We start from the raw sequence: 57,671 nt of genomic DNA, 5'->3' as shown, positions 1-57,671 counted from the left end.
ACATGGACGTGACTCAGTAAGAAATAAACCGGGCGTCAGTACAAGCGCGGGGAGCACAGATGCTCGGCCGGCGGGCTTAGCTCAGTACCAGGTTGCCGAGCAGGCGCGAGAGCAGGCCCATACCGATAACCGTGCCAAGAATCACCAGCAGCAGCAGCCAGACCTTGAAGGGTTTGCGCTCAACTTTCTGGGCTGGCAGATTGAGATACTCATCTACCTTTTTCTGGTCTTCGGGATACAGGCGGCTGGGCATGTTGTGACCTTTTTTATCAGGGTGCAGTACGTTGCTGCGTTCAGGCTTGACTGACTATGGGCTCATTCTAGTCTCTGGCCGCGTGGAATGCATCCGTTGCTTTGCTCGCCGTCGCAGCAGCGCGCGGATGGCGCGCAAACCCAGGCTGGCCCCTGCGACAACCTGTCAGTGAGATGCGCTGGCGGTGCTGCTATCATCCTTGGATTAGTCAGCGCAGAGAGCAAAGTATGTTGGCAGCCAGTTTGTTGACCACCACCCAGTGCGTTTTGGCCATGCTGCTGTATGGCGGCGCGGTGCTCTGGGCGTTGTTCAGGGTGTCGTGGATAGAGCTGCTGGCGGATAATCGCCGTCAGCATTTGCTGTTCGGCAGCATGTTTCTGCTAGCAGTGTTGTGGCTGGTCCGGCGCGACTTCGACAATGGCCTGACCTTTCATTTTATCGGTTTGACTGCGGTCACGCTGCTGCTGAACTGGCAGCTTGCGATCATTGCCGGAACGCTGGCGCAGCTTGGCATGGTGGTGATTGGCTGGGACGACCCTGCGGCCCTGGGTGCCAACGGCATTCTGCGTGTGTTGCTGCCGGTAGCGGTTACCCTGCTGATCAGTCAGGGGCTGGAACGCTTCAAGCCCAGCAATCTGTTCATGTACATTTTTATCAGTGGCTTTTTTGCCGCCGGTGTCAGCGCCGTGGTGACTATTCTCGCGGGTATGGGAATGCTGACCTGGTCCGGCGAGTTGGTCATGCCGGCGCCATTGCTGGAGGTGTTTGGTTATCTGCTGCTGGTGGCGTTCCCCGAAGCCTTTATCAATGGCACCGTAGTGGCGGGCCTGGTGGTCTTCTACCCGGACTGGGTCGATACTTTCGATAGCGACCGCTACCTGCAGGAACCCTTCGATCCGAATGATAAAAGCTGAGCCAGATCAACATCCTCGGGCTCAATAGTGTGCTGAAATAGGCTTTTCAACAGGAGGGCTGATCATGTCGGTATATAAGTTGGCGGCGCAGTTGATGCAGGACAATCTGGCAACGGCGCAGGCGCAGGGCTTCAACGAGCAGGAACTGGCCAAGGCGTTGATGAACGAGGTGATCGCGGTATATCGCCGTGAGCGCAGCATCAGCGATATTGCGCATGAGCTGCACTTCCTCGCCGAGAACCTCGACGAGGATGCGGATTACGCTTTTATGCGGCCATAAGACAGGGCGAAAGGTTCAGGGCAGATCGACTTCGATGATGCCGTCGGCACTGACGGTGACATCGGCCTGCCCACCTTCAACCGAAGGGCTGGCTGACTCGGCGTCGGCCATCATGGCCATTTTCGCGCCGCGATACATCGGCGGCTGCATGAACTGACTGTTCAGGTTCAGATTGACGATCTTGTAGTCGGTCCCGCCCAGGCTGCGGGTGGCTATATCGGCACGGGCCTTGAAGGCTTCTATGGCTTCGCGAATCAACTCGTCTTCGGTGCTGCGACGGCTCTCGGGGGACAGACTGAATTGCATGTCGTCCAGGTTCAGCTCATCCATCAGTTTGCCCGTGAGCGTAGACAGGCTGGCGAAATCGGTGCTTTCGAGCAGAATGTCGCCACGCTCACGCCAGGCAATGATTTTCTCCCCTTTTTCGTCATAAACCGGTCGGCTACTGCGATTGCCGCTGGAGACGCTAACGCCTTCAGTCTGGCGGGCAATATCCAGCGCTTTGTTCAGGCGTTCGGTGATGCTGGTAGCGAGTTTGCCAGCATCCTTGGCTTGTTCTTCGGCATACAGGCGGACCTGGAGGGTGTCGTGGCTGACCGCCTGCTGCACTTCGGCGCGCAGGGATACCTGGTTGTAACGAACTTCTTCTGCCAGCAGACCCTGGGCGCTGAGCGCCAGCCCCAGGCCAAGACAAATCGGTGCAATTGTTGCTAAGCGCATAGAGTAAGTTCCTTCTGAGGTGAAATCGGGCTTCTGATGTGGCGTAGTGGCCCGTAATGCAGTCGAATGTAAGACCGGCACCAGGCCTGATAATTCCGCGCATCTGGTAACAGCTCAAGCGTACCCCGCCAAGGTTTTTTGTGCGACGCTGTTAAGCTCATGCTCTGGTATCGTACGCCATTCATTTCAGGAGTTTGCTACGTGCCCCAACGGATGTTCATGAGCCCCAACACACTGGCGCTGTCACCCACCCGGCAGAATCTGTGGCGATTGATATTGATTCGCTTGCTGGTGCTGCTGGTGCAAAGTCTGTCGGTGATGGGAGCCTACGTCAGCGGTTGGTTCGAGCTGCCGTGGACGCCTTTGCTATTGATCCTTGGGATCTCGGCGATGGTCAGCATACTCACGTTGTTGAGACTGTCGCGGCGCTGGCCGGTGACGGATTTCGAATACGGGGTACAACTATCCTTCGATATGCTGGTGCACAGTGTTCTGCTGTACTACTCGGGCGGGCCGACCAACCCCTTTGTTTCCTATTATCTGGTGCCTCTGACCATTGCTGCGGCGACCTTGCCCTGGTTCTACACTGCGGTATTGGCGGGGTTGGCAGTATCGGCCTACAGCGTGCTGCTGATCTGGTACGAGCCGCTGGCGGCTTTCGAGTTCAAGCTCTCTACCGGCTTGATCAATCTGTACATGATCGGCATGTGGCTGAACCTGGCGATGAGTGCCGGCCTGATAAGCTTGTTTGTGGTGCGCATGGCGGCTGCGCTGCGGCGGCATGCGGAACATCTGGCCGAGCGGCGCGAGCAGAGTATTCGCGATAATCAGTTGTTGGGCATCGCCAGCGTTGCCGCCGGCGCGGCGCATGAGCTGTCCACACCGCTATCGACCATGAGCGTGCTGCTCAAGGATCTGCGTACCGACTATCCCGATCCTCAGTTGCAGGAAGACCTGGCCCTGCTGCAGGAGCAGGTGAAGATGTGCAAGGACAGCCTGCAGCATATGGTCCGCCGCGCCGAGCACAGCCGTCAGCAACCGCATCATGATGAGCCGGTCGGTCTGTGGCTGAAAAGCCTGTTGGCGCGCTGGCAGCTGATGCGGCCTGAGGTGTCCTGGCAACTGCTGCCGCTGCCGGAGAAGGCTGCGCCGCTGATCAAGGCCAGCCCGGAGCTGGGCCAGGCGGTGCTCAACCTGCTGAACAACGCCGCGGACGCTTGTCCTGAAGGCATTCAGATAGCGCTGGAGTGGGATCAGCGCCGCCTGCGTCTGTCGGTGCGGGATTTCGGCCCCGGCGTGCCATTGCATATCGCCGAGCATATCGGCACTGCCTTTGTGACCACCAAAGGCAAGAAGGGCTTCGGTCTAGGCCTGTTCCTCAGTCATGCTGCGGTTCAACGTCTGGGCGGCAGCGTAAAACTTTTCAACCAGGATGGCGGCGGCACGCTGGCCGAAGTGATCTTGCCGATCGCATGGGAGACAGAGAATGAGTGAAGTACCAGAGCAGGAAGAGCAGCCGTTGCTGTTGCTCGTTGACGATGACCCCACCTTTACCCGCGTAATGGCCCGGGCCTTGTCGCGGCGCGGGCTGCGGGTGAATACGGCCGGCGGTGCCGAGGAAGCCATGCAGCTGGCGCGCGCGGAGCAGCCGGATTACGCCGTGCTGGATCTGAAGATGGAAGGGGATTCAGGGCTGGTGCTGTTGCCGCAGCTGTTGGAGCTGTATCCGGAGTTGCGAGTAGTGATTCTGACCGGCTATTCCAGCATCACCACCGCGGTCGAGGCGATCAAGCGTGGCGCCTGCAACTACCTGTGCAAACCTGCCGATGCGGATGATGTGCTCACCGCCCTGCTGTCTGAGCAGGCCGACCCGGACACCCTGGTGCCGGAACATCCGATGTCGGTCGACCGGTTGCAGTGGGAACATATTCAGCGCGTATTGGCCGAGCATGAGGGCAATATCTCTGCAACCGCGCGGGCGCTGGGTATGCACCGGCGCACCCTGCAGCGCAAACTACAGAAGCGCCCGGTAAGACGCTGAAGGGACTCGGCGAATACTGACTATAGCTTGGGGTTTGGCGTTAAAGCAGCTAGGGTGATACACAGGTTCTCTGAGCAGGGCGGTGTCATCATGTTTGCAGCGATGCGTTCCGACAGGATGCAGGCGGTACATTTGTTTGCCGATGAGCAGACAGGTCTCGAAGCCATTATTGCCATTCACAATACGCGTCTGGGCCCCGCCCTGGGCGGCTGTCGCTATATGCCTTACGCCACTACCGAACAAGCTGTCGCCGATGCGATTCGGCTGGCCCGGGGCATGAGTTACAAGGCTGCGCTCGCCGGGCTGGAACAGGGTGGCGGTAAAGCAGTGATCCTCCGCCCAGCGCATGTGCCCAACCGCGCCGCGTTATTCGAGGCGTTCGGGCGTTGTATCGAGTCGCTGCGCGGCGGCTACATCACCGCCGTGGACAGCGGCACCAGCCCCGAAGACATGGATTGCATTGCCCAGCAGACCGGGCATGTGACCAGCACCACCCAGGCCGGCGATCCGTCCCCGCATACCGCGTTGGGCGTACTGATGGGCATTCGCAGCGTCGCGCGGGCCAAGCTGGGCCGGGATGATCTCAGCGGAGTGCGGATCATGCTGCAGGGTCTGGGTAACGTCGGTTATGCATTGGCCGAGCTGCTGGTAGCCGAGGGTGCGGACCTGCTGGTGTCTGATCTGGATGCTGGCAAGGTCCGGCTGGCGGTGGACGAGCTGGGCGTCAAGCCGGTTGCGGCCGACGCGGTCTACGAATCGCCCTGTGACATCTTCGTGCCCTGCGGCCTGGGCGGCGTGCTGGATTCGCATACCATCAACCGGCTGCGTTGCGCTGCGGTGGCCGGTGCGGCCAACAACCAACTGGTGGATCGGGACGCGGCGGATCTGCTGGATGCGCGAGGCATCCTTTATGCGCCGGATTATGTGATCAACGCGGGCGGGCTCCTCTACGTGGCGTTGACCCACCGGGGCGTCGCAGCTGGCGACATTGCCCAGCGGGTCAAGCTGATCGGGGCGCGCCTGGACAGTATTTTTGCCCAGAGCATCGCCGAGGGACGCTCGCCCGCGGAGATCGCCGACCATCAGGCCGAAGCCATCCTTTACGGTGATTGAGCGGCCGTTGGTCAGCCTTCAGGTATAGGTCTTCAGGACTTGCTCAGGCCAAAGCGCTTGAGCAGCCGGGCGTCGAGTATCGAGGTCGGCAACCAGCGCTTTAGCCGCACCATGTTTCTGCTGTTGGCGCCGATCAACACGATTTCGGGACGCAGCGGACTGTTGACGTAGCCCATTAACTCCTTGGCAAAGTCCGTCGCGCTGGTTGAGCTGGCTTTCTGCGAAGCCTGAGCGCGCGCCTGCACCGCTTTTTCCCAAGGCTTGTACCAGGAGTCAGCGGCCATGGTGATAGCCGCGCTGGCATTGTTGCCGAAATCCGAAGCGATAGCGCCCGGCATGACCGTCAGCACGCCAATGGAGAAGGGCGTCAGCTCCAGCCGCAATGCATCCGAAATGGCATGCAGGGCGGCCTTGGACGCACAATATACGCCGGAAAATGGCGTGGTGGTGACGCCCGATACACTGCCGATATTGACGATCAGGCCCTTGCTGTCGCGCAACAGATCCACAGTGGCACGGACCATCTGCACCGGTGCAAATACGTTGGTATCGAACTGCTTGAGCAGGGTGGCGTGATCGGCATCCAGCATCGGACCCATAGCGCCGTACCCGGCATTGTTGACCAGCAGATCCAGACGCCCCGCTTCCTGACGCAAGCGCTCGGCACAGGCAGCAATCTGCTGTGCATTGTTGACGTCCAGCGTAACGGCTATGGCGCCCTTGGCAAGCAGCGGCGCGAGGCTCTCGGGATTACGGGCGGTGGCCCAGACCTGATAGCCCTGTTCAAGGCAGGCAAAGGCCAGCGCCTGGCCGATGCCGCTGGAGCAGCCGGTAATCAATGCAACAGGTTGAGTCATGTTGTTCTACCTTATTTTATGACAGGGTTTTTGGCGTGCCGCCGTGGCATTAATCCTGAAAATCCGCATTCAGCCGGTCCAGCCGGTAATCCAGGTCGGCCGCGTGAGCGCCGCTACGCAGAGGCGGTACTCTATAGCAACCTTGCCATTGCTGGCCGGGAGGCAGCGCCTGCTCGGTCTGGTAGGTAGCGTCGGTGATGCCGATATCCACCAGGTTGGTATTGTAGTCTGGCTGGGTCGCGGTCAACTGCCAGCGAATTAGAGTGGCAGTACGATCACTGCGATTTTCGATCAACACGCGCAGCGGTTTGCCGAACGCACAGTCATCGGGTTGGAAGGCGACGCTGGTATGCAGGTGATCAACCAGATTGCCGGTGTACCAGTGACGCAATCCCAGCGCTGCTGCCACCAGCAACGCTAATGCCGCGACTGCGCCGCTGATCGGCAGCATGATCCTAGGAAAACGCAGCAGCAGAACTACCCAGATCAGAAACAGTGCAATGCCTAAGGCCACGCGAATCTCCTGTTTGCAACTCGATGCAGGCATAGGCACTGACTCTACCAGACCCGTGGGCTCAGATCACCGCAGCGGTGGGCCAGCCGAATAATTCACAACTGTTATGCAGGCAAGCCTGGGCAAAAATTTCAACCGGCTCGCCTCGCAGAGCCGCCAGTTCACGGCAGATTTGCGGCAGATATTCCGGGCTGTTTCGCTGGTGGGCGCGAAAGTGTGGTGTCATATCCGGCGCGTCGGTTTCCAGCACCAGGCTGTCGATCGGTAGCGCGGCCAAGGTACGTCGCAGCTTCGTCGCCTGCGGCCAGGTAGCCGCGCCGCCCAGTCCGAGCTTGAAGCCCAGGCGGATATATTCCTTTGCCTCTTCCAGGCTGCCAGCAAAGGCATGCACTATGCCGGCGCGCGGCAGGCGGTGACGTTTCAGCATGGCGATGGTGTCGGCGTGCGCGCGGCGCACATGGAGCAGCACCGGCAGATTGGCGCTGGCGGCAAGGCTTAGCTGGGCGTCGAGGAGCGTCTGTTGGCGCTGGCGATCCAGCTCAGGCAGAAAGTAATCCAGGCCGATTTCACCCACGGCGCAGCATTGCGGATGCGCTGCCAGGCGCTCCAGGCGCTGGGCGAGATCGTCCAGATGGCTCGGCTGGTGTTGCTCCAAGTACACCGGGTGCAGGCCAAAGGCGCCGAACAGGCGACTATCCGCTTCAACCAACTGCCAGAGCCTGTCCCAGTTCTTCTGGTAGACACCGAGGATGATCAGCCGATCGACGCCCGCCTGTTCGCTGCGTTGCAATACCTGCTGGCGGTCGGCATCGAAGTCGGGAAAATCCAGGTGCGTATGGGTATCGATATAGCGCATAAATCAGGCGGGATTGCGGCTGGCCGGGGGGATCTCGGTGGTCGCCAGCAGTTGTTCTAGCAGAATGGGTTTGCCGAGGTGAAAGCCCTGGGCGTAATCCACCCCAATCTCGGTGACCAGATCGAGGATGGCTTCGCTGGATACATATTCGGCGACGATGGACTTGTCGAGAAAGTGGCCCATCTCGGTGATCGAGCGCACCAGCGCATAGTCGAAGTCATCCTCGGTAATCTGCCGAATAAAGGCGCCGTCAATCTTGATAAAGTCCACCGGCAGCTGCTTGAGGTAGGCATAGGATGACTGGCCGGCACCAAAGTCATCCAGCGAGAAGCGACAACCGATTTCCTTCATTTCGTTAATGAAATCGGCAGCGTCGGCCAGGTTGTCAATCGCCGCGGTTTCGGTGATTTCGAAAATCAGCTTTTCTCTCGGCACGTCGTAGCGCACCAGCATCTCGAACACATAGTCGAGGAAGGATTCGTCATTCAGCGAGCAGCCAGACAGGTTGATTGAGAAACCGCCGAAACGGGCCAGCTTCTGCGGATTGGCCACCATCCATTGCAGCACGGTGCCGATAACCCAACGATCCACCGCACCCATGCGGTTGTATTCTTCTGCCGCCTTGATGAAGTCGGAAGGCGCCAGGTGTTCGCCGTTATCATCAATCACGGTGAGCAGAATTTCATAATGCGTATGCACCGGATCAGTATCGCCGATCGGCTGGATTTTCTGGCAGCGCAATTTCAGCCGATTTTCATCCAGCGCGCGGTTGATGCGCGTGACCCAGGAAATCATGTCATCGCGTTCGCGAAAGCGTGTATCGCCGGGTTTGATCACCTGAATATCTTTATGCCCGGATTTTTTACACATGTCGGCGGCGGACTCGACCATGCGCAACAGCTCCATCGGTTCGGGGCTCTTGTCGTCAACATTGATCAAGGCTACCGCCGAGGAGATGATAAAGCTGTGCTGGCCACTCTCGAAGCGCTGTTCTTCCAGCGTCGCCTTGAGCTGCATTGCCAGCATAAAACCGTCGTTGTAGGTGAGTGATGGCAGCAGTACGGCAAACTGGTCGACACCAACGCGTCCGGCAATGGCGTTCTTGTCGAGCCGGCTGAGAATCTGTTCGGCAATATTGCGCAGAAAGGTATCGCCGACCTCATAACCGCAAGTGTTGTTGATCAGTTTGAATTGCAGAATGTCGATAAAGATCAGGCTAAAGCGATCACTGCTGTCCCGCGCGCGGGTCACACTCTGAGTCAGCCAGCGGAGAAATTCACGCCGTGCCTTCAGACCGGTTAGTTGATCCTGCGCGGCGTCCAGCGCCAGCTTGTCATAGACTTTCTGCACCAGGGCATCCAGGCCCTGCTCCAGAGCGGGAGCACCGGCGTCATTGAGGACTGTCAGGTTGCCGTCACGCAGCAGATGCGCGACCTGATCCAGAGACATCTCCTCGGCCTTCATCCCGCGGTGATTGCTGAACACGTAGCGGCTGAATTCATCGGCCACCCAGGTCAGATAGTACAGCTGGGACTCACTACCGAGAACGTGACGCTGCAACCACTGGCCGACCTGGAGCGCCTTGGCGCGCTTGATCCAGCGTTGCAGGGTTTTATCCGGTGGGACCTCTGCTGATTGCCCGGCGATCGAGTTGTTGCTATGCAGCGGGCTGACATACTGAACCGTGGCAAAATCCGTGCTGTGCGGGTAGTCCAGCAACTTCTCTAGATTCTGCACCACGGTTTTATGGCTGGCATTGGAGTCGGGGATTTTCGACAGGCCCTTGCGAATCAGCGTCAGCAACTTGTGACTGCTGAAGCGCAAGCGCGACTCGTCCCAGGCGCCGGGTACGGTGCGCACGATCAGTTGATCAAGCACCACCAGGGTCATCTCCCAGGCCAGGCTGGAGGTGCCCTCGCGGAAGTAGCTCAGGCGCATCAGTTCCTTCCAGCCCTGGTTGACCAGATCCAGTATCGGTTTACCTACCGGTTGCGGTGCCAGCAGCCGGTCCAGCTCCCATTCGATCAACAGATTGGCTTGGGTAATGCGTTGCTGGCCTTCGCAAGCCTCGGTTACCCGGGTAAGGTTGCGTTCGAAATAATGTTTTTCCCGGCCTACCAGTTCGTCCAGATCCCCGAGTACCTGTTTGAAGCCTTCATCTTCTTCACCCTCGTTTTTCAGGATGGTGCTGATGGCGTCGATAATGACCGGGCGGTTGTCGACAATATTGATGCTGCGCCGATCGGACAACAGCGCCAGGTAATTCACGGCCTGGCGGGCCGGATGGTATTCGGCGGAAAACAGCTCCGGGTCGCGCAGCATGACCTTGAGTATCGGTACCTCGAGCTTGCGCAGCTCGGCGCGCAGATCGTCCAGCACCCGCTCGTTGTACACGATGTTGTCAAACAGGCTCTCGACCATATCGGCTGAGTCCTGCTCGTACTCGCTGATGCCACCGGCAGCATGGCCGGCCTGCATCAAATACTGTTTGAGTGCGCCCGGGCTACCCAACTGGGCGTTGCCGTCGAGCAGCTGCTTTTGCAGTTGTCGCAGCGCATCCTGAGTGTCGCGGGCGGTAATCTGTGGTGGCAGGATCTGAGCTGACTGCCGCAGCTCTTCCGGATGCTCGCTATGCAGCTGGCGCTGCATGCTCCACAAACGTGAGACGGTATTAAACGCCGCCTTGATCCCCTTGCCGACGCGATTGCCGGAGGTTTCGCTGCTATTACCGTCGTCGCGGCTCGTCTGGCTGGTATCGGGTGCCGCCGAGTGTGACTCGGGACTGCTCTCCTTGACCTCAAAGTGCTGCTGATGAGTTTCAGTGGCGGCCTTGTCGCGCTTGAGTTTTTGCTGAGCCAGGTAGCGGGTGACATCAATGTCAGGAAGAATGCCGGTCTCGATAAACAGCTTGTTCAGTGACACATAAGCACTGTCCAGTTGCGCCAGCACGTTATCGTAAAACAGACCAAACACGACCCGTAGCAGGTCGTTGCTCAGCTGCAATGGGCGCAGCGTCGCCGCCCAGCCCATCGCCAGAGCTGCGGGGGAATAGGGGTTATAGACCGCCGCGGCGCCAGAGGTGAGCAGGGCGGCGTCGAGTCGCAACTGCAGTTCCAACAGCAGTTCGCGCAGTTGGACTTCTGCCTTCGAGATCGCCACACGCACCACGAGCCAGTCCTCAAACTCGTCTTTCGCCACCAGGGAAAGGGCACTGGCGGACGCGGTGTCGGCTAGATCGCCCTGGGCGTCCATTTGCGGCTCGGGACCCAGGCCCTTGGCTACCGCGTCTGCATTGGCGGTGATGCCGGCAATGCAGTGCCGACTCAGTTTGGCCTTTTGCGCCCGAATCAGCGTCATCGCATCGAGAAAGGCCTGCTGCCCAGCGTGGGTTTTCTTGTAATCCGCTTCCTGTAACAAAGTGAGTTCAAGTTGGCTGAAAAAGCCTTCGAACTGAGTATCGAGAAAGCGGCTGATAATACTGTTGGCTGACTTGATCAGCGTGATTTTTTGCGCGGGTTCAAGCAGTGTTTGGCCTGCCGCAGGATGCCAGGAAAGCTTCGACTGATGTTCGCTTGCTTGTTGAGCGGCCTGCTGCAACATCGCCAGATCGGCGGGGCGATGTTCACGCATGCGCAGGCCGATGCCGTGCTCGGACACATGAGCGACCAGAACATTGATGCTGACGCGGCGATTGTGCAGGCGAAAACTGACAGTGGCAGGGGCGCCCTTGCGCCGTGGCAAAGACAGCAGGGGGTCGGCCTGAGGGGGCAGGTCGAGGGTGATAAGCATGCCGCCCTGGCTGAAATCGCGTATACGGCAGCTGCGGTCATTTCCTGAGCCGAAATGACACTCGGCATCAATAGAGACGCTCTGACGGGCGAATTGTCGCTTATCCACAGCTCGACACCTTGGCAAACTGCCGTGAAAACTTCATTTCAGGAGTTTAGACGCATTGGGTGGAAAAAACAGTCAATTCGCGTCCAAACCTGACAAAACTAAGGGAGTACAGCGCGATCCTCGGGAACTCAGTGGTGCTCCCTGGTAGCCAGGAACCGGATGTCTGGCCAGCGCTCTTCGGTCAGGCTCAGATTGACCCGGGTCGGGGCCAGATAAGTCAGATGGCCGCCGCCGTCTATCGCGAGGTTCTCCATCGCCTTGTGGGTAAATTCCTCGAGCTTTTTCTTGTTGCTGGAATCGACCCAGCGCGCCGACCAGACATTGACCGGCTCGTACAGGCATTCGACTTTATATTCTTCCTTCAGGCGGCTGGCGACCACGTCGAACTGCAGCACACCCACCGCGCCGAGAATGATTTCATTGCTGCGCTCGGGGAAGAACACCTGCGTGGCACCTTCCTCCGCCAGCTCCTGCAGACCCTGACGAAGTTGTTTGGACTTCAGCGGATCTTTCAGCCGCACGCGGCGAAACAGCTCTGGCGCAAAGTGCGGAATGCCGGTGAACCCGATGCTCTCGCCCTGGGTGAAGGTGTCGCCAATCTGAATCGTGCCGTGATTGTGCAAGCCAATGATGTCGCCGGCCCAGGCCTCTTCCAGGTGTTCGCGTTCGGCGGCGAAGAAGGTCAGGGCTTCAGGAATGCGCAGTTCCTTGCCGGTGCGCACGTGGTGCAGTTTCATGCCCCGCTCATACTGGCCTGAACAGATACGCATGAAGGCGATGCGGTCGCGGTGTTTGGGATCCATGTTTGCTTGGATCTTGAACACGAAACCGGTAAAGGGCTCTTCGGTGGGTTCCACAGTGCGTTCATTGGCCGGACGCGGCAGAGGCGCGGGCGCCCAGTCGACTATCGCGTCCAATACCTGATCGACGCCGAAGTTGCCCAGTGCGGTACCGAAAAAGACCGGGGTCATCTCGCCGCGCAGGAATGCCTCGCGGTCAAATTCGTGACAGGCGCCTTGTACCAGTTCCAGCTGTTCAACGAAATCATCATAGAGATCGTCCAGGTGTGCTCGCGCCTCATCCGAATCCAGGTGGCGGATGATTCTGCTTTCGGTGCGTTCATGGCCATGACCGGTGGCATAGACGATGATCAGGTCCTGTTCCAGGTGATACACGCCTTTGAAATCGCGATAGCAGCCGATGGGCCAGGTGATCGGTGCGGCCTTGATATTCAGCACGGCCTCGATCTCATCCAGCAGTTCGATCGGGTCGCGGATGTCGCGGTCGAGCTTGTTCACGAAGCTGACAATCGGCGTGTCGCGCAGACGGCAGACATCCATCAGCGCGATGGTCCGCGGTTCTACGCCCTTACCGCCGTCCAATACCATCAGCGCCGAATCCACCGCGGTCAGTGTCCGGTAAGTATCTTCTGAGAAGTCTTCGTGACCGGGGGTGTCGAGCAGGTTGATCATGCAATCCCGGTAGGGAAACTGCATGACCGAGGTGCTGACCGAAATCCCACGCTGCTTTTCCATGGCCATGAAGTCGGAAGTGGCATGCCGGTCGGACTTGCGCGCCTTAACCGTACCCGCCACGTTGATCGCCTGACCCATCAACAGCAGGCGTTCGGTGATGGTGGTCTTGCCCGCATCCGGGTGAGAGATGATGGCGAAGGTACGACGTTTGGCGACTTCAGCAGCGTTGTTGCTCATTGAAAACCTTGCGGATGGAATAACGGGTGGGATTCGACCGGCGATTATAACCCATTGGGCCAGATCATTCGTCGGCAAACCGCTATGGATTTTCTGTCTCTACCGGGGCGGTGGCGCGGCTGCCAAGCAGTTGCGCAATCTTGTGCTCCAACGCCGGATGGGCCGACTGTTGCAGATGCAATCCCAGCTTGGTGCGCCGCCACAGAATGTCGTTGACAGTGCAAGCCCATTCTTCGCGCACCAGATAGCTGACTTCCTGCTCATACAGCCCCGCGCCATAGTGCTCGCCAAGGCTTTCCAGGCTATCGCAATCTGCGAGGATATGCCGGCACAAGGTGCCATAGGTGCGCACCCAACGTTTGAGTACTTTGGCCGGTAGCCACGGATATTGCTCGGCGAGCTCGCGTTGCAGGCTGGGTTGATCGAGAAAATCCCCGCCGGGCAGCGTCGCCTTGCTGGTCCAGGCCGGGCCGGCGTCGGCAAAGAACTGGCACAGACTGTCCGTCGCGGCTTCTGCCAGTTTGCGATAAGTGGTGATTTTGCCGCCAAAGATCGACAGTAGTGGCGCCGCTCCTGCTGGTGCGTCCAGCTCGAAGCTGTAGTCGCGCGAGGCTTTCTGTGCGGTGGCCGACTCGTCGTCCATCAGCGGTCTGACGCCGGAAAAACTCCAGACGATGTCACTGGCGCTGATGGTGTCACGGAAATGGCTGTTGACCACCGCCAGCAAATAATCGATTTCCTCGGTGGAAATGCTCACCTGGGAGGGGTCACCCTGGTAATCGACATCGGTGGTGCCGATCAATGAAAAATCATCCTCATAGGGAATCACAAACACGATACGGCCATCACTGTTCTGCAGAATATAAGCGTGCTCGCCGATGTTCATCCGCGGCACGACAATATGGCTGCCCTTGACCATGCGTATCTGTTTGGCCGCAGTCTGACCCACGGCTTGAGTAAGTACCTTACTGACCCAGGGCCCCGCGGCGTTGACCAGGGCGCGGCACTGGTATTCGGATTGCTCACCGCTATGCAGGTCTTCCATCAGCACCCGCCACAGCGTGCCTTCGCGCACCGCACTGACACAGCGCGAGCGGGTGCGGATGACTGCACCCCTGGCGGCTGCAGCCTTGGCGCAAAGCACCACCAGACGCGCGTCATCTACCCAACCATCGGAATACAGGAATCCACGGGTAATGCTCTTGACCAGCGGGCTGTCGGTGTTGAAACGGATGCCTTTCGACGCCGGCAGCAGTTCACGGCGGGCCAGATGGTCATACAGGAACAGACCGATACGGATCATCCAGGCCGGGCGCAGGTGGGGCTGATGGGGCAGGCAGAAACGCATCGGCCACATGATGTGCGGTGCATTGCGCAGCAGCGATTCGCGTTCGGCCAATGCCTCCCGGACCAGGCGAAATTCATAGAACTCCAGATAACGCAGCCCGCCATGAATCAGCTTGCTGCTGCTGGAAGACGTGGCCGAGGCCAGGTCGTTCATCTCGCAGAGCATTACCTTGAGACCGCGGCCGGCTGCATCCAGCGCGATGCCGGTGCCGTTGACGCCACCGCCAATAACCACTACGTCTAGGGGGGCTGGATTCACGGAGTCTTGCTCTGAAGTGGTCATGGGTCAGCTCTGAAACAGGGTAGGCACTGGCCCAATAGTACACAGCAAGTGATGGGTGGTCATGCTGCTACACGTCTGGTAACGGTTGTATGCCTGGTGGGCCGCCAGGCATGCGCTCAGGCTCAGGCCGGTTGCTGCGCTAGCGGGCTTTTCAGGTCCAGATTATCCAGCAAGCCCGGCAGCCCATGCACGTGGCCTTGAGCGTAGTCCACGCCAATGCTCCTGACGGTTTCCAGAATATCTTCGGCGGCGACGTATTCAGCAATGACTTTCTTGTTCAGGTAGTGACCCATCTCGGTGATCGAGCGCACCAGTGCGAAGTCCACATCGCTGCGGGTGATGTCGCGCACAAAGGCGCCGTCGATCTTGATGAAATCCACCGGCAAGCGTTTGAGGTAAGAGTAGGAGGACTGGCCCACGCCAAAATCATCCAGGGAAAAACGGCAGCCGATACTGCGCATCTCGTTGATAAAGTCGGCGGCGTCTTCCAGATTGGCCACGGCGGTGGTTTCGGTGATCTCGAAAATCAACTTGTCCCGCGGTACCTGGTAGCGCACCAGCGCGTCAAACAGGTAGTCGAGGAACGAATCATCGTTCATCGAATGGCCCGACAGGTTGATCGAGAAGCCGCCGAACAGGTGCATCTGATCCTGATGTTCCATCATCCAGCGCAACACGGTTTCGATCACCCAGCGGTCGACCGAGCCCATGCGATTGTAATCTTCTGCCACCTTGATGAAGTCCGCCGGCGGCATGTGCTCGCCCTGGTCATCAATCACTGTGAGCAGCACTTCGTAGTGGGGCAGAGCGGCGTCCTGCTGATGCAGCGGGGCGATTTTCTGGCAACGCAGTTTCAGGTTGTTTTCATCCAGCGCCCGGTTGATGCGCGTGACCCAGGTCATCACCTCATCCAGCTCTTCGAGGCGTTCATCACCGGGTAGTACCAGTTGAATGTCCTTGTAGCCGGAACGTTTGGATATTTCAGCGGCGGCTTCAACCGAGCGCAATAAATCCATGACCCGCTGATTCTCATGATCGAAGCCCAGCATCGCCACCACAGTATTGATGACGAAACTGTGATGCTCATGTACGAAACGTGTGGTTTCGATCGCGGTTTTCAGGTCGGTGGCCAACCGGTAGCCTGCTTTGTCCGCTTCCATGGGGGCGAGAATCGCGAACTGATCGGGGCCAACCCGACCGACCAGCGCCTCGGTGTCGACAAAGCTGCTGATGCGCCGCGCCAGTTCGTTGAGGAAGCGGTCGCCGGTTTCATAGCCACAGGTATTGTTGATCACCTTGAACTGCTGAATATCGAGGAAGATCAGCGTGTAGGTGGTCTGCTCCTGCTGCGCCTGGGCGACACACTGAGCCAGGCAGCGGGAAAATTCCTTGCGCGTCAGCAGGCCAGTCAGTTGATCGTGAGAAGAATCGAAGGCCAGCTTGTCATAGATCTTCTGCACCAGCGCATCCAGCCCCTGTTCAACGGCGGGCATGGCTGTGTCGTGAATCAGCTCCAGGTGGCCGTCGCGCAGCAACTGGGCAACCTGCTCAAGTGACAGTCCTACGGTTTTGGTGCCGTGGTGATTGGCGAACATGAACTGGCTGGCATCATCGGCCATCCATACCAATTGGTACAGCTGAGTGGGTTGCTGATCCCGGGTCAGCTCGAACCACTGCGAGACTTTCAGGTTGCGGGCGCGTTTGAGCCAACGTACCAGCCCCATATCGGTATCGACTTGGGCAGCCAGACGCGCATCCAGCACATCGCTGTTAAGCTCCGCAGAGCTGTAGAGCGCCATCGGTGTGGTGTCTTGTATTCCGCTGCTTAGCAACTGGGCAATCTGCTCGATCATGTCGGCGTGCGCGTAACCGTCTTCGGGCACTTTGGACAGCCCCTTGCCCAGCAGTTTGAGCAGCTGGTCCGGGGTTTGCAGCGGTTGCCGTGCCTCGTTGCTCTGCGGCAGCAGATGCCAGAGCAATTGGGTTAACACTGTCAGGCTCATCGTCCAGGAGGCACTGCTGATCCCTTCGCGCAGGTAGCTCAGGCGCATCAGATCCTTCCAGCCGTGATTAACCAGATCGATCAGCACGGTCGGGACCGGACGATCAAACAGCTCGCTCAGTTGACGCTCGATCTGCCGGTTGGCCTGAATCAGGCGTTGCTGACCTGCGCAGGTTTCGCGAATACGGCTCAGGTTGCGCTCTATAAAGCGTTTTTCCCGGGAGACCAGCTCATCCAGATTTTCCAGGCTCTGGCTGAACGCCTGAGTGTCGTCCTCGCTCTCCAGAATATGTCGAATGCTTTCAAGTATCGGGCCTTTATTGGCTTCCAGGTTGATACTGCCCTGATCCGATAGCAGCGCCAGATAATTCACTGCCTGGCGCGCTGGATGAAAATCGCCACTGAACAGCTCCGGATCCTTGAGCATGATCTTCAGCAGCGGTACCTGCAGTTTGCGCAGCTCCTCCTTGAGGTCACTCGCTACCCGCTCGTTCTGCACAATGCTGTCAAACAGCGTTTCGATCATTTCGACTGAGTCATGTTCGAACTCGCTCAGCTCCATCCGCGTCCCGCCGCTGGCCTGCATCAGTTGCTGCTTGAGCGCACCAGGGCCAGTAAAGCTGACCTGGCCTTGCAGCATCCGCGCCTTCATATCATTCAGCGCGGTTAGCGCGGTGGAGGATGGTTGCATACCCGTGATCGTGCTGTTCTCAACCAGTTGCTGGCGTGGGTGAGTCAACTGCCGCTGGATGTTCATCAACTGGCTGGCTGCACCGAACGCCTGGCCAGTGCCCGATGCAGGGTAAGCCTCTGAGGCGGACTCCGGTGGCGACTGGTGGCCCTCAGCGGCCGTTGGCTGTGGCGCCGACGCAGGGGCGGCAGGCGGTTCGGCCATGTTCTCTGCTGCCGTCACCGCGGGGGCGGGCGGGCGTGTCGACCGAGGTTGCTGAGCTTGCGAAGCCAAATAGTGATTAACGTCCAGACCGGGAAGAATATCGGCGTCGACCAGAAGCTTGTTGAGTTCCTGATAGGCAGTGTCCAGCTGCGCAAGGATGCGCTCTTGCAGCACTTTGAAAACCACCTCGATAACCTTGTTGTTAAGCCCGAGATGACGAATGACTTCGAAGAAGGTATTGCACAGCGCCGAGGGTGAGTAAGGATTGAAGGTACGGCTGGCGCCGCGATTGCCGAAAGCGGCATCAATACGCAGTTGCAGTTCTATCAAGCTGTCGCGCAGCTGCAGCTCAGTCCGCGATATGGCGACCCGCACGACCAGCCAATCCTCGAAATCATGCTTGTCGACCAGCGCCAGCGTGTGCACCTTGCCCTCGTTCTGCTCGGCGACCTGCTCGGGTACCTGCCGGCCCAGCGCAATATCCAGTGCTGTTTCGCCTATGCGGTTGACCGTGGCGCCAAGCACCCGCTGGCGTTGCTTGCGAAATAGCGCGATGGCATCAAAGAAGGGTTGTTGCAGGGCCTGGGTCTTTTGCCGGTCTGCTTCAATCAGCAGAGCGGTTTCCAGCTCGCCGAAATAGCCGGTGAAGTGATCTTCCAGAAACAGCTTGAACGCCAGATTGGTGGTCTTTGCCAGGTTCTCCCGGCGTTCCGGGCTGAGTTGCTGCTGCCCGGCCAACAGCTTGCGCGGTAGCGCTGCGGAGCTGGCGCGGTTGCCTTGGGTCGCTTGCTGTAGCGCGGTGTAGTTTTCCTGGCTTGGCACCACCAGCCGCAAACCTGCGCCCTGGTCGGTGAAGCGCACCACCTCCACATCCATCGCAATGCTGCGGTCAGGCAGTTCCAGACAGATACTTGCGGGCCTTGCTTGGCTTGACCCCGTGCTGCGTTTTAGCCGAGCCAGCACCAGATCGTCCAGGCTGACGAGCATGCCGGCCTGACTGAAATCACGAATGATGCAACGGAAGTTGTCATTCAGACTCAGGCTGAGTACGGCATTAAACTCGGCGGCCTTTCGTGGCCATCTTCTCTTTTCCATGACTACACCATTGGCAGGACTGCAAGTCGTTCGCCCAGTTTAGATGTGAACCGGGCAAATGTCCCTTGCTGCGACGCAAGCAATCGGGCTGCTGTTCTCTAGGTAGTCACTTTGGCGCGGTCGGTCAGCCTGGTTTGCTCAACCTTGCTTTATGTTCGCAACCGTCCCGTCCAGCCTGTGGCGGAGACTTTCTGGCATCTCTGTCTTATGTGTGAGTCGCGCTGAGTTATTTGCATGCAGATGAAATTTTTTTGACGAATAGATTGCCTTTGAAACGAAGTGATACTATTTTGGCATCGTGGCAGTTAGCTATGACATTTTTCTTTGGGGGCGGGAGCAGGGTTTTCTGTCACGCAGTCATAAAAATCAGAATATAAACAAGGGACTCGAATGGCCCCGAGTAGTTTAAGCCAGGCAGTAACCAGCATCGGAAAGCTGGTCGGTTTGCTGATAACAGTATTATTTTCGCTCGGAGTGGTCGCCGCACCATCAAAGTCCGTGCCTGCAAGCGTTGCCTTCTGGTATGCCGACAAGCCGCCGCTCGGCGAGCTTGCGCAGTTCGACTGGGTGGTTTTTGAACCGGAGCATATGACGCCCGCTGACGTCTCATTTGTCGTCGCGCAGGGGTCGCATCCGTTCGCCTATCTTTCCATCGGCGAGCTGGACGAGCATCAGGCGCAATCCCGTCCCGATTTGCTCGAGCATGCCGCGGAACAAACGCGCAATCCCGGCTGGAACAGTCATGTCATGGACCTGACCAGTGCCGGATGGCGAGATTATATTTTCAGCCGCGCGGCCGAGCTTGAGAAGCGTGGCTACGCCGGCCTGTTTCTGGATACCCTCGACAGCTTCACGCTGCTCGCCGAAGACCAGCGTCCTGCGCAGCGCGATGCGCTGCTGGCGTTGTTGCGTGATCTTCACCAGCGTTACCCGCAATTGAAATTATTCCTCAACCGTGGCTTTGAAGTGCTGCCTGATCTCAAGCAGGGCGTGGCAGCTGTGGCGGTTGAATCGATTCACGCCAGCTGGGACGCGCGGCGGCAAGTGTACCGGCCGGTACCGGAGCAGGATCGCGCCTGGCTTACCGAACAGTTGAAGTCGGTGCGCGAGCGCAGTATTCCGATTGTGGCGATTGACTATCTGCCTGCCGAGAGGCGCGCTGAAGCGCGTAAGCTCGCCAGTCGGCTGGTCGGCGAAGGATATCTGCCGTATATCAGTACCCCAGGGTTGGATACGCTGGGTGTGGGTAGCATCGAAGTGCAGCCCCGGCGCATAGCCGTGCTGTACGACCCGCGCGAAGGCGCACTGACGCGTACCGGTGGCTTCAGGTCCTTGGGCGGCCTGTTGGAATACATGGGCTATCGGGTCGACTATCTGCCCGTTGATGACTCGCTCCCTACCTCGACGATGACCGGGCTCTACGCCGGGGCAATCGTGTGGATGACTTCCGGGGTGCCGGAAGCCAGAGGCGTGTTCAACAGGTGGATAGACAATCGGTTGGAGGAGGGCACACCGCTGGCGTTCTTTCAAGGTTTGCCGATTGATGACGCGGCGATTCTCACCAAGTTGGGTTTGCAGCTTAACGGCATGCAGCCCATCTCAGGTCTGGAAATAGTCAGCCAGGACCGGGAGCTGATCGGCGCATTCGAAGCGCCCTTGGTAGTTCGCTCGCGTGGGCTGGCAGCGATCGGTAGCCAGTCCAGCGCCAACAAGACCGGGCTGGTGCTGGTTGATGCAGCAGGGCGTGAGCATACCCCTGTAGTCACCGGTGACTGGGGCGGGATTGCGCTGGCACCCTATGTGTTCGAAGGCGAGGACGACACCCGGCAATGGATCATCGATCCCTTTGCCTTCCTGCAACGTGCTCTGCAGCTGGCTCCGTTGCCTGCTCCCGACGTAACCACCGAGAACGGGCGGCGTATTGCTACGGTGCACATCGATGGTGATGGATTCCCGTCGCGAGCGGAGATTCCCGGCACGCCCTATGCCGGAACCACGGTGCTTAACGACTTCATCAAACCTTACCCGCTACTGACCTCTGTTTCGTTTATCGAAGGTGAGATCGGTCCGCAGGGCATGTATCCCTATCTGGCGCGCGAATTGGAGCCGCTGGCACGGCGTATTCTGTCCCACGAGCGGGTAGAGCCGGCCACCCACACCTTCAGCCATCCGTATTTCTGGCAGGCGGAAAGAGACAGTCAGCAGGAAGGTTTTCAGGCCGACTATGGCCTTAAATTGCCGATCCCTGGCTACGACAAGATCGATTTCAAACGCGAGGTGTTCGGTTCGCGTGATTACGTACGCGATCGCCTGGCGCCAGCGGACAAGCCGGTAAAAATGATTTTCTGGAGCGGCGACGCGATACCGGATGCGCCGACTATCAAGCTTGCGTATGACGCAGGATTGCTCAACGTCAATGGCGGCGAGACCCGCCTGACCCGTGCCGATTCGTCGCTTACTGGTCTGTATCCGCTGCTGCGTCCCACAGCTGGAGGCCTGCAGGTTTACGCGCCGATCATCAATGAGAACGTCTACACCAATCTGTGGCAAGGGCCGTATTACGGTTTCCGCGATGTGATTGAAACCTTCGAGCTCACCGACTCGCCACGACGTATGCGCGGCCTGCACCTGTATTACCATTTTTATTCCGGCACCAAAATGGCCGCCATCAAGGTGATGGGGGATGTCTACCGGCACATGATGGATCAGCAGCCGATCTCGCTGTGGATGAGTGACTATCTGCTGCGCGCCCATGGTTTGCATACAGCTTCCCTGGCTCGTACTGCTGGCGGGGCATGGCAGATCCGGGCGCTGCAGGGTTTGCGTACCGTACGCCTGGACCCATCGCTGGGTTGGCCGGATATGTTGGCATCGGAGGGTGTTGCTGGTGTCGTCGATCTGCCCCAGGGGCGGTATGTGCACCTCAGCGCGGAGCGCGCGCTACTGACGCTGCAGGCCACCCGTGATACCGCTCCCGCTCTCGAACAAGCCAACGTGCCGCTGACGGCTTGGCGTTACCTTGATGAACGGCGGGTAGAGCTTTCTTTTGCCGGTGAATTCCCTATCGCTTTCTCTATTCGCTCCAACTCGGCTTGCCGTCTCGAAACGGCCGGACAAAAGGTCAGCGGGCGGGCAGCGAATGGACTCTGGCACTTCTCCTTATCGACTAAACAGGTGAGTAATGCGCAACTCGTCTGCGAGTAAACCCGTCCGGCTGATCAGCCCCTGGACGCTGGCGTTCTCCGCCGCGGCTATTGGCGGCGTGCTCGTGTTGACCTATAACAGCGAGGACGTGTTCCTCCCTGACGACCAGGAGCGCGCTGACGATGTCTCCGCCAGCTACGCCGAGGTTTTGTTGGCCTCACGTCCCGAGGATGATGAGCTGCGTCTTGATCTGGTCCAGCTGCTGGTGGACCTCGGGCAATACAGCCGGGCCCGGCGGCATCTGCTGGCTTGGGAAAATGCCGACCCGGTGCAGCTGGAGTACCACCGGCGGACCATTGATGCACTCAGTGCGATCAATGGTACCAGTCCTGATCGCATAGCCCAGGCTAGCGAGCAGATGATGGAGTTTGATCACGGTCAGCTGTCGGTTGAGCAAGCGCGATCCTGGGCCGAGCTGGCGCTGAAGATGGAAATGCCCTGGCTGGCGGCGGATGTTTATCACTCGCTGGCGCATCGGGTTCCGGAAGAACATCTCGCCTACCTCAAACTTGCTGCGCGCTGGTACCTCGCCAGTGGGCAGTCGGGCAAGGCAGCGATGATCTATCTGGATATTCTGGCCGCCAGCGAGAAAGTAGAAGACCGCCGTTATTACCTGCGCGAAGCCTACGACGCCCTGCTTGCAGTGGGCGCCGGGGACCAGGCGTCCAGGCTCCTGGTCAGGGAGCGCGATGAGCTGACCGCCGCCGACGCTGCCTGGCTGGAGCAAGGTGTGCAGATGGCCACTGGCAGTCAGCGCATGGATCTGGCCACTATTCTGGTCACCCGCTGGCGCGAGCTGCAGCCCTATCAAGCAGAACCGGTGCAGGCGCAATTTCGCCTTGAGTTGGCCTCGGGTGATCTGCCTGCCGCTTGGCAAACCGGTAACACCCTGTTGGCCTTGCGCCCGATCGATACTGAACTCCTGGTACAGATGGCCAAGCTGGGCGAATGGCTGGGTCATAGCCAGAAAGCGCTGGATTACTGGATCAGATACCTGAGCCTGGAGGAGGATCCGCAGGCGCGTGAACACGCCTGGAGGCTCGCATTCCAGTTGTATGATTACGAACGTGGTATCGCCTTGCTGGAGCCTGCTGCGCAAGGTCAAAGGCTGTCTGATGAAAAGCTCGATGCCTTGGTGTTCGGCCTTGAATCGCTGGGTGAGCCGGACCGGACCGAAGCCTGGTTGCGTCAGTATCTGGACAATTACCCTAATCACCGGATGGCCTGGCTGCGGCTGGTGCAGAGCCTCGAGCACACGCAGCAGTTTGAAGCGCAAACGCTGGTGTGGGAGCGCATGTCCAAGCAGTTCGAGCTGAGTACTACCGAGCGCATAGAATGGGCCAGCGCGCATTGGCGCATTTCCCAGCCGCAGCGCGCCTGGGACATTCTCGATATCGACAATCGTGATATTGATGACCCCGAGTACTGGCGCACCGTTGCCGGGCTCGCGTGGGAACTGGAACGTGACGACGAGCTACGCATCGCTTACGAGCGCATGTTGGAGCAGGGCATCGCGTTGAACAGTAGTGAACAGAATCAGCTGATCGAGTTCTACCGCCTGGAGCAGCCGCGCAAGGCGCTGGATATGCTGCTGCAAGGCTGGCGTGAACGCGGTGACGCAGAGTACCTGATCCTGGCGCTGGAAATGGCCACCGTGCTGGGTGATATCGATTTGTTACGCGAGTTGTTGGCGGAAGCCGACGAACAGCCGAACGTTGGACGTCAAGCCGGTGTGCTGCTCGCCAAGGGTTGGCTGGCGGAGCGCGACGAGGACGTTGACGAGGCGGCCCGTATTTACCGCTCCGCTCTGGCCCTCTACCCCAACAACGCGCTGGTCCGTGAACGCCTGATGTGGTTTTTTATCGATCATCGGCGCACTGCTGACTTGCCCTTGATGACCCACCGCTGGCGAGCTTTTGCGCGGCGTAACGGCAATATGTGGCTACCGTTCGCGGCGGCCAATCAGATGCTCGGTCGACACGAAGAAGCGCTGGCCTGGTACCGCATGCATTTGCGTGCCAACCCCTATGACTGGCTGGCCCGCGCCGCCTATGTTGACGGCCTGGAAGCGGCCGAGCGCTTCGATCTGGCCCAGCGGCTTCGGCACCAACTGGTCAAGGAATTCGAGAGTCGGCCCGGCGACGGAGCGAACATGGTGTTCGAGTCGCCGGAAGCCGCGCCCCAGCGTTATGCCGTCTGGCTGCGTCTGTTGGCCAGCAGTCACTCGGGATTGCGCTCCGAGCGTCAGGCCATGCAATGGCAGGACGGCTCACCAGCGATGCTGCAGTTGTGGTTCGATCGTATGCTCACCCAGCTCGACATGGTCAATCAGTCGTCGCAGAAAGACGCCTGGCAAGCCTGGGGGCGCAGCCACGGCCTTGAGGTCAATGCCTATCACAATATGCAGGAAGCGCTACGCAATTATAACCGCGACATGCTCACCGAACTGGTAGCCAGAGGTGAGCTTGATCCTGCACAGAACGTCGAAGCGCTTGATCGTCTGGGCGAAGAAAGTGCCGCGCTCGGTTTGGCGCTCAGCCATCTGGGTGCGCAAAACCCGACGATTGTCGACATTCAGTTGCGTCGCCAGGCGGTGGATATTCAGTCGCGCGTTCCGCAGGGTGCTCGCATAGGTTGGATGCGCGAGGATCTTGGCGGTATAGAACTCAGTGGTACGCACGCTACCCTCGCCGGTCATGTACTGGATGACTGGTATACCAGTCTCGATCTCAAGCGTCAGGATTACACCGCTGACGAGCTCGACACCAGCGAACTGGGCACCGAAAACACCGCAACCGTCACACTGAGTCGCAAGCTGGCCAACGGTCGGGTTGCGGTCGCAGTTGACAGCAGCACCCGTGCTGACGAAGACCGGCAGGGCGTGGAGATATCTCGCTCGTGGCAGTTGGGCGCGCGTGATCAGATCGAGGTTGGACTCGGCTGGAACCAGGAAAGCCTCGACAGCGGATACATGCGAGCGGTGGGTGAACAGGATGCAATCTGGATCGCCGGCATTCACGGTCTGTCATCCCGCGATCAGCTCTCATGGTCAGTCGAGCGGCGTGCTTATGGCACACGCTATGGTCATGACCTGGGTAATGGCACCGCCTTCAATCTCGAGTTCAATCAGATTCAGCAGTTTGAGGGTCCGACCTGGGTGACGCGCGCGGGTATCGATTATCAGCGCAACAGTTTGAGCGGGGGTGAGCTGGACGGCCTGACGGTAGCCGATGGCGGGCCGATCGAGCTGGAGGCTGTTGAAGCCTCCACCCTGTTGCAGGAAGAGTACGGCCGGCTGTATGCCGGCAGCTCGTGGCGTCGCGGGTTTCCCGGCGCGCTTAATCGTGACCAGCCGGATTATACCTGGCTGGTAGATGTGCAAGCAGGATGGGATTGGGTTGATAGCCAGTTCACCTATGGCCTCAGCACCGGGATCGGTACGCGGGTGTTCGGTGACGACGAGCTGGCCTTCAACCTGGGCTACCAGTCAGCGCCGAGAGGCACTGATACCGAGTCTGGCGGCATGCTTGGACTGACCTATAGCAAGAGATTTGGACGCTGATCATGTTATTCAAACAGGAGAGATTCATCATGCAATCGAGAGCGGGCCTGGCCCTCATACTGGCACTGACCTTAGTGACCGGCTGTAGCACCTTTACCGGCAAAGCCGGCAATACGCTGCCGCGGGACGCCCGCTGGGGGCTGGTGCCAATGGTTAACTATTCACAAACACCGCAGGCGGGTGAGCGCAGCGAGCAAATTCTGCTCAGCGTTCTCAGCCAGCGTGGCTTGCAGCCGGTTGTCTATCCAAAGGCAGATCAGGAAGAAACCATGCTGTTTGACGACAGCGAGCGCCTGGCCCCCGGGATGGAATGGGCGCAGCGTCAGGGCTTCGACTATGTGATCAGCGGCAGCGTCGAAGAGTGGCAGTACAAGAGCGGGCTGGATGGTGAACCTGCCGTGGGTATCAGTCTGCGCGTACTCGAGTCTGCTACCGGTCGCGTTCTCTGGAGCAATAGTGGCGCCAGGGCTGGTTGGTCGCGCGAAAGCCTGGCCGGCACCGCGCAGAAAGTGCTGCGCGAGCTCACTGACGACATGCGGCTGGAATAATGTCTACCGACTCTCCGTACAAGGACTTTACCCTCGCGGCGCGTGCGACTGAACTCGCCGCCTGGGTTGAAACGGTCCTTTTAACCGCACTGGCGGTGGGTCTTGGCATCTACTTTGTGCCTGAAGATCCCTTGCAGGTGTACGAGTTTCCATGGCCGATGTTGGCCCCCCTGCTGGTGGGCCTGCGTTACGGGTTCGTCAAGGCGCTGGTGAGCGCCTGCCTGCTGGTGGCGGCGGTACTGCTGCTGCGTGAATCCGGCTTGCCAGCCTACGAACGGATGCCTGGTACCTGGATCATCGGGATGCTGGTGATCAGCATGGTCGTCGGCGAGTTCCGCGACCTCTGGGATAGACGCTTGCAGCGCTTGCAGATGGCCAATGAATATCGCCAGTATCGTCTCGACGAATTTACCCGGGCACACCAGATACTGCGCATATCCCATGACCGGTTGGAGCTGCGGGTGGCCGGCAGTGACCAGAGCCTGCGTAGCTCATTGCTGATCCTGCGTGAGCGTATGCGCGAACTCAAGCCACAGGGCGACCCACTGGTAACGATGGCGCAGCCGATCATTGCACTGCTTGGCCAGTACGGCTCGCTGGGCATTGCCGGGTTGTACAAGGTCAAGGAAGGGAAGATGGTTTCCCGGCCGTTGGCGACCCTTGGCGATATGGAAGCGCTGGATCCCGATGACCAGATGGTGCGTTTGTGTCTCGAGAAAGGTGACTTGATCAGTATTCGCGAGGAGCTGCTCGAGCGTGGCGATCAGAAGCAGTTTTCGTCGCTTCAGGTCTGTGTGCCGTTGATCGATACCGAGGACAATATTCTCGGCCTCCTGGCGATTCGGCAGATGCCGTTTTTCGTCTTCAACGATCGCACCCTCAGTCTGCTGGCTTTGCTGGCGGGTCATGTGGCGGATTTGCTTGGCAGTGATGCCAGCGCATTGCAGCTCAATGATGCCGACGCACAGAGCTTCTCACAGCAATTGCGACGCTCGCTGGTTGATGTCGAGCAGCATGATCTGGACGCCAGCCTGTGCATGTTCGAGCTGACCGATCCCAACCAGGAACTGCTGCGGTTGTTTGCCGATAGTCAGCGCGGCCTGGACCTGCAGATCCATCTGGTTAACAGCCGGGGCCATGACTGCATTTTGGTCTTGATGCCGCTGACCTCGACAGAAGGCTCGCGCGGTTACCTGACGCGCCTGCAATATCAGTTGGTCGAACGTTTCGGCCAGGGGCGCACGCTGGAGAGTGTTGGCGTACGAGCGATGTTCTTCGAGATGGACCCGTCGGGCAGACGCGAGGGGTTACGTAGTTTCCTTTATCACGAGTGTGGGTTGAATGATCAACAAGTTGCTATTTAGCGGCGCGCTGGCGTTCGAGTCCCTCAGTTGGGCGATGATCTTCCGTGAGCCGACGCTACTCGAGGGTATGCTTTATATAGTACTGCCGCACGCGGTGGCCTGTGTATTGCTGGCGTTGGCTCTGTGGGCCTTCCTGCCCAAGCGTTACAAGTCGCCGCTGCCCTGGGCGCCATTGTTTCTGTTCAGCATCGCCTTTTTCATCCCTCTGCTGGGCATGATCGGGGTGATATTTTCGGTGTTTCCGGCGCTTTATCTGCAACGTCAACGCGACGAACAAGTGTGGCAGACCATGGGCGTGCCGGGTTTGCCGTTTCGCCCGCTGGAGCGTAGGCACTCACCCATGTTTCAGGACGGTGGCCTGCAGGACGTGCTGTATCTTGCCACCGATCCGGAACGTCGGCTTAACGCACTTCTGGCTACTCGTCGCATGCCTTCACATGAGTCGGTGCCCATCCTCAAACTGGCCTTGCGCGACCCTGCTGATGATGTCCGTCTGCTTGCGTATTCGATGCTCGACCAGAAGGAAAGCGGCATCAATCAGCGGATCGAGCGCTTGCTGGATCGGCTCAACCAGAGCGATGAGGCCAGCGCCGAAGAAAGCCGCGAAGCCATTCATGCGGGGCTCGCGCGCTGGTACTGGGAGCTAGCCTATCTGGGTTTGGCCCAGGGTAGCGTGCTGGACCACGTGCTGGGCCAGGCACGCAAACATGCCGAACAATCATTGGCGCTGCAGTCCAACCCGGAGATTCATTTACTGGCAGGGCGTATTGCGCTGGAACAAGGCGATTTGCATGCCGCCAGAACATTTTTCCAACAGGCGCAAACCGGTGGCATTCAGTTCGAAAAGATCGCGCCTTTCCTCGCCGAGGCCGCTTTTGCCGCCGGTGAGTATGATCAGGTACCTCGATTGCTGGCCAAGCTGCCCGAACATGCCCTTACCCGGCCGCCCTTTGCCGCTCTTGCGAGGTACTGGTTATGAGTGATCGGCACAAGACGGGTCAATTGGTTGCTCATGGCGGTCAGGCGGATGTATGTCTGTTGCTCGAAGGCACCTGGCCCTATGTTCGCGGCGGTGTATCGAGCTGGATCAATCAACTGATCCTTGGTCTGCCTGAGGTGACCTTCTCGGTTCTGTTTATTGGTGGCCAACGCGAATCCTACAGCCAGCGCCATTATGAAATGCCCGCCAACGTGGTGCACATCGAAGAAGTCTTCATCGAAGATGCCTGGCATTTTCCAGCGCGCACCGCCAAGCAGGCCTCGGAGGGATCGGTACAGGATCTGGAAAACATGTATCGCTATTTCCACCATCCGCAGAAACCAGAGGATGCAACCGGCGATGCGGTACTCGATGCCCTGGCCAGCGGTCAATTGACCATGCAGGACGTATTGCGCAGCAGAGCCAATTGGGAAGCCATTACCGACGGCTATTTGCAGCATTGCAGTGATCCGTCATTTATCAACTATTTCTGGACCATGCGCACCATGCAGTCGCCCATGGTCATGCTCGCCGAGACGGCGCGCCGCATGCCCAGGGCGCGGCTGTTACACGCCATATCGACCGGGTATGCAGGTCTTGCCGGCTGTATTCTCAAGCAGCGCTGGCAATGCAAGTTCATCCTCAGTGAACACGGCATCTACACCAAAGAGCGCAAGATCGACCTGGCCCAGGCCAGTTGGGTAGCTGAAAACGCTGATGAAGCGTTGAACAGCAGTCTGGATCCCAGCTCAGGTTACATTCGCTCGCTATGGATCCGGTTTTTTGAACGCATCGGTTTGCTGGTCTATCGCAACGCCGATCCGATCATCGCCCTGTATGACGGTAACCGTCAGCGTCAGATCCTTGATGGAGCCGATCCAGAGCGTACTCGCGTTATCCCCAATGGCATTGATCTGCCGCGCTGGAATCCGTTGCGTGAAAGTCGTCCGCCGGGTATCGCCCCGGTGGTTGGCATGATTGGCCGGGTCGTGCCGATCAAGGACGTGAAAACCTTCGTTCGCGCCATGCGCTCGGTGGTCACCGAGTTGCCTGAAACCGAAGGCTGGATCATCGGGCCTGAGGACGAAGATGCCGAATATGCATCCGAGTGCCGCAGCCTGGTCAGCAGCATGGGCCTGGAAAACAATGTGCACTTTCTCGGGTTTCAGAAGATCGATGAGATCATGCCCAAGCTCGGCGTCATGGTCCTGACCTCGATCAGTGAAGCGCAGCCGCTGGTGATTCTCGAAGCCTGGTGCGCCGGAACGCCGGTAGTCAGTAGCGATGTCGGCTCCTGCCGCGAGTTGATCGAAGGTGGCACCGCAGAAGACCGCGATCTGGGTCAGGCCGGCGAAGTGGTCGCGATTGCCGATCCTCAGGCCACAGGCCGTGCTGTCCTCGGCTTGCTGCGTAATCCTGACCGCTGGAAAGCCGCGCAAACCGCGGGCGTCGCGCGGGCCAACCGTTACTATGGCGAAGCGTTGATGCTCGAGCGTTACCGCAAGCTTTACAGCACCTCAATGGGGACTCTCTAAATGGCAGGGATCGGTTTTGAACTGCGCAAGATTCTGGCGCGGGATTCCTACTCGTCTACGCTGCGGGCCTACGTCTACGCGGGTTTGCTGAGCGCGGGCCCCTGGGTCCTGTCGATCATCAGTGTGATGCTGATTGGTATCATGAGCATCGGCGTGGTGTTCCCGGAGTTGCTGGTTCGGCAATTTCTGGTCACCACGACTTACCTGTTCGCCTGTTCGCTGATTACCACTGGCGGGCTTCAGGTATTCTTTACCCGGTTTGTCTCCGACCGCCTGTTCGAAAAAAAGCCCCAGGCAATTCTGCCGAACCTGCTGGGTATCATGCTGATAGCCACGATAGGCGCCGGCTTGATCGCCTTTGTGCTGCTCTGGTGGTTGTTTGATCAGCCGTTTCTCTATCGCCTGTTGGTGCTCACCAACTTCGTCACCTTGTGCAATTTGTGGCTGGTGATCATTTTCCTGTCGGGCATGAAGCAGTACAACCGTATCCTGCTGACGATGCTTGGCGGCTACTCACTGATGGTCGTGTGCTCGTTCCTGTTGCGCCCGTGGGGGCTCAACGGCCTGCTGTTCGCGCTGTTGCTGGGTCACGCTACGCTGCTGTTCGTGTTCCTGTTCGACATCCTCCGGGAATACCGGTCGGACCGGCTGATCGCATTTGATTTCCTTGATCGTAAGCAGGTATTCCTCAGTCTGCTGTTGACTGGCGTCTGCTACAACATGGGCATCTGGGCCGACAAGTTCATCTTCTGGTTCAACCCGATGACCTCTGAGCAGGTTATCGGTCCACTGCGCGCTTCCATGTTGTACGACCTGCCGATCTTTCTCGCGTACCTGTCCATCATCCCGGGCATGGCGGTATTTCTGGTGCGCATCGAGACCGACTTTGCGGAGTGGTATGAACGCCTGTTTGATGCCGTGCGTGAAGGGCAGACCCTGCAGCATATTGCCCAGTTGAAGAGCGAAATGACGGTGGCGATCCGTCAGGGTTTGCAAGAGATCTGCAAGGTGCAGGGCATCACCGTGGTGCTGTTGTTCCTGTTTGCCCCGAAGCTGCTGGAGTGGTTGGGTATCTCGCATTTTTACCTGCCACTGTTCTACATCGACCTGATCGGTGTGAGTTTCCAGATGCTGCTGATGGCATTGTTGAACGTGTTTTTCTACCTGGACAAGCGCGCCATCGTCCTCGAACTCAGCGCGCTCTTCGTACTGCTTAACATCGCTCTGACGCTGCTCAGCCAGTACCTGGGGCCAAGCTTCTACGGTTATGGCTTTACTGTCTCGCTGGCCTGTTGCGTGCTGCTGGGCATGATGCGTCTGAACAAGACGCTGGATGATCTGGAATACAACACCTTCATGCTCAGCCGCTAATGCGCTGACGCCTCGCAGAACCCGATCAGCATGGGTTTTGCGAGTGCGCAGGCTATTGCTGTGTAGACGTCAGTCCTTGAAATCGGCCTTGTCCAGGCCATGCCTCTTCATCTTGTCGTAGAGTGTTTTGCGTGCCAGGCCGAGCTGCATCATCACTTCCTTGATGCTGCCCTGGCAGGCTTGCAAGGCGCTGGAAATCAGACTCTGTTCATAGGCATCAAGCATCTCTGCCAGGGTTTGCTGGTTAGAGCCGCTGGCCGGGCGATCAGATTGCGGCGCCGTCAGCGCCGAGTCGCCCATCAGGACGTAGCGTTCAGCCAGATTGCGCAACTCACGGACATTGCCCGGCCAATCATGCTGCATCAATGCCGCAGCCTGGCTGGCGTCCAGCGGAATGCTTTCGCGGTCGTAGCGAGACGCGGCAATCAGTGCAAAGTGGTGGAACAGCAAAGGCACGTCCTGCTTGCGCTCGCGCAGCGGCGGAATATCGATCTGCACCACGTTGAGCCGGTAGAACAGATCCGCGCGGAATTCACCGGCATCGCTTTGCGCCTTCAGATCCGATTTGGTGGCGGCGATGATGCGCACGTCCACCGCTATCTGCTGATTGCTCCCGAGTCTTTCCACCTTGCGCTCTTCCAGAACGCGTAGCAGTTTTACCTGCAGGGCCAGCGGCATGCTTTCCAGCTCGTCGAGAAACAAGGTGCCCTTGTGTGCGTATTCGAACTTGCCGATCCGGCGCTTCTCGGCACCGGTAAAGGCGCCGGCCTCATGGCCGAACAGCTCGCTCTCGATCAGGCTTTCCGGTACCGCGCCACAATTGATGGCAACGAAATTGTGCTCGCTGCGATTGCTGTTCTCATGGATGTAACGGGCAATGGCGTCCTTGCCGGAGCCGGTTTCGCCGCGCAGCAGGATATCGGCATTGGTGTCGAGCAACGGATCTAGCATGGATATCACCCGCTGCATGCTCGGCGATGATCCGAGCAGCCGTGGGCCGGGTCGGGTCAAGGTGCGTAGCTGCGCCTTGAGCTGCCGATTCTCCAGCGCCAGTTGGCGCTTTTCCAATGCGCGCTTGAGTATTTCGATCAAACCGTCATGGTGAAAGGGCTTCTCGATAAAGTCATAAGCGCCCTGGCGCATGGCGCTGACGGCAGTGCTGATGTCGCCCTGGCCGGTCAGAATAATCACCGGGATACTCGCGTCCAGCGCCTGGACCGCCTGCAGTACGGCCAATCCGTCCAGGCCGGGCATGTGGTAGTCGCACAGCACGATGCCGGCAAATTCCCGGTCGATATAAGCCAGCGCGCTGGCGCCGTCGCTAAAACAGCGGACGCTGAGATCCTCAAGCGACAGGGTTTGCGCCACAACCTGGCGAATGTCCGCATCGTCGTCGATAAAGAGGATGTCTGGTGCTGGCATGGGTTAATCCGTTTTTGAGCGCGTTTGAAAGGTCAGTATAAACTCGGCGCCCTGGGTATCTGGCCGATTCTGCCCAACCAGTCTGCCACCCAAGGCATCCATGATCTGACGCGAGATCGACAGCCCCAGACCCAGGCCCTGTTTCATCGACTTGGTAGTGAAGAACGGCTCGAAGATCTGTTCGGTATTGGCCGGCAGGCCGGAGCCATTATCACGCACCAGACACTCGATCTGCTGCCCCTGGACCTTGAGCTGTATATGAATCTCGGGTGCGGTGCTGCGCTCTACGGCCTGAACCGCGTTGGCGATCAGGTTGACCATTACCTGCTCTATGCGGATCAGGTCACCGTGCACCATCACCGCTGTAGCGGGGCGCTGCCACTCGATCAGTATGCCATTGCTGCTGTCCTGGGCGCGGATGATCTTCAGTGCGGCATCAATCGGCAAACGCAGATCCACCTGGGATGGCAAGCCTTCGGATTTGCGCGCGAATACTTTGAACTGTCGGGTCAGCTCGGCCATCTTGTCGCACAGGCTGACAATCTCGCCCAGATTCGCATCCACCACATCCTGTTCACCACGCTGCAGAAAACGCTGGCTGTTGCGCGCATAGGCCTGAATGGCGGTCAGCGGCTGATTCATCTCGTGATTCAAGCCTGCGGACATCTGCCCCAGCACCGCCAGCTTGGCGGCCTGAATCAGTTCGCGCTGGGTTTCCTTCAACTCGTTCTCCGCGCGCTCGCGTTCGCGGATTTCATCCAGCAGTTGCTGGTTGGATGCCTTGAGATCCGCGGTCCGTTCCTTGACGCTGCGCTCGAGTTGTTCACTGCGTTGCGCCAGTTCGGCCTCGCGACGTTGCCGTTCGCGCAGGTACAGCCAGGCCAGTATCAGCCCGGACAGCAGAATCAGCCCGGTGATCAGAAAGCGCACCTGCGTCCAGAACACCGAGCGCGTGCCGATCAAGACTCTCAGCGTCCAGTCGCCGTTGGGCAGTGGGGTTTGCAGACTGAGGTAATCCTGATGCTCGCCTTGTTCTTCTATGACCACCCGCTCGACGTTGGCTGATGCGCCCAGCGGCGTGCCAAGCCGAGTGATGTTCATTGGTCTGAGTTGCTGTGCGGCGTAGCGTTGTTCGCTTTGCAGTACCGCCTGACCTTCATCGGTCAGGGGTTCGAAGGCGCGGTACAGCCAGTTCGGCCGGCTGGCGAGGAAGCTGATGCCCTGGGCATCGGTGATCAGCATTTCTGCCTGATTGAACGAGGTCGGCCGGCGCCACTGAGCCTCCAGCTCGGCCACCTGAATCTTCATCGCGATTACACCGATAGGCCTGGTGCTGTCATCGGGCGCCATTACTGCATGGGCAAAGTACAGGCCGCGCATATCCGAGGTAGTACCCAGAGCGAAATAGAATGCCGGCGTGTTGGATTTGAATGCATTCTGAAAATACGGGCGGAAGCTGAAGTTCTGGCCAATGAAATTGGCACTTTGCTGGTAATTGCTCGCAGCGATAGTCAGGCCCTGATGATCCATCAGGTATACATCGGAGCTGGCGACGATATCCGCCATCAGTTGCATGATCTGGTTGGCTGTGTCGATCAGCGCGGGGTTTTCTGGAGAGGTCAGTGCCTGGCGCAGCTGTGGATGTTGCGCGGCCAGGGTGACGATCGGCTCATAGCGTTTGATTTCGTTACTGATCAGTTGGCTGTAGCGAAACGACTCGTCCTGGCTTTCGCGTTCAACCTGCCGATAGCCGAACAAGGTGCCGGTCTGCCAGGCGGCAAGGCCGGCCAGACTGAAGCACAGGGCAATCCAGAACGGATGTTTCATTTTTCTTGGCCCAGAGAGAACAGGGCTGAGATTAGCTGGCCCTGAGGGTATGAACAACCCGCCAGCCAAGCTGACGGGTTGTTATCTGGCTAGAGCGTATGAGGCGTGACAGTGCGGCCGCGCTTTTTCTGGAGAGCAAAAGCGATCAACGCTGCGCCAACACCCAGCACGTCGGTCAACAAGCCGCCTTCGATCATCAGCAGCGCGGCGGCTACCAGCATCACTCGCACCAGCCAGGAAGCGGCGTGATTGGCAAACCAGCCCTGCACCGCTGCGGAGAGCAGATACACCCCTACGGTCGCGGTGATCAGTGCTTGAGCAATGGCCAACCAGGTATCGTTCATCAACAGCGCGCCGTTGTAGAAGAACATGAACGGCACGATAAACGCGGCCAGGCCGATCTTGAACGACTCCATCGAGGTTTCCATCGGGTTCGCCCCGGAGATCCCCGCTGCGGCGAAAGACGCCAGCGCCACCGGCGGCGTAATGGCCGACACCACCGCGAAGTAGAACACAAAGAAGTGCGCGGTCAGGGGGTCGATGCCCAGCTGAATCAGACCGGGAGCAACCACCGACGCGGCCACCGCATAGGCTGCCGTGGTGGGCATGCCCATGCCCAGCATGATCGAAATCAGCATGGCGAACACCAGCGCCAGGAACTGACTGGCGTCGGCGACGCCGAGCAGCAGGGAGGAGAAGCGTGAGCCCACTCCGGTCAGCGAGATGACCCCGACAATGACGCCGGCACAGGCGCAGACCACGATGATCTGAATCGCCATGATGCCGGCCAGTTCCAGGGCCTTGAGAATGCCAGCCAGCCCCATCTTGTTCGGCGACAGCCAGCTGACCACGGCCGCAGAAATGGTCGCCAGGGTGCCCGCACGGATCACCGAGTAGCCCATGAACAGCGCGACAATCAGTATCACGATGGGGATGAACAGATACACCTGGCGGATCAGCTTGCCGAGTTGCGGCAGCTCATCCTTGCGCATGCCGCGCATGCCGGTTTTCGCGGCTTCGAAGTCGACCATGAAGTACACGGAGACGAAATACAGAATGGCCGGAATTACCGCCGCCATGGCGATTTCGGTATAGGGAATGCCAGTGATCTCGGCCATGATAAAGGCGCCGGCACCCATGATCGGCGGCATGATCTGTCCGCCGGTCGAGGCAGCGGCTTCAACCGCACCGGCAGTCTTCTTGCTGTAACCGACCTTCTTCATCAGCGGGATGGTCAGCGAACCCGTGGCGACTACGTTACCCGCGCTGGTGCCGTTGATCATGCCCATCAGACCGGAGGCGAAAATCGATACCTTGGCCGGTCCACCGCGTGAACGACCGGCACAGGCAAAGGCGAAATTGACGAAATATTCGCCGACTTTTGATGCCTGCAAAAACGCGGCAAAAATGATGAACAGAATGATGTAGGTGGAAGATACCGCCGTAGTCGGTCCGAGCACGCCGATATCGGTGTAGACCTGGCTGAAGAAGCGCTTCACGCCGAGCCCTGGGTAACCGAGAAAGCCGGGCATGTAGGGGCCGCTGAACACATAGGCGAGAAAGCCCAGAGCAATGATGACCAACGCCATGCCGGCCACCCGGCGGGTCATTTCCATGATCAGCGCGGTTCCGGCCACGGCGGCGAAGGAAATGCCCACCGGCGAGAAGGAGGTGCCGGTGCTCATCCGCAATGGCGAGTTATAGATGATCAGCAGATAGCTGGCGGCGGCGATCGAGCAGATGATCAACAACAGGTCGGGCAAGCTGAAACTGGCGCGTTCGCGGCGGTGAAACCAGCTCAAAATGATCCCCAGCCCGGTAGCAGCCAACAACGGCCAGCCGTAATGCCAGGATTCCAGTTCAGGGGTCATGCGCATGGTGCCGCTTTGCATCAGACGATACATCACCCCCGTTTGCACCAGAGCGTAGGTCGCGGGAACCATCAGCGCCAGGGCGGCAAAATTGGTCCAGCGCTGCGCAGGCCGGCCGTCTTCGGGGGTAGCAAAGCGTGAGCCGGAGAAAAACAGGTAGCCCAGAATCAGCGCGCCGGTGACGTGGACAATACGAAAGCTCCACGACTCCATTGGCGAGATATTCAGTACATATAGATGAAAAGCCGAGTAGAGAATGGCCAGCGCCGTGACGGCGCGTAGCATCCAACCACCAAACAGTCGGCGATTGGATTCCACCGGCTCATCATCCACGCCTTCAATCACGATGGGCGTCAGCGGCTCGCCATGGGACGGAATCAGCGGCTCATGCTCGCTGACAGCTTTGTGTGTGTTTGTCATGGTGCACCTGTAAACCGGAGAGGTGAACGGGCCGGCAAGACGTCGGCCCGCTGATCACGTGAGCTGTTGGCGAATCAGTCCTTGATTGGAGCCGAGTCGATGTTGTGGCCGTTCTCGGTAAAGTAACGCGCCGCACCGGGGTGCCATGGCAGCACGGTATTCTTGTCCAGGTGCTCGGGAGTGCTGGTCACGGCAGCCTGGTGAATGGACTGCATACGCTCGTTGTTTTCCATGGTCAGCTTGGTCACTTCATACACGAAGCTGTCTGGCAGATCACAATTGGCAACGGCGAAGTTCCACATCGACACAGCATGTGAATCCTCGGTCAGCGAGCTATAGGTGCTGGCGGGAATGATGAATTCAGAGACCGGAAAAGTCTTCAGAATGGTCGCCATTTCCTCTTCATTGAAGCCGATGATGTTGACCTCGGTCTGCACTTCGAGCTGGCTCACGGTAGGAATGGGTATGCCCGCCGCGAAGCCGACCGCATCCAGCAAACCATCCTGCATCTGGCTACCCAGATCGTCCCAGCTGCCATTGCGGCGCTCGAACTCAACGCCCAGGCTTTCCAGCATTTTCGGGAAATATTCATCCGAGCTGGAGCCCGCCGGACCAAAGCCGATGCGCGCGCCGGGCTTTATATCCGAGATGCTCTTGATACCTGAGCCAGCCAATGCAGCCATGGAGAATGGCGTTTCGTACAGCGGGAACATCGCGCAGACGTTATCCATGGCCATACCCGGTGCCAGAGGGCTTTTGCCTTCGACCGCGTCCTGCGCGGGGCCCATGGTGGTCATGCCGAAGGCCAGATCGCCGGTATGCACCAGCGCCATATTCTGCACCGGCCCGCCGGTGACTTCCGCGCCACCGGAAACGCCTGTCTGCTCGGCAATGAAATTCGACCAGCCAGAACCGTAGGCGAAATAGGTGCCGCCTTGGCTGGCAGTGCCGATGGTGAAATTGGATGGCCAGCCGGCGCGATCTTCGGCAATGGCCAGGCTGCTGCTCAGCAGGGCGGTGACGGACAGTGAGGCGAATGCCAGGGTGCGAAGCTTGTGCATGTTTGACTCCAGAGTTTTTGTCTTTGTTGGGTCTGTCGGCGCGGAACGCAGGTCCGACGCGTCAGGGAGTCATTGCAAGCGACGGGCCAGATCCAAAAACGACCGTGCTAGAGCGGTTTCGTGATTTTTACGACGGTGTTTTGGGTGGCAGCCCACCCATGCCTCTCGCGCCGATGGGTTGCCAGCCACCCATCAGCTGCCGCGCCGTACTGAGTGCAATTGGGACTTGGCCGAATGTGGCCTAATCTATATGATAACCATTATCATTAAAGGCGACTTGTTCGCGTACGTGCCGGGAGTACTCATCGCATGCTGCAAAGTCCATCGCGGATTCTGATCATCGAGGATGATCTGACATTGTCTGCGCAACTGTGCAGCCTGCTCAAAACCCAGGGTTATCTGACCCAGACCAGCCACGAAGGCGAAGCCGGGTTGCAGATGGCGTTGAATGACCGCGCCGATCTGGTGCTGCTGGATGTAAAGCTTCCTGACCTGAATGGCTTCGCCTTGCTGCGCCGTCTGCGTGAACACCGGCAGTTGCCGGTGATCATGTTGACGGCCTGTGGGGCCGAAGAGGAACGCATTCGCGGCTTGCGCCACGGTGCTGACGACTATCTTTCCAAGCCGTTCAATCTGCTGGAGCTGCAGCTACGCATTGACGCCGTATTGCGCCGCACCCGTTCGCCTGAATCGCAACGGCTGGAGCAGCAGTGGCGCCTGGATGTCGATGGTCTGACGCTGGACCGCCGCATAGGGCAAGCCAGTTATGGTCAACGCTCCCTTGAGCTGACGCCGATCCAGTTCAAACTGCTCTGGCATCTGCTCACCCACCGTGGCGAGACGTTGTCCAAGCCCTATCTTTACCGCAGCGTGCTGGAGCGCGAGTTCAGCCGCTATGACCGCAGTCTGGATATGCATATCAGCCGTATCCGGCGGCGCCTGACGGATATGGGTATGGCCGCGGATCGCTTGCAGACACTGCACGGTCGGGGGTACAGCTTCGTATGAAAAGGCGCTTGTTCTGGACCTTCTGCGCCGTGATCGGCTTGGGTACCGTTTTGCTGTTCTGGGGTATTTCTCGCCTGGCCTGGCAGACCGAAGAGGCGATGAGCTTTATCGACAGCAATCATCAACAGACACTGCGGCACTATGCTGCCCAGGCCGAAGCCTTGTACCTGAGTGGTGATGAGCAGGCGCTGGCGCGCTGGATGCAAACATTGCAGCAGCAGGAGGGCACCTGGGCGGCGGTGGTGCGTGCCAATGTCGAACCGTTGGGCGGCACCCAGTTGTCCCAACGATTTCAGCAAGGCTTCGGCCTGGGCCGCGACCTGTCGTGGAAGATTCACCTGTACTTCGAGGAAAATCCGATCATGGATATTCCTTTTACCGACGACTCGGTCCGTTTTCTGATTCAGCTGCCGCAGCGCATGCGGCCCGGGACCTATTGGTATTCCTCGCGCGTACTCTTGCAACTGGTGCTGCCGCTGATTCTGCTGTTGCTGGTCTGTGCGCTGCTTTACCGACACTTGATGCAACCGCTACGGCGCCTGGAACAGGCCACCCGGCAGTTCAGCGAAGGGCATTACGACGTGCGCGTGCGGGCGCTGCTGGGCTCGCGCAAGGACGAGCTGGCCAGCCTGGCCGAGACCTTCGACGCAATGGCCGAGCGCACCGGTCAATTGATTCTGTCGCAGCGCCAGCGTCTGGCGGATATGTCCCACGAGCTGCGTACCCCTCTGACCCGGATCGATATGGCCGTCAGTCTGGCCGAGCAGGAGGCTGGCACATCCCCGGCCTTGCTAGAGCGCATCCGCACTGATTGCGGCGGGATGCGGCAACTGGTGGAGGATGCGCTGACGCTGGCCTGGCTGGAAAACGAATCGCCGCGCTTGCGCGATGAAAGCCTGGATCTTACCGACCTGCTCGACAGTATTATCGAAGATGCCCGCTTCGAGTACCCCGAGCACCACATCGAGATGCGGCTGCCCACCGCCGCTCGGCTGGCGAACAGTAGCCACAGGGCGCTGGGTCAGGCCATCGAGAATGTGGTGCGCAACGCTTTGGCCTATACGCCCAAAGGAGGATGCGTACGAGTGGTGCTGGAAAGCAGCGTCACCCGTTACACCCTGGTAATCAGCGACCAGGGGCCGGGAGTGCCGGATCAGTGGTTAACGCAGATATTCGAACCTTTCTTCCGCATTCCCGGCCAGATTCAGGATGATCCGCATGGTTACGGGCTGGGTTTGGCGCTGGCCATGCGGCAGATCAATGCTGCCGGTGGCAGCATGTTGGCGCTGAACCTTCCCGAGGGCGGGCTGGCGGTCGAAATTCAGTTGCCGAAAACGTAACAAATGTAAAAGTGATGTGCGCCGGGTGGCCTGAATGAGAATCTTGCGTAAATGCGAAGTATTCACATAAAGGTAGCCCGATCCATGAAAACGTTTCCCGCAGTCCTGCATCCGCTGGCCAGTGCCGTTTCGATTGCGACGCTGCTGGTCGCTGTGCCCGCCCTGGCGCAAAGCACCGGTACCGATCCGATCACCCTGAATCCGACTGAAGTGACCGGTGAAATCGGTGCTCGGCAGGTCGAGAGCGTGGAAGCCGTCACGCTGGAGCGTTTTCAAGCCACTGACCTGGAAGACGTATTCGCATCCCAGCCCGAGGTCTCGGTTGGCGGTGGGCACAGCGCTGCGCAAAAACTCTATCTACGCGGGATTGAAGATACCCAGCTGAATATCAGCATTGATGGTGCCACGCAGGCCGGCCAGACCTTCCACCACACCGGACGCATCAGCATCGAGCCGGAGCTGCTCAAGCGCGCTGAAGTGCAGGCTGGCACTGGCGATGCGACTGCGGGGCCGGGGGCACTTGGTGGTAGCATCCGTTTCGTCACCAAGGACCCGGAAGACCTGCTGCGTGCGGGAGAATCCGCTGGCGCGCTGGTCAAGGGCACCTATTTCAGCAATGCCGAAGGGTTCAAGGTCAATACCAGCCTGTTTGGCCGGCTGACTGACAGCTGGTCTGGCATGCTGGTAGCAACCCACCAGGATCAGAATGACTATGAGGACGGCAGCGGTGATGAGGTCTTCGGCACCGGCAGCCGTCAGGATCTGGGCTTCGCCAAGCTGGTCGGTAAACTCAGCGCCGACCAGACCCTGCGGTTCAGCTACGACCGCCGCGTAGACCGTGGGGAACGGACCCAGCGTCCGCAGTGGGTGGTCAGCAGCTTCAATCCAGCCTATCCGCTGGAATCCCAGCGCGACACCTACACCCTGAACTATGACTGGGATCCCACTGGCAATCCGCTGCTGGATGTTCAGGCCACGGTATTTCATACCGAAATGGATCTGGAACAGAATGTTTTTGATCGCTGGGGTTTGTACTACGGCAATGTCGAATCTACCGGGCTGGATCTGCGTAACACCAGCCTGCTGGGTAAGCACAGCCTGACTTACGGTGTCGACCACCGCGAAGATCAGGTCACAGCCGGGCCCGGTGGTGATCAGACTGCCTATGAGGAAGACGGCAGCATAACCGGCCTGTATGTGCAGGACAGCATCCGCTTGAATCCAAAGCTGTTGCTCGGCCTCGGCGCTCGGTATGACCTGTATCGGCTGACCGACGCCACCGATCAGGATTTCCGCGATAGCGGCATCAGCCCGAACGTCAATCTGCGCTATGAGCTGAACCCGAACCTGAGTCTGCTTGCCGGTCACAGTCGTGCCTTGCGGGGGCCGCGCATCCGGGACGCGTTCAAGCTGGACTCGGCGACCAATGACCCGGATCTGAAAGCGGAAAAGGCGCGGACCACGGAAGTGGGCTTCGAATACGAGCGTGGCGGTCTGAGTCTCGGCGGCAAGGTCTATCAGACCGAGATCGAGGACATCATCGTCGACTTTATCGGCGGGCCACGGCTGTATGAAAACAGCGGCGATCTGGAAAGCCAGGGCGTGCTGCTGCAGGCCGGTTACCACTGGACCCGGCTGAGTACCGGCATCAGTTACCACCACAATGATGCCGAGCTGGAAGGCGAGCCTTTGAACGTATACGAACACAACGGCCTGGGCACCAGTATCGGTGATACCTGGATGCTGAATGCCGACTACCAGTTCAACCAGCATCTGGAGCTGGGCTGGCAAGGGCGTTTTGTGCAGAGTATCGACTCCCTGCGCACCAGCGTCGGCCGCGTCGACAAGCCCGGTTATGGCGTCCAGGATCTGTATGCCCGCTGGCAGCCCATGGCGGATGACAGTCTGACGCTGTCGCTGACGGTCAAGAACCTGCTGGACAAGGACTATCTGGATCACGCCAGTAATGAAGATTTCCAGGCAATACCGGATTACGAGGGGATTGTCGGCTCTGCCGAGCCCGGCAGGGAGTTTCGCCTGGGCGTGGCGATGCGGTTTTGAGCCGGCTGCTGGTAACAGCCAGGCGAACAGCGCGCTGGCTGGCGCTAACGGTGCTCTGTTCAGCGCTGCCGTTGCAGGCGGCAACGCTGGAGGATCTGGCTGGCAGGATGGTCACCGTACCTGATCGGGTTGAGCGAATTGTCTTGGGCGAGGGCCGCTTGTTGCCCGCGCTGGCGATACTCGAAGGGGATCAGTTGCTGGAGCGGATTGTCGGCATGCCTGAAGATTTTCAGCAGGTTGATCCCGGCAGCTATCGTCAGTATCTCGCGGCCTTTCCGGCGCTGGGTGAGGTGCAACGCATCGGCCAGGGCGCAGCTGACACCTTCAGCCTGGAACAGGTACTGAGCCTGAAACCGGATCTGGCGATTTTCAGCCTGTCCGGGCACGGTCCTTCCAGCCGGCATGGGCGTTTGATTGAACAGCTTGAACGGGCGGGGGTAGCGGTTATTTTTGTCGACTTCCGCGAACAGCCGTTGCGTAACACCCCACCCAGTATGGCGCTGCTGGGAAAGGTGTTGGGGCGGGAGCCACAGGCGCAGGCTTTCATCACCTATTACCAGCAGCAACTGGCGCTGGTCAGCGAGCGGCTCGCCAAGGTTCAGCAGCAGCCGCGGGTGTTTGTGCACAGCCGTGCAGGCCTGTCTGACGCCTGCTGTGAAACCATGGCCAGGGGCATGATGGCTGCCTTGCTGGAGCAAGCTGGAGGCGAGAACGTGGGCAGTGACCGCCTGCCCGGTGCGGCAGGTATGTTGAGTCTCGAATACCTGCTCACCGACCCACCCGACGTATATGTCGCTACTGCGATAGGCTCGGCGGACAGTCTGGCCCAGGGAGCCGACTATATAGCTCTGGGGCCGGGTGTGCAGGCAGACGCAGCACGTGCCTCACTGACCGCGCTGACGCAGCGTAGCGGGCTGAGCAATATGGCGCCGATTCGCGCCGGCCGCGCACACGCGATCTGGCATTCGTTCTACAACAGCCCGTTCAATGTTGCCGCCGTGCAGGTGCTGGCGCAGTGGCTGCATCCGGAGCTCTACGCCGATCTGCAGCCAGAGCAGACGCTGGCGCATTTGTATCAGCAGTTTCAGCCGGTGGCGTTGGAGGGAACGTTTTGGATCAGTCAGTGACCTCGAGCGTTTCCGGCGCCAACGGCACCCACGGCACGCTGGCCGGCAATTATCGGCGGTTGGTTTGGCGACGCTGGCTGTGTCTGGGTGTCATGCTCGCTGCCCTGATGGCAACGCTGATCTGGGATCTGTCTACCGGCCCGGCAGATCTGGGCTGGTGGGATGTCTTTCTTGGTCTGTTGGATCCCGACGCGCTTGAGCCGTCCATGGACGTCATCATCTTTGATATCCGCGCTCCCTATGCACTGATGGCGTTGGTCGTAGGGGCGAGTCTGGGGCTGGCCGGTGCGGAGATGCAGACCGCGCTGAATAACCCGCTGGCCAGCCCCTTCACCCTGGGTATCGGCGCGGCAGCCACGCTGGGCGCGTCCCTGGTGATCGTGTTCAATCTGTCGCCGTTCGGCCTCGGGCACAATCTGATGCTGCCGCTGGGCGCCTTTGCATTTGCCGGCTTGTCCTGCGCCATTCTGATGTTGGTAGCGCGGGCGCTGGGCACCGCGGTGCATACGCTGGTGCTCTTTGGCATCGCCTTGTTGTTCGGGCTGAATGCGCTGGTCGGGCTGCTGCAGTTCATGGCCGATGCCGATGCGCTGCAGCAGATTGTATTCTGGACGCTCGGCAGTCTGGCACGGGCGGATTTGCCGCGCGTCGGCATTGTCACGCTGGTGCTGGGTCTGTGCATGGCTTTGGCGATGCGTCAGGCCTGGGCCATGACCACCTTGCGCGGCGGTGAAGATCAGGCGCGCAGCATGGGTATCCGCGTCTCGCGGCTGCGTACCGGCGTGCTGTTACGCGTCAGTTTGCTGACCGGTGTGGCCACCGCCTTTGTCGGCGAAGTGGGTTTTATCGGTCTGGTCGGGCCGCATATTGCGCGCCTGATGCTGGGCGAGGATCACCGCTTTTTCCTTCCTGGCAGTGCGTTGGCCGGCGCTCTGTTGCTGTCCATATCTTCGGTTGCCAGCCGGGCATTGTTGCCTGGCGTGGTATTGCCGGTGGGGCTGGTTACTGCGGTGGTGGGTGTGCCGCTGTTTATTGCTCTGATTCTGGCGCGTGGTCGGAGTGTCGCGCAATGAGCCTGCTGATCAGGGACACTGCGGTCGGTTACCGGCGGCGCAAAGTGCTGGAGAATCTGCAGCTGGCACCCATTGAAGCGGGAAGCCTGGTCGCCGTACTGGGCCCCAACGGTGTCGGCAAGTCGACGCTGCTCAAGGGGTTGGCCGGTCTGCTGCACTGCCAGGGTACCCAGGAACTGCACGGTGAAACCTTGCAGCATTTGCCCCACTGGCGGCGTAACCAGTTGATTGGCTACCTGCCGCAAAGCCTGCCTCAGGCGACCTCGCTGGTGGTGTACGAATGTTTATATGCGGCGTGCAGAATTGGGCTGGCGGATATAGACGGGGCGGCCATAGAGCAACGAATCGAGCAGGTAGTAGCGGAGCTGGATATTCACAGCCTGGCGCTGCGACGGTTGTCCGAACTGTCTGGCGGGCAGCGGCAGATGGTTGGGCTCGCCCAGGTACTGGTGCGCCAACCGCAACTGCTGTTGCTCGACGAACCCACCAGCGCGCTGGACTTGCGCTGGCAATTGACCGTGCTGGAAAGGGTGAAGCGTGTCAGCCGAGACACAGGGGCTATTGCGCTGGTAGCCAGCCATGATCTGAATCTGGCGCTGCGTTTTTGTGATCAGGTACTGCTGTTGGGGCCGGGCGGCGCTTGCCAAATGGGTCGCCCTGCCGAGGTGCTCACAGCCGCCAGTCTGGCGCAGGCCTATGGTGTGTCGGCTCGTATGGAGCAGTGTTCGTTGGGCTTTCCGCTGGTGCTCGCCGACCGGCCGCTGGATACACCATCAGCCTGAGGCGAAATGCCTGTCAGCCAGGCAGCTAACAGGCGGGTTTCATCAGACCGTCAAATACTGCTGCACCAACTCGTCACTCAACGCGCCAATCGGCCCGTCCGCTACCACGCGGCCGCGCTCCATGATGAAGAAATCATCGGCAACGCGGCGGGCGAACGGCAGCTTCTGCTCGACCAGCAATACAGTAAGACCCATGTCATTGTTCAGCTTGCGGATCACGTCGCCTATATCTCGAACGATGTTTGGCTGAATGCCCTCGGTGGGTTCGTCCAGAATCAGCAGTTTGGGGTCCAGCACCAGTGCTCGGCCGATCGCCAGCTGTTGCTGCTGGCCACCAGACAGATCCCCGCCGCGGCGGTGTTTCATTTCCTTGAGCACCGGAAACAGCTGGTAGATCTGCTCGGGTATCTGCCGGGCGCGATCCGGTCGCGCGCCGAGGGAGATTTTCAGGTTCTCCTCGACTGTTAACAGGGGAAAGATCTCCCGACCCTGGGGCACGTAACCAACGCCGCCGCGGGCGCGGTTCTCGGTGGACATCCGGGTGATGTCAGTGCCGTTGAGCAGTATTTGCCCCTGGCGGATCGGCAGCAGCCCGGTAATGCACTTGAGCAGGGTGGTCTTGCCCACACCATTGCGGCCCAACAGGCAGCCGCAGGTGCCTTCCTTGAGATGCAGATCCAGATCCCAGAGGATGTGGCTCTGATTGTAAAACTGATTTACTGACTGAATATGCAGCACCGTCATTCTCCCAGATAGACTTCGATCACCCGCGGGTCGTTCTGCACCTGATCCATGCTGCCTTCGGCGAGCACAGATCCCTGATGCAGCACCGTCACCTTGCGGGCAATGGAGCGGACGAAGGCCATGTCGTGTTCGACCACGATTACCGAATGCCGGCCAGCCAATGAGGTCAGCAGTTGCGCGGTGTGTTCGACCTCCTCGCCAGTCATCCCGGCGACCGGTTCATCCACCAGCAGCACACGCGGGTTCTGTACCAGCAACATGCCGATCTCCAGCCATTGCTTCTGCCCATGGGACAGCGCACCGGCTTCCTGCTGGTAGTGCTCGGTCAGACCGATCTGCTGCAGTACTTCGTCGATGCGGTCGCGCTGCTCGCCGCTCAAGTCGTGGTTCAGGGTGTACCAGACCTTCTTGTTCGAGGCGGTAGCCAGCTCCAGATTCTCGAACACGCTCAGGGCTTCAAAGATGGTCGGCTTCTGGAATTTGCGACCGATGCCGCCGCGGGCGATTTCATGCTCGGCGCGCTTGAGCAGATCGATGCGCTGGCCGAACCAGATGCTGCCGGTGTCGGGTTTGGTCTTGCCGGTAATCACATCCATCATCGTGGTCTTGCCGGCGCCGTTGGGGCCGATGATGCAGCGCAGTTCGCCATCGTCGATATACAGGTTGAGATTGTTCAGCGCCTTGAAGCCGTCAAAGCTGACGCTGACATCCTCAACATAGAGAATCGGACCATGACTGGTATCGATGGCCTTGTCGAAGGCCGGGGTTGGCTGGACAAAATCGAAGACCTGATCACGGCGCCAGGTTTCCCGCAGTTGCTCTATGCTTTTCATGGTTTGTCTCCCTTGCGGCGTACGCGGTCGAGCAGGCCGACCAGGCCCTTGGGCAGCAGCAACGTCACCAGCACAAACAGGCTGCCGAGGATGAACAGCCAGGTTTCCGGGGAAAAGGTGGTGAAGAAGGTCTTGGCGTAGTTGACCGCGAAGGCGCCGATGATTGCGCCGAACAGCGTACCGCGCCCGCCGGTGGCGACCCAGACGACCATTTCGATGGAGTTCAGTGGCGAGAACTCGCCCGGGTTGATGATGCCCACCTGGGGAACGTAAAGCGCGCCAGCGACACCGGCGAGCATCGCCGAAAACACGAACAGCCAGAGCTTGTAGGACTCGACCTTGTAACCAGAGAAACGCGTTCGGCTTTCAGCATCGCGTATCGCGATGATCACCCGGCCCATGCGCGAGGTGACGATGTAGCGGCAGGCCAGGTAGCCCAGCACCAGAGCAATCGACGAGGCGATAAACAGGCCGACGCGGGTGGTCTTTGCCGCCAGGTCGAAGCCGAGAATGTCCTTGAAGTCATTCAGACCATTGTTGCCGCCAAAGCCCATCTCGTTACGGAAAAACGCCAGCATCAGCGCGTAGGTCAGTGCCTGGGTAATGATTGCGAAATACACCCCGGTGACCCGCGAGCGGAACGCCAGCCAGCCGAACACCAGGGCAAGCAGTCCCGGCACCAGCAGGATCATCAGCGCCGCGAACCAGAACATGTCAAAGCCCTGCCAATACCACGGCAGTGATTCCCAGTTGAGCACCACCATGAAGTCCATCAGCTCCGGGTGGCCATAAACGCCGCGGTCGCCGATCTGGCGCATCAGGTACATGCCCATGCCGTAGCCGCCCAGGCTGAAAAACGCGCCGTGGCCCAGCGAGAGAATCCCGCAGTAGCCCCAGATCAGATCGACGGACAGCGCGAGCAGGGCAAAGCACAGAAACTTGCCGAGCAGGCCCACGGTAAAGTTAGAAACGTAAAACGGTGAATCGGTTGGCAGCGCCAGGTTGCAGAACGGCACGATGATCGCGGTCAACACGACCAGGCCGAGCACCACCATACCGCCGCGGTCGCTGAGTAATAAACGTTGGGTCAGCATACTTCCCTCTCGATAGTCATTGGCTTGATTGGCAGGCGGACGAGTCAATACTCAATCCGCCGCCGCCCGTCCTTTTTGTGGGAAGAGACCCTTGGGTTTCTTCTGAATGAACAGGATCAGCATGATCAGCACCAGCACCTTGGCCAGCATCGCGCCGGCATAAGGCTCGAGGAAGTTGTTGATCAGCCCCAGACTCATCGCGCTGACCAGCGTGCCCCAGAGGTTACCCACACCGCCAAACACCACGACCATGAAGGAATCGATGATGTAGGCCTGGCCCAGGTTCGGGCCGACGTTGGTGATCTGTGACAATGCCACGCCGGCGATCCCGGCAATGCCCGAGCCCAAACCGAAGGTCAGGGCATCCACCCAGCTCGAGCGCACGCCTACTGCTCGGGCCATGGCGCGGTTCTGCGACACGGCGCGGACCTTGAGGCCCAGCGAGGTACGTTTGATCACCAGCAGCAGGGCGAAGAACACCATCAGGCCAAAGAGCAGGATGTACAGCCGGTTGTAGGTCAACGACAGCACCGGGTTGATTACCAGCGTACCGCTGATCCAGTCCGGTGAACTGACCGAGCGGTTCAACGGGCCGAACAGGCTGCGTACGGCTTGCTGCAGCACCAGACTCAAGCCGAAGGTCGCCAGCAAGGTTTCCAGGGGGCGGCCGTATAGAAAGCGGATCACTCCGCGTTCGATCAGAATGCCAATCAGCCCGGTAACCAAAAAGGCTGCGGGAATGGCGATCAGCAGGCTCCATTCGATCAGATTCGGGAACAGCACCTGTACACCCCAGGTGGTATAGGCGCCGAGCATGATCAGTTCGCCGTGGGCCATGTTGATCACGCCCATCACGCCGAAGGTGATGGCCAGACCGATGGCTGCCAACAGCAATACCGAGCCGAGGCTCAGACCGAAGAACAGGTTTTCGGTAAAACGGTAGAATTTGATCCGGCTCTGAATCGAGGCAATGGCCTCTTGAGCGGCGACACGCAACTGCGGATCGGCGTCATTGTCGGCCACGTCGTTCAGCGCAATGCGCGCCTCCTGCTCCAGCGATCCGCTCAGCGAGTTGATCGCTTCCAGACGCATGTCGCGGTCAACGCCCTGAATCTGAAACAGCGCCAGCGCGGTATCAATGGCGCCCAGCACCAGTCCGGACTCTTCTTCTGCCTGGCGCTCGATCAGCATGGCCATGCCTTCGGCATCAATGCCGTCGCGAATAAACCGGCGTACGGCGTCATAGCGCACATCGGCGCTTTCGTGGGTCAGGTTCAGTTCGGCCAGCTGGCCACGCAGTTGGGTGCGCAGGCTGTTGTTGACTGGCACGCGGCGCAGACCTTCGTCGCTTTCCAATGTCGCGCCGGTCAGCGCGTTGGTAATGCTTTTGCCCTGGCGGATGGCCACGGTCGGTGGATCGTTCCGGTCGGCAAGCAGATCGCCTTCGACCAGAGCGTTGAGAATATCGATGAGACGTTCGTCATCCTGCTGGAATAGCTGGCTGACGGTCTCGGCACGTTGGCGCAGGTTGCCCTGGACCAATTGCTGTACCTGTTGCTCGAAGCTGGCAACCTCGGGTGGCTCGCTATCTGCGGTTGCCTGGGCGCTGGCGTGCAGCGGCAATAGGGCTACGATCATCAACATGAGCCAAAGGCCGACGGAGGTGAGCGCAGGCCTGAATGGTGCTCGGCAGTAAGTGGTCATAACACTTGTCCTGTTAACTTTGGCATGCCCGTATTCGGCGGGTGGGGCCGAGGGCTAACGCCGTCATTCCCTTGGTACGCAATGCATGGGAATGACGGGCTTTCAGCGTGGGTGCTAGCCAAATGGTTTATTCGGCGGTAACGCCCTGACAGGTTTTGGTTTTGGTGTTGTAGTTGCCGCAATTGATGGGTGCGGTCCAGTCGGATTCCAGGTCCTTGCTGCCTTCCAGGAAATCGGACCAGGCATCACCAGGTACCAGATCATCGGTGCTGGACACGGTCAGGAACTGGCCATCGTCCTGAATCTCGCCAATCAGTACCGGTTTGGTGATGTGATGGTTCGGCAGCATGGTGCTCATGCCACCGGTCAGGTTAGGCACTTCAACCCCGACCATGGCATCGATCACCTTGTCTACGTCGGTGGTGCCGGCTTTCTCGACTGCTTTTACCCACATGTTGAAGCCAATGTAATGCGCTTCCATCGGGTCGTTGGTGACGCGGTCGGTATCCTTGGTGAACTCGTGCCAGGTCTTGATAAAGGCTTCGTTCTCTGGAGTTTCTTCACTCATGAAGTAGTTCCAGGCGGCCATGTGGCCGACCAGCGGAGCGGTGTCGATACCGGACAGCTCTTCTTCACCCACTGAGAAGGCGATGACCGGAATGTCTTCAGCCGACACGTTCTGGTTCCCCAGTTCGCGGTAGAAGGGCACGTTGGCGTCGCCATTGATGGTGGACACTACCGCAGTAGCTTTGCCGGTGCTGCCGAAGCGCTTGATCTCGGAGACGATGTTCTGCCAATCGGAGTGGCCGAACGGTGTGTAGTTGATCAGGATGTCTTCTTCGGCCACGCCGTTGGCCTTCAGATAGGCCTCCAGAATGCGGTTGGTGGTGCGCGGATACACATAGTCGGTGCCGGCCAGTACCCAGCGCTCGATGCCCAGTTCATCCTTCAGATAATCCACTGCCGGGATGGCCTGCTGGTTCGGTGCGGCGCCGGTGTAGAACACGTTGCGTGAAGACTCTTCACCTTCGTACTGAACCGGGTAGAACAGAATGCCGTTAAGCTCTTCGATGACCGGTAATACGGATTTGCGCGATACCGAGGTCCAACAGCCGAAGATGGCGTCGACTTCATGCTGCTCCAGCAATTCGCGAGTGCGTTCAGCAAATAATGGCCAGTCAGAGGCGGGGTCCACGTCCACGGCTTCCAGTTGCTTGCCGAGCAGGCCGCCCTTCTTGTTCTGCTCTTCGATCAGCATCAGCATGGTGTCTCTCAGAGTGGTTTCCGAAATGGCCATGGTCCCGGTCAGTGAATGCAGTACGCCTACCTTGATGGTTTCCTCGGCCTGCACTGCGAGGGCGCTGAGCGCCAAGCTGCAGGCTACGCCCAGGGCGCCAGCGCGTTTTACCAGTTTCTTCAGTTTCATCGGTCGATCTCCGTTTTTATGTTCATGTCCACTGTGTGATCAAGCTCTATAACTGCGGGTGCATCCTCGTTATGTCGGGGTGATCGGTGTGCCGTCAGCCCTTCTTTTTCGGCTACCCACTGCTCAGGGGTTGGCCGGTGTTCAGGTGTTCCCGGGCCTGAAAGATCATGTGCAGCGTGATCTTGCGGACTTCGGCCTTGCTTTCCTCTATATGCGCTTTCATCAGCTGCTGGGCTCGGTCGGCCTGCCGCTCGATGATGCTGCGCAGAATCTCGCCGTGTTGCTCATAGGTGGCGGTGATACGCGCGCGCTGCGTGAAATCGATGCGCCGTACCAGTCGCAACCGTTCGGTAATGTCGTGATGAATGCGCGCCAGTTCCTGGTTGCCGGTGGCCTCGACCAGTTGCTCGTGAAAGCGTTCGTCCAGCGCGCAGACGCTGGCACCGTGACTCAGGCGTGCGTGCGGGGTGATCAGCCAGATGCGCTTGAGTGGTTCCAGATCAGCGGCCGGATGCATGGCGCACAGGCGTTTGATCGCTTCGAGCTCAAGCACGATGCGTACATCGTAGAGCTGCTCGTACTGTTGAAAGTCGAAGGGTTTGACCTGCCAGCCGCTGCGGAACGACACCTCGACAAAGCCTTCGCGCTGTAAACGGTTCAACGCTTCGCGCACGGGTGTGCGGCTGGCATTGACCAGCTCGGCCACTTCGCTTTCGGTAAAGCGATCACCCGGGAGCAGTTCGAAATCGAACAGGCGCTGCTTGAGCTGGCGATAGATCCGCTCGGGCAGGTTCTGTCGTCGCTCGCCGGTCTGCTTCGACTTGAATAGGGGGTGGGCACCGTCCATGGCTGCGTTCATCAGTTCCGTGAGGCGATATAGGCGCGCCAGCCGCCCAGATGAGTGATATCAGTAGCGCCTTCCACTGCCGCGCCTTCGCAGATAAAGCCCTTGACCTCGCGGCCGTCCTGCAATGTCAACGTGCCGATACCCAGCGGGGCAGGGACCAGCGCGACGAAGCTGCCAAATAGCTCAAGGGGTACATCCCAGAGTTCCACGGCGATCGCCGCACCCTCGGCCGAGCGGATCAGCCCGGGTTTGGGTGGCGTGGTGTTGGGCAAGGCGTAAAGGCGGTAGTTGTCGGCGCTGAAAGTGCTTTCAACGAAGCGCGCATGGCGTTCGGTCAACTGCGTATTCAGTGGCATGCCGCTGAGGTGCGCGCCGACCACGGCCAGACGCACATGGCCTGCTGGCGCGTTACTCACAACGCTCGGTGCAGGTAGCTCTCGATCCGTCGCCCCGGCTTTCCACGGCGCGAACGCCTGCCAGCGGCGGCCAAATTCGGCCAGGGCGCGATCCTGCCAGGCGCTGCCAATCAGGGTGATACCAAAGGGCAGCCCGTCCTGGCGAAAGCCTGCGGGCAGCGCTAGTGCCGAGCAGTCCGCGAGGTTGACGAAATTGGTCCAGGTGCCCAGTTGGCTGTTGACCGTGACCGGGTCCTGTTCGACCTGGGCGGTGGTAGGCATGCGCGGCGCCGTAGGCACCAGCAGCGCATCGACCGATTGCACCAGCGTCTGTATCTCGCGGGCCAGATCGGCGCGGCGGTATTCCGCACGGTAAGTGTCAGTGGCGCTGAATTTCTCCGCGTTGGCGAGAATGCCGCGCACCACCGGGTTCATCTGGTCGCCATTGGCGTCCATGAATTCGGCAATCGCGGCGTAGCGTTCGGCCACCCAGGGGCCGCCATACAGCAGTTCGGCAAGTTGCTGCATCGGGGTGTAGTCCAGCTCAATCAATTGCGCACCCATTTCGCGCATCTGCGTCAGGCTGGCCTGCCAGGCTGCTTCAGCCTGGCTATCGCCAAACCAGGGCAGGCTGGCGGGAATGCCCAGGCGCGGTTTGGCACCAATCAGCCGTGCTGATGGAGGCGCTGCCCGCGAGTAACCGTCGGCGGCATCGAAGCTTTGCATCACGTTCGCCACGGTTTCGGCGTCGTCGATGTTCAGCGCGAAAATGGAAACGCAGTCCAGGCTGCGGCAGGCCGGCACCACACCACGGGTACTGAAGCGGCCGCGGGTGGGTTTGAGACCGACCAGATTATTGAAGCCGGCAGGGACGCGGCCGGAGCCAGCGGTGTCAGTACCCAGGCTGAAAGGCACCAGCCCCCGCGCGACACTGACGGAGGAGCCGGAGCTGGAGCCGCCGGAGATGTATTCCGGGTTGAAGCTGTTGGGCACCGCTCCATAGGGTGAGCGGGTGCCCACCAAGCCGGTAGCGAATTGGTCCAGATTGGTCTTGGCCAGCACGATGGCGCCGGCCGCGCGCAGCAGCGCTACGCAGTGGGCGTCTTGATCAGCCACATAGCTGAAGGCAGGGCAAGCGGCGGTGGTAGGTAGACCGGCAACATCAATGTTGTCTTTGACCACGCAAGGTATGCCGTACAGAGGCAGCTGTTTCGCCTCGGGCAGAGCTTCCAGGTGCGCGAGTTGGGATTCCAGCTCAGCCGCGGTGACAATATGGATAAAAGCCGGGTCCTCAGCGCTCAATTCGGCGAGCAAGCCTGTTAACGCATCCTGTGGAGCCAAGCCTGTCTGATAGGCCTGCTGCCATTCGCTGATTGTCCATCCATATTGCTCTGACATCGGGCCTCCCCTGAGTGATCGAATATCGCCTTGTATACAAGAACGTATTCAGCAGGGACCGTGCCAATATGTGACATTGTCAAATTCGTATCTAATAAATCTATTAAAAACAATAGTTTGGATTGGCGGAAGGTATTGCTTTGGCTCGACGTTTTGTTGTTCGCGCGGGAATGTCGCAGCCAAGGGTGTGCAGAAACGGTGCCGTCCGCTTCGTTTTGGTGCGCTCTTGTTGGTAGAGACCGGTTAATAGAACCTGTGCGTCATGACGGAGTCTAGTCTGTAAGGGTAGCGTCATAACCAGGTGAAACAATGCAGGAATTGATCAGCCCCTATTGACCCCGGAGTCGCTTGGTTTTAAGGTTCGCGTCGAACGTTGAGGCTGGCACGATCCATACGGCTCAAGTACTGACGACGAGACAGCAAGACCGGCGCTTTTCCGGACTTATTGCTTTCGGCGCACGCCTTGGGAAGTAGGCGAACCAAAGTGGGGATACTGATCAGACGTTCGCACCCCCGGGTTGTGTGTTGGCCATGACATTCAGTGCCTTTCCGTCGGAAAGTGCTGCGCCTTTTCTGCATTGCAGATCATGGGCCGCACTTGTCTGCCCTGCATCTGATCAGTCTCGTCCCCACGCGCCCCGAACCCAGAAATGTTGCTTTGGAGCCGAACCATGTCCATCAAGTTAGACGAATACTTCGACCGCGAAACCTTCAGCCGTATCAAGGCCTGCGCCGATCAGCACGAGACCCCCTTTCTGGTCGTTGACCTGAAGACCATCGACCGCGCCTATGACGAACTGGTCGAAGGCTTCCCCTTCGGCAAGGTCTACTATGCGGTCAAGGCCAACCCCTCCAATGAAGTGCTGGGGCTGCTGAAAGACAAGGGCGCCAATTTCGATATCGCCTCGATCTATGAGCTGGAAAAGGTCATGGCGCTGGGCGTCAAGCCCGAGCAGATCAGCTTCGGCAACACCATCAAGAAGTCCAAGCATATCCGCGCCTTCTACGAGAAGGGCGTACGTCTGTATGCCACCGACTCCGAGGCCGACCTGCGCAACATCGCCAAGGCCGCACCGGGCTCCAAGGTTTACGTGCGCATCCTGACCGAAGGCTCCACCACTGCTGACTGGCCGCTGTCACGCAAGTTCGGCTGCCAGACTGACATGGCTATGGATCTGCTGGTGCTGGCGCGCGAGCTGGGCCTGGACCCCTACGGTATCTCCTTCCACGTGGGCTCGCAGCAGCGCGATATCGGCGCCTGGGATGCGGCCATCGCCAAGGTCAAGGTGATCTTCGAGCGCCTGAAGGAAGAAGACGGCATCACCCTGAAGATGATCAACATGGGTGGCGGCTTCCCGGCCAACTACATCACCAAAACCAACACCATGACTACCTATGCAGAAGAGATTACCCGCTTCCTGCAGGAAGACTTCGGTGACGATCTGCCGGAAATTATCCTCGAGCCAGGCCGCTCGCTGATTGCCAATGCCGGTATTCTGGTCAGCGAAGTGGTACTGATCTCGCGCAAGTCGCACACCGCGCTGGAGCGCTGGGTGTACACCGACGTGGGCAAGTTCTCCGGCCTGATCGAAACCATGGACGAGTCGATCAAATTCCCGATCTGGACCGAAAAGCAGGGCGAACTGGAAGACGTCGTCATCGCCGGCCCGACCTGCGACAGCGCCGACATCATGTACGAGAGCTACAAATACGGCCTGCCGCTGAACCTGGCCATCGGTGACCGCATGTACTGGCTCTCCACCGGTGCCTACACCACCAGCTACAGCGCCATCGAGTTCAACGGCTTTCCGCCGTTGGAGGCTTTCTACATCTGATGTAGACGTCCAGCCACAGGCTGACCGAGTAAAGCCCGCCCCTGTTCTCAGGTGCGGGCTTTTTTATGCCCGGGGTATGAGCGCATAAGCAAAAAGCCCGCGCTGTCTCCAGCACGGGCTTTTTTCATTCTTCGACGGCGAGCTTGAAGCCTGCCGCTTCCAACTGAGCCGTTAGGCGAACTTCTGGATATTGGCCATCAGTTCACGCAGCGCTTCGATGTTGTCCTTCGGATGCACGGCGCCTTCGAAGTCGCACAGCTTGTCGAAGTTGGCCGCCACGTCTTCCGGGGTGAAGCCTTCATCGGGGTTGAAACCGATACCCAGCGAACGCTCCCAACGTACTTTGCCCATCCAGCCGCCGCCGACTTCGAACAGGCTGCCGGTTTCCTTGCACTCGTCGGAGCACAGGAAAGCCACCAGCGGACTGACCAGCTCAGGCTTGAGCTTGTCGAACGCACCTTCCGGGAACAGACCTTCGGTCATGCGCGTACCGCCGGTGGGGGCGATGGCGTTGACGAAGATGTTGTTCTTGCGGCCTTCGATCGCCAGGGTACGGGTCAAGCCGTACAGGCCCAGCTTGGCCATGCCGTAGTTGGCCTGCCCGAAGTTGCCGTAGATGCCGGAAGTGGAAGCAGTGAAGATAACGCGACCGAAGTTGCTGTCCTTCATATGCGGCCAAGCAGCGTGGGTGACCTTGTACGCACCTTCCACGTGAACGCGATAAACCAGATCCCAGTCGGCATCAGTCATTTTGGCGAAGCTCTTGTCGCGCAGGATGCCGGCGTTGTTCACGACCACGTCAACACGACCGAAGTTGTCCATCGCGCACTGCACGATTTTCTCGCCGTCGATCACGTTGTCCGGGTTGGCTACTGCAGTACCGCCAGCGGCCTTGATCTCTTCAACGACTTTCAGTGCAGCATCGCTGTTGGAACCTTCACCCTGAGTGCTGCCACCCAGATCGTTCACAATCACCTTGGCGCCATGTTTGGCGAACAGCAAAGCGTGGGCACGGCCGATGCCGCCGCCGGCACCAGTAACGATGACGACCTTGTCGTCAAAACGGATATCGCTCATGAAAAGCTCCTGTCTATATGGGCGGTGAAAAAAGGACTGCCAGTGTTAAACACTTGTTTCAATTCGGCAAGGGGCAGGGTGAAGGTGAATGGTGCTGCATAATCAGTAACAAGCCGAATTCAAGGCCCCGGTAGCTTGGCACCGCTTGAGCAGCGGCTATAATCGCCTCCGATTGGCAGGAGCGAGGAAGTAGCTTCCGCCGCAGCTCCTTCATCCTGCTGTGCTTCTGGAGAATCACCATGGCCTCACCACTTGCCCGCTTGTCTACGTGCTTCTATGTGCAAATCCGCGCAAGCCGCCTGACTGTTACCAATACCACCACAGGCGAGCGTTGGGATCAGGCCCCGCTACTGGCTCTGGAAAGCAATGCGAAGGGCGGTAAGACCTTGCTCACGATAGGCGACGAAGCAAAAAAGCGAGTGGGCGCGGGTATCGAGCTGGTTAACCCCTTCGCCCATCCGCGCACACTGATAAGCGACTTCTCACTCGCGGAAAAGCTGCTGCAGGAAGTCTTCAAGGCCATGAGCAAGAACCGCCTGATGCCAGCTTCCCCGGCGGTGATCATGCAGCCATTGGAAAAGCTCGAAGGCGGGCTTACCCAGATCGAAATCAGAGCCATGAGAGAGCTCGCCCTGGGCGCAGGCGCCAGGGATGTGCTGGTCAGAGAGGGTAGTGATCTGACCGGGCGGAACATCGATTTCGCTGAACTGCTGCGCGAAGAGCAATGCCTTGACGGCGGAGAGCGCAGATCGCGTGGGCGGGGATGGATGCTGAATATCATCTTTGTCGCGGTGGCTGTTTTCCTGGCCTGGCGCTTCAATAACGGCTGATTAGGCAGCCCGCGGCCAGCATTTTGCCACTGCGAAGAACCCGTGCTATACCTGAGCCACTGGCCAAGCTTGCTTGACAGCACTCCTTCCTTTTTTGGCACGGACTGCCGACAACTCCCGCTTGCGTAAAAAATACCAGGTATACACCCCACAA

At 59.2% G+C, this 57,671-nt stretch carries 42 protein-coding genes (1 of these 42 cut by a window edge); 20 read left to right on the top strand and 22 right to left on the bottom strand.

Annotation, left to right across the window (positions count from 1 at the left end):
* Together DT594_RS09635 and DT594_RS09630 are read right to left on the bottom strand one after the other, a co-directional pair.
* A protein-coding gene (locus tag DT594_RS09635) for an NAD(P)/FAD-dependent oxidoreductase (RefSeq protein ID WP_149332472.1) crosses the window boundary here: on the bottom strand, positions 1–4 show its start. It extends 1,382 nt beyond the left edge of the window; only the first 4 of its 1,386 coding nucleotides appear in the window; it begins with the start codon at positions 2–4; the stop codon falls past the left edge of the window.
* 72 nt (positions 5–76) lie between these two features.
* Positions 77–253 (bottom strand): DUF3094 family protein, encoded by a 177-nt coding sequence (locus DT594_RS09630; protein ID WP_149332471.1) that lies wholly within the window; start codon positions 251–253, stop codon positions 77–79.
* Between the two features lie 227 nt (positions 254–480).
* Here DT594_RS09630 and DT594_RS09625 point away from each other — a divergent pair, with 227 nt between their 5' ends.
* Together DT594_RS09625 and DT594_RS09620 are read left to right on the top strand one after the other, a co-directional pair.
* Positions 481–1,167, top strand: coding sequence for an energy-coupling factor ABC transporter permease (locus tag DT594_RS09625; RefSeq protein ID WP_149332470.1), 687 nt, complete (start codon positions 481–483; stop codon positions 1,165–1,167).
* 64 nt (positions 1,168–1,231) lie between these two features.
* A complete protein-coding gene (locus tag DT594_RS09620) occupies positions 1,232–1,447 on the top strand; it encodes a hypothetical protein (protein ID WP_149332469.1) in 216 nt (71 codons plus the stop codon).
* 15 nt (positions 1,448–1,462) lie between these two features.
* Here DT594_RS09620 and DT594_RS09615 read toward each other — a convergent pair whose 3' ends face one another.
* On the bottom strand, positions 1,463–2,167 hold the full coding sequence (locus tag DT594_RS09615; protein ID WP_149332468.1) for an SIMPL domain-containing protein: 705 nt from the start codon (positions 2,165–2,167) through the stop codon (positions 1,463–1,465).
* Positions 2,168–2,386: 219 nt separating this feature from the next.
* Here DT594_RS09615 and DT594_RS09610 point away from each other — a divergent pair, with 219 nt between their 5' ends.
* The 3 genes from DT594_RS09610 (at position 2,387) to DT594_RS09600 (ending at position 5,321) form a co-directional block, all read left to right on the top strand.
* Positions 2,387–3,661 (top strand): ATP-binding protein, encoded by a 1,275-nt coding sequence (locus DT594_RS09610; RefSeq protein WP_246164602.1) that lies wholly within the window; start codon positions 2,387–2,389, stop codon positions 3,659–3,661.
* Positions 3,654–4,208, top strand: coding sequence for a response regulator transcription factor (locus DT594_RS09605; protein WP_149332467.1), 555 nt, complete (start codon positions 3,654–3,656; stop codon positions 4,206–4,208). Before DT594_RS09610 ends, DT594_RS09605 begins: the two co-directional genes overlap by 8 nt.
* Before the next feature lie 90 nt (positions 4,209–4,298).
* Complete coding sequence (locus tag DT594_RS09600) at positions 4,299–5,321, top strand: Leu/Phe/Val dehydrogenase (RefSeq protein ID WP_149332466.1); 1,023 nt, start codon at positions 4,299–4,301, stop codon at positions 5,319–5,321.
* 32 nt (positions 5,322–5,353) lie between these two features.
* On the opposite strand, the gene DT594_RS09595 is transcribed toward DT594_RS09600, so the two are convergent.
* The 7 genes from DT594_RS09595 to DT594_RS09565 form a co-directional block, all read right to left on the bottom strand.
* A complete protein-coding gene (locus DT594_RS09595; RefSeq protein WP_149332465.1) occupies positions 5,354–6,178 on the bottom strand; it encodes an SDR family oxidoreductase in 825 nt (274 codons plus the stop codon).
* 49 nt (positions 6,179–6,227) lie between these two features.
* Positions 6,228–6,692 carry a hypothetical protein gene (locus tag DT594_RS09590; protein WP_149332464.1) on the bottom strand — a complete coding sequence of 155 codons (465 nt, stop codon included), beginning with the start codon at positions 6,690–6,692 and terminating at the stop codon, positions 6,228–6,230.
* A 61-nt stretch (positions 6,693–6,753) separates the two neighbouring features.
* On the bottom strand, positions 6,754–7,548 hold the full coding sequence (locus tag DT594_RS09585; protein ID WP_149332463.1) for a TatD family hydrolase: 795 nt from the start codon (positions 7,546–7,548) through the stop codon (positions 6,754–6,756).
* 3 nt (positions 7,549–7,551) lie between these two features.
* Complete coding sequence (locus DT594_RS09580) at positions 7,552–11,445, bottom strand: DUF1631 family protein (RefSeq protein WP_178091492.1); 3,894 nt, start codon at positions 11,443–11,445, stop codon at positions 7,552–7,554.
* 128 nt (positions 11,446–11,573) lie between these two features.
* Entirely contained in the window at positions 11,574–13,157 is a 1,584-nt protein-coding gene (locus tag DT594_RS09575; protein ID WP_096347139.1) for a peptide chain release factor 3, read from the bottom strand.
* A gap of 82 nt (positions 13,158–13,239) precedes the next feature.
* On the bottom strand, positions 13,240–14,787 hold the full coding sequence (gene glpD / locus DT594_RS09570) for a glycerol-3-phosphate dehydrogenase (RefSeq protein WP_149332461.1): 1,548 nt from the start codon (positions 14,785–14,787) through the stop codon (positions 13,240–13,242).
* Positions 14,788–14,909: 122 nt separating this feature from the next.
* Positions 14,910–18,779, bottom strand: a complete 3,870-nt coding sequence (locus DT594_RS09565; RefSeq protein ID WP_149332460.1) for a DUF1631 family protein — start codon at positions 18,777–18,779, stop codon at positions 14,910–14,912.
* Between the two features lie 390 nt (positions 18,780–19,169).
* Between DT594_RS09565 and DT594_RS09560 the strand changes: the two genes are divergently transcribed.
* From DT594_RS09560 to pelG, 7 genes are read left to right on the top strand one after another with little or no spacing between them, the layout of a single operon-like run.
* On the top strand, positions 19,170–21,983 hold the full coding sequence (locus DT594_RS09560) for a bifunctional glycoside hydrolase/polysaccharide deacetylase family protein (RefSeq protein ID WP_149332459.1): 2,814 nt from the start codon (positions 19,170–19,172) through the stop codon (positions 21,981–21,983).
* The gene (locus DT594_RS09555; protein WP_149332458.1) at positions 21,961–25,545 is read left to right on the top strand and encodes a tetratricopeptide repeat protein; all 3,585 of its coding nucleotides are present in this window, start codon (positions 21,961–21,963) and stop codon (positions 25,543–25,545) included. Before DT594_RS09560 ends, DT594_RS09555 begins: the two co-directional genes overlap by 23 nt.
* A gap of 29 nt (positions 25,546–25,574) precedes the next feature.
* A complete protein-coding gene (locus DT594_RS09550; RefSeq protein ID WP_149332457.1) occupies positions 25,575–26,093 on the top strand; it encodes a penicillin-binding protein activator LpoB in 519 nt (172 codons plus the stop codon).
* Positions 26,093–27,457, top strand: coding sequence for a PelD GGDEF domain-containing protein (locus DT594_RS09545; protein ID WP_149332456.1), 1,365 nt, complete (start codon positions 26,093–26,095; stop codon positions 27,455–27,457). The genes DT594_RS09550 and DT594_RS09545 overlap by 1 nt, the downstream gene beginning before the upstream one ends.
* A complete protein-coding gene (locus DT594_RS09540) occupies positions 27,435–28,436 on the top strand; it encodes a tetratricopeptide repeat protein (protein ID WP_149332455.1) in 1,002 nt (333 codons plus the stop codon). Before DT594_RS09545 ends, DT594_RS09540 begins: the two co-directional genes overlap by 23 nt.
* A complete protein-coding gene (gene pelF / locus DT594_RS09535; RefSeq protein WP_149332454.1) occupies positions 28,433–29,971 on the top strand; it encodes a GT4 family glycosyltransferase PelF in 1,539 nt (512 codons plus the stop codon). The genes DT594_RS09540 and pelF overlap by 4 nt, the downstream gene beginning before the upstream one ends.
* On the top strand, positions 29,972–31,342 hold the full coding sequence (gene pelG / locus DT594_RS09530; protein WP_149332453.1) for an exopolysaccharide Pel transporter PelG: 1,371 nt from the start codon (positions 29,972–29,974) through the stop codon (positions 31,340–31,342). It abuts the gene before it with no gap.
* A gap of 69 nt (positions 31,343–31,411) precedes the next feature.
* Here the strand turns inward: pelG and DT594_RS09525 are convergent, their stop codons facing one another.
* The 4 genes from DT594_RS09525 to DT594_RS09510 all read right to left on the bottom strand — a co-directional run bounded on the left by DT594_RS09525 (position 31,412) and on the right by DT594_RS09510 (position 37,943).
* The gene (locus DT594_RS09525; protein ID WP_149332452.1) at positions 31,412–32,764 is read right to left on the bottom strand and encodes a sigma-54-dependent transcriptional regulator; all 1,353 of its coding nucleotides are present in this window, start codon (positions 32,762–32,764) and stop codon (positions 31,412–31,414) included.
* A 3-nt stretch (positions 32,765–32,767) separates the two neighbouring features.
* Positions 32,768–34,591 (bottom strand): sensor histidine kinase, encoded by a 1,824-nt coding sequence (locus DT594_RS09520; RefSeq protein WP_149332451.1) that lies wholly within the window; start codon positions 34,589–34,591, stop codon positions 32,768–32,770.
* An 89-nt stretch (positions 34,592–34,680) separates the two neighbouring features.
* Positions 34,681–36,882 carry a TRAP transporter permease gene (locus tag DT594_RS09515; protein WP_149332450.1) on the bottom strand — a complete coding sequence of 734 codons (2,202 nt, stop codon included), beginning with the start codon at positions 36,880–36,882 and terminating at the stop codon, positions 34,681–34,683.
* A 74-nt stretch (positions 36,883–36,956) separates the two neighbouring features.
* Entirely contained in the window at positions 36,957–37,943 is a 987-nt protein-coding gene (locus tag DT594_RS09510; RefSeq protein ID WP_149332449.1) for a TAXI family TRAP transporter solute-binding subunit, read from the bottom strand.
* A gap of 309 nt (positions 37,944–38,252) precedes the next feature.
* Here DT594_RS09510 and DT594_RS09505 point away from each other — a divergent pair, with 309 nt between their 5' ends.
* The 6 genes from DT594_RS09505 to DT594_RS09480 all read left to right on the top strand — a co-directional run bounded on the left by DT594_RS09505 (position 38,253) and on the right by DT594_RS09480 (position 45,334).
* On the top strand, positions 38,253–38,951 hold the full coding sequence (locus DT594_RS09505; protein ID WP_149332448.1) for a response regulator transcription factor: 699 nt from the start codon (positions 38,253–38,255) through the stop codon (positions 38,949–38,951).
* Positions 38,948–40,291: a sensor histidine kinase gene (locus tag DT594_RS09500; RefSeq protein WP_149332447.1), complete on the top strand. Its 1,344-nt coding sequence runs from the start codon at positions 38,948–38,950 to the stop codon at positions 40,289–40,291. The genes DT594_RS09505 and DT594_RS09500 overlap by 4 nt, the downstream gene beginning before the upstream one ends.
* Before the next feature lie 84 nt (positions 40,292–40,375).
* Complete coding sequence (locus tag DT594_RS09495; RefSeq protein ID WP_149332446.1) at positions 40,376–42,352, top strand: TonB-dependent receptor domain-containing protein; 1,977 nt, start codon at positions 40,376–40,378, stop codon at positions 42,350–42,352.
* The gene (locus DT594_RS09490; RefSeq protein ID WP_246164601.1) at positions 42,349–43,479 is read left to right on the top strand and encodes an ABC transporter substrate-binding protein; all 1,131 of its coding nucleotides are present in this window, start codon (positions 42,349–42,351) and stop codon (positions 43,477–43,479) included. The genes DT594_RS09495 and DT594_RS09490 overlap by 4 nt, the downstream gene beginning before the upstream one ends.
* 92 nt (positions 43,480–43,571) lie before the next feature.
* On the top strand, positions 43,572–44,552 hold the full coding sequence (locus DT594_RS09485; protein ID WP_149332665.1) for a FecCD family ABC transporter permease: 981 nt from the start codon (positions 43,572–43,574) through the stop codon (positions 44,550–44,552).
* Complete coding sequence (locus DT594_RS09480) at positions 44,549–45,334, top strand: ABC transporter ATP-binding protein (protein WP_149332445.1); 786 nt, start codon at positions 44,549–44,551, stop codon at positions 45,332–45,334. The genes DT594_RS09485 and DT594_RS09480 overlap by 4 nt, the downstream gene beginning before the upstream one ends.
* 42 nt (positions 45,335–45,376) lie before the next feature.
* On the opposite strand, the gene urtE is transcribed toward DT594_RS09480, so the two are convergent.
* From urtE to atzF, 7 genes are all read right to left on the bottom strand, one after another.
* Positions 45,377–46,072, bottom strand: a complete 696-nt coding sequence (gene urtE, locus DT594_RS09475) for an urea ABC transporter ATP-binding subunit UrtE (protein ID WP_149332444.1) — start codon at positions 46,070–46,072, stop codon at positions 45,377–45,379.
* Positions 46,073–46,074: 2 nt separating this feature from the next.
* Positions 46,075–46,911: an urea ABC transporter ATP-binding protein UrtD gene (gene urtD / locus DT594_RS09470; protein WP_096346000.1), complete on the bottom strand. Its 837-nt coding sequence runs from the start codon at positions 46,909–46,911 to the stop codon at positions 46,075–46,077.
* Positions 46,908–47,966 (bottom strand): urea ABC transporter permease subunit UrtC, encoded by a 1,059-nt coding sequence (gene urtC / locus DT594_RS09465; protein ID WP_246164617.1) that lies wholly within the window; start codon positions 47,964–47,966, stop codon positions 46,908–46,910. The genes urtD and urtC overlap by 4 nt, the downstream gene beginning before the upstream one ends.
* Positions 47,967–48,056: 90 nt before the next feature.
* A complete protein-coding gene (gene urtB, locus DT594_RS09460; protein WP_218574498.1) occupies positions 48,057–49,643 on the bottom strand; it encodes an urea ABC transporter permease subunit UrtB in 1,587 nt (528 codons plus the stop codon).
* A 193-nt stretch (positions 49,644–49,836) separates the two neighbouring features.
* Positions 49,837–51,135 carry an urea ABC transporter substrate-binding protein gene (gene urtA, locus DT594_RS09455; RefSeq protein ID WP_149332441.1) on the bottom strand — a complete coding sequence of 433 codons (1,299 nt, stop codon included), beginning with the start codon at positions 51,133–51,135 and terminating at the stop codon, positions 49,837–49,839.
* Between the two features lie 112 nt (positions 51,136–51,247).
* Positions 51,248–51,994 (bottom strand): GntR family transcriptional regulator, encoded by a 747-nt coding sequence (locus DT594_RS09450; protein WP_246164600.1) that lies wholly within the window; start codon positions 51,992–51,994, stop codon positions 51,248–51,250.
* Positions 51,994–53,775, bottom strand: coding sequence for an allophanate hydrolase (gene atzF / locus DT594_RS09445; protein WP_149332440.1), 1,782 nt, complete (start codon positions 53,773–53,775; stop codon positions 51,994–51,996). Before atzF ends, DT594_RS09450 begins: the two co-directional genes overlap by 1 nt.
* 671 nt (positions 53,776–54,446) lie before the next feature.
* Here atzF and DT594_RS09440 point away from each other — a divergent pair.
* Positions 54,447–55,610 (top strand): type III PLP-dependent enzyme, encoded by a 1,164-nt coding sequence (locus DT594_RS09440; RefSeq protein WP_149332439.1) that lies wholly within the window; start codon positions 54,447–54,449, stop codon positions 55,608–55,610.
* 171 nt (positions 55,611–55,781) lie between these two features.
* Here the strand turns inward: DT594_RS09440 and DT594_RS09435 are convergent, their stop codons facing one another.
* The gene (locus tag DT594_RS09435) at positions 55,782–56,687 is read right to left on the bottom strand and encodes an SDR family oxidoreductase (protein ID WP_149332438.1); all 906 of its coding nucleotides are present in this window, start codon (positions 56,685–56,687) and stop codon (positions 55,782–55,784) included.
* 239 nt (positions 56,688–56,926) lie between these two features.
* Between DT594_RS09435 and DT594_RS09430 the strand changes: the two genes are divergently transcribed.
* On the top strand, positions 56,927–57,517 hold the full coding sequence (locus DT594_RS09430) for a rod shape-determining protein (protein ID WP_149332437.1): 591 nt from the start codon (positions 56,927–56,929) through the stop codon (positions 57,515–57,517).
* Positions 57,518–57,671 lie beyond the last annotated feature (154 nt).

This window comes from Halopseudomonas laoshanensis (genome assembly GCF_008365385.1).
GTDB classification, from domain to species: Bacteria; Pseudomonadota; Gammaproteobacteria; order Pseudomonadales; family Pseudomonadaceae; genus Halopseudomonas; species Halopseudomonas laoshanensis.
Note: the sequence above shows the minus strand (reverse complement) of the source record. Positions and strands in the feature narration are given on the sequence as shown.

Bases quoted from the DNA above. Each gene is read 5' to 3' on its own strand.
- DT594_RS09630 (WP_149332471.1), bottom strand. From the start codon at position 253: ATGCCCAGCCGCCTGTATCCCGAAGACCAGAAAAAGGTAGATGAGTAT.
- DT594_RS09625 (WP_149332470.1), top strand. From the start codon at position 481: ATGTTGGCAGCCAGTTTGTTGACCACCACCCAGTGCGTTTTGGCCATG.
- DT594_RS09620 (WP_149332469.1), top strand. From the start codon at position 1,232: ATGTCGGTATATAAGTTGGCGGCGCAGTTGATGCAGGACAATCTGGCA.
- DT594_RS09615 (WP_149332468.1), bottom strand. From the start codon at position 2,167: ATGCGCTTAGCAACAATTGCACCGATTTGTCTTGGCCTGGGGCTGGCG.
- DT594_RS09610 (WP_246164602.1), top strand. From the start codon at position 2,387: ATGAGCCCCAACACACTGGCGCTGTCACCCACCCGGCAGAATCTGTGG.
- DT594_RS09605 (WP_149332467.1), top strand. From the start codon at position 3,654: ATGAGTGAAGTACCAGAGCAGGAAGAGCAGCCGTTGCTGTTGCTCGTT.
- DT594_RS09600 (WP_149332466.1), top strand. From the start codon at position 4,299: ATGTTTGCAGCGATGCGTTCCGACAGGATGCAGGCGGTACATTTGTTT.
- DT594_RS09595 (WP_149332465.1), bottom strand. From the start codon at position 6,178: ATGACTCAACCTGTTGCATTGATTACCGGCTGCTCCAGCGGCATCGGC.
- DT594_RS09585 (WP_149332463.1), bottom strand. From the start codon at position 7,548: ATGCGCTATATCGATACCCATACGCACCTGGATTTTCCCGACTTCGAT.
- DT594_RS09575 (WP_096347139.1), bottom strand. From the start codon at position 13,157: ATGAGCAACAACGCTGCTGAAGTCGCCAAACGTCGTACCTTCGCCATC.
- glpD (WP_149332461.1), bottom strand. From the start codon at position 14,787: ATGACCACTTCAGAGCAAGACTCCGTGAATCCAGCCCCCCTAGACGTA.
- DT594_RS09565 (WP_149332460.1), bottom strand. From the start codon at position 18,779: ATGGAAAAGAGAAGATGGCCACGAAAGGCCGCCGAGTTTAATGCCGTA.
- DT594_RS09560 (WP_149332459.1), top strand. From the start codon at position 19,170: ATGGCCCCGAGTAGTTTAAGCCAGGCAGTAACCAGCATCGGAAAGCTG.
- DT594_RS09555 (WP_149332458.1), top strand. From the start codon at position 21,961: ATGCGCAACTCGTCTGCGAGTAAACCCGTCCGGCTGATCAGCCCCTGG.
- DT594_RS09550 (WP_149332457.1), top strand. From the start codon at position 25,575: ATGCAATCGAGAGCGGGCCTGGCCCTCATACTGGCACTGACCTTAGTG.
- DT594_RS09545 (WP_149332456.1), top strand. From the start codon at position 26,093: ATGTCTACCGACTCTCCGTACAAGGACTTTACCCTCGCGGCGCGTGCG.
- DT594_RS09540 (WP_149332455.1), top strand. From the start codon at position 27,435: ATGATCAACAAGTTGCTATTTAGCGGCGCGCTGGCGTTCGAGTCCCTC.
- pelF (WP_149332454.1), top strand. From the start codon at position 28,433: ATGAGTGATCGGCACAAGACGGGTCAATTGGTTGCTCATGGCGGTCAG.
- pelG (WP_149332453.1), top strand. From the start codon at position 29,972: ATGGCAGGGATCGGTTTTGAACTGCGCAAGATTCTGGCGCGGGATTCC.
- DT594_RS09525 (WP_149332452.1), bottom strand. From the start codon at position 32,764: ATGCCAGCACCAGACATCCTCTTTATCGACGACGATGCGGACATTCGC.
- DT594_RS09520 (WP_149332451.1), bottom strand. From the start codon at position 34,591: ATGAAACATCCGTTCTGGATTGCCCTGTGCTTCAGTCTGGCCGGCCTT.
- DT594_RS09515 (WP_149332450.1), bottom strand. From the start codon at position 36,882: ATGACAAACACACACAAAGCTGTCAGCGAGCATGAGCCGCTGATTCCG.
- DT594_RS09510 (WP_149332449.1), bottom strand. From the start codon at position 37,943: ATGCACAAGCTTCGCACCCTGGCATTCGCCTCACTGTCCGTCACCGCC.
- DT594_RS09505 (WP_149332448.1), top strand. From the start codon at position 38,253: ATGCTGCAAAGTCCATCGCGGATTCTGATCATCGAGGATGATCTGACA.
- DT594_RS09500 (WP_149332447.1), top strand. From the start codon at position 38,948: ATGAAAAGGCGCTTGTTCTGGACCTTCTGCGCCGTGATCGGCTTGGGT.
- DT594_RS09495 (WP_149332446.1), top strand. From the start codon at position 40,376: ATGAAAACGTTTCCCGCAGTCCTGCATCCGCTGGCCAGTGCCGTTTCG.
- DT594_RS09485 (WP_149332665.1), top strand. From the start codon at position 43,572: ATGCTCGCTGCCCTGATGGCAACGCTGATCTGGGATCTGTCTACCGGC.
- DT594_RS09480 (WP_149332445.1), top strand. From the start codon at position 44,549: ATGAGCCTGCTGATCAGGGACACTGCGGTCGGTTACCGGCGGCGCAAA.
- urtD (WP_096346000.1), bottom strand. From the start codon at position 46,911: ATGAAAAGCATAGAGCAACTGCGGGAAACCTGGCGCCGTGATCAGGTC.
- urtC (WP_246164617.1), bottom strand. From the start codon at position 47,966: ATGGTGGTGCTCGGCCTGGTCGTGTTGACCGCGATCATCGTGCCGTTC.
- urtB (WP_218574498.1), bottom strand. From the start codon at position 49,643: ATGATCGTAGCCCTATTGCCGCTGCACGCCAGCGCCCAGGCAACCGCA.
- urtA (WP_149332441.1), bottom strand. From the start codon at position 51,135: ATGAAACTGAAGAAACTGGTAAAACGCGCTGGCGCCCTGGGCGTAGCC.
- DT594_RS09450 (WP_246164600.1), bottom strand. From the start codon at position 51,994: ATGAACGCAGCCATGGACGGTGCCCACCCCCTATTCAAGTCGAAGCAG.
- atzF (WP_149332440.1), bottom strand. From the start codon at position 53,775: ATGTCAGAGCAATATGGATGGACAATCAGCGAATGGCAGCAGGCCTAT.
- DT594_RS09440 (WP_149332439.1), top strand. From the start codon at position 54,447: ATGTCCATCAAGTTAGACGAATACTTCGACCGCGAAACCTTCAGCCGT.
- DT594_RS09435 (WP_149332438.1), bottom strand. From the start codon at position 56,687: ATGAGCGATATCCGTTTTGACGACAAGGTCGTCATCGTTACTGGTGCC.
- DT594_RS09430 (WP_149332437.1), top strand. From the start codon at position 56,927: ATGGCCTCACCACTTGCCCGCTTGTCTACGTGCTTCTATGTGCAAATC.